The sequence below is a fragment of the Desulfoluna butyratoxydans genome (assembly GCF_900699765.1).
In the GTDB taxonomy this organism is placed as follows: Bacteria; Desulfobacterota; Desulfobacteria; order Desulfobacterales; family Desulfolunaceae; genus Desulfoluna; species Desulfoluna butyratoxydans.
Genome location: NZ_CAADHO010000006.1, coordinates 1 through 57,671, shown reverse-complemented (window position 1 = coordinate 57,671; position 57,671 = coordinate 1). Strand labels below are relative to the sequence as shown.

Below are 57,671 nucleotides of genomic sequence, written 5' to 3'. Positions count from 1 at the left end.
TGTCGATGGTTTTTCGATTGAACTCCGCATAGGACCCGCCCTTGTACTCTGTGCCGACGTCCAGCTGTTCATGAAGTACGAAGTCGATATCCCGTTTGTCTGCAATCAGTTGAGCCATGAATCGGTTCCTTTCATCGTTGTGTGAGTAATGATCAAATCTGAATGAATACTGTCTCCGGCGACAAGGGGGGCGAAGCCGCGATTGCCTAAAACCGTCGTAAATGAATGGCAAGTGGTGCCTGTGCGCTTTATCGCGTTAGGCGCAGGCCCCCACCATGTGAAGCACCTCGTCATTGCGGTTGGCCGCACACCAGATCCGCATGTTCTCGGCCTCCCGCACCAAATCGTCCCGAAAATCCGGGTGGGCGATGCTGATCAATGCCTCGGCGCGCTCCCAGGTGGATTTGCCCTTGAGGGAAACCATGCCGAACTCGGTGACCACGTACTGGGTAATGGACCGGGGCAGGGTCACCACGGTGCCCGGGTCAAACACCGGCCTGATGCGGGAGATGAGCTTGCCCTCGGCGTCCCTTGCCGTGGATGAGAGGCAGATAAAGGACTTTCCGCCCCTGGAATGATACGCGCCGTAGGCAAAATCAAACTGCCCGCCGGTGCCGGTGATATGGCGAAAGCCTGCGGACTCAGAGGAGACCTGGCCGTAGAGGTCCACCTCCAGGGCGTTGTTGATGGAGACCACCCGGTCGTTGGCCGCGATATTGAACAAATCATTGGTGTAGTCCACGGCGTAGCTGGCGCAGGACGGGTTGTTGTCCAGAAAGTCGTAGAGGCGCTGGCTTCCCAGGGCAAAGGCGTAAACCATCTTGCCTCGGTCCATGGCCTTTTTGCTGTTGGTGATCTTTCCGGCCTCGAACATCTCCAGGTAGGAGTCGGCGAGCATCTCGGTATGCACGCCCAGGTTCTTGAGATCCGAGCGGGCAATGAGCTTGCCCACGGCGTTGGGCATGCCCCCGATGCCGAGCTGGATGCAGGAGCCGTCCTCGATCTCATGGACGATGCGCGTGGCGATGGCCTTGTCCACGGCGGTGACCGCCGCGTCCGGTAGGGTGAGCAGGGGCTTGTTGTCCGATTCCACCACCACATCCACCTCGGAGATGTGCACCGACTCTTCAGCCCCGCCCAGGCACCGGGGAATGTTCTCATTGACCTCCACGATGACGGTGCGGGCGTTTTCGATAATCGCCCGCTGAAAGGAGTTGGCGATGCCGAAGTTAAAATTGCCGAAGCTGTCCATGGGCGCCGTGCGCACCATGCACACATCGCAATGAAGGTTCTGCCGGTAGTGGGACGGCCCTTCATGGTAGACAAAGGGGATAAAGTGGCAGCTCCCCTTGTCGTGGCTCTTGCGCTCCCCTGAGCTGAAGTGCCAGCTGTTGTAGACAAAACGACCGCTTTCTGCGGGAACCTTGACCACCGCGGCAACACCGGGAAAGGCCAGGGCCCGGACCTTGACGTTCCAGAGTTCGTCCTGGCGCATGGCCAGGGCCGCGTCCAGGTATTCGGGGGCACAACAGAACGCTCCGTAGTCCACCCAGTCCCCCGGGTGAACCAGACACACCGCATCCATGGCCGACATGAGCTTGTTCTTGTAATCGTTGATGAACCCCATAACTCCTCCCTGTGCCGATGGTAAATCTCAACAGGCGGTGCCAGGCGGGGGCACCCCCCTGCAGGGAGTGTGGGAGACCCTGCGTCAATGGGGAGTGCTGCCGCACGACATGGCCCACGGTGCCGCCGAACCGGTGAAACCGGGCTGGGTACCCGGTGACGATTCCATTCCACCGTTATCCGGCGCATACGCCGTTTCAATGAGTAATCATGGGCAACAAACGTGCCACCTCTATCAGCAAGATTCCAGAAGCCTGTTTTTCATAAGGAAAGTAGTAAAGAGAGGAACCGGAAGCCCTGAACAGGAAGGGGGGAACCGATGTGGCGATATCACCACACCCCGTTCCCCCCTTCCGACCGTTCCCTGTTTGGTTCGAATAACTTACGCCATTTTGTGGCGAAATCGCCACACCACGTGGTTATTTCAACCCATACTTGCGCATCTTGGTAAACAGGGTCTTGCGATGGATCCCTAAAATCTCCGCCGTCCGCCCCTTCTGCCACCGGGTCTTCTCCAGGGCATTTTCGATGACCCGCCTTTCAAAGGCCTCCACAGCCGCTGTCAGGCCCACCCCGGCGTCGGGCAGGGCCTCCTCCTCTTCGGGATCCTCCACGAAGGTCTCCGCCTCCATCAGCTCCATAAAATCGACCTTTCTCAAGGTCACGTAACGCTTCAGCACGTTTTGGAGCTCCCGGATATTGCCCGGCCAGTGGTAGCGGGTAAAGGCCGCCAGGAGCCTCCCGGTGATGGGCGCCACCTCCCGCCCGTCCGCGTACATGGAGAGAAAATGATCGATGAGAAGGGGCAGGTCGTCCTTGCGCTTGCGCAAAGGGGGCAGCTTGATGGGGATGATGTGAACGCGGTAGTAAAAATCCTCCCGCATGAGCCCCTTCTGGACCAGCTCTTTCAGGTTTCGGTTGGTGGCCGCCACAATGCGGATGTTGGGCTTGCGCACCAGGGTGCCCCCCACCGGTGTGTAGCCGCTGCCCTCGATGGCCCGTAAGAGCTTCACCTGCATGTTGAGGCCGATCTCCCCGATCTCGTCGAGAAACAGGGTGCCCTCGTCGGCGATATCCAGAAAACCCTTCTTGTCGGCGCTCGCCCCGGTGAAGGCCCCTTTCTTGTACCCGAAGAACTCGCTTTCGATGATGCTCTCGCTGATGGCGCCGCAGTTAACGGGCACAAAGGGCTTGGAACTCCGATCGCTCATCTTGTGGATCGCCCGGGCCACCAGCTCCTTGCCGGTGCCCGACTCCCCGTAGACCATGACGTGGACGTTGCTGGCCGCCGCGTTGAGGATCAGCTCGTAGACCTCCTGCATCACCTCGCTCTTGCCCACGATGTCTCCGAACTTGTAGCGCTCCCGGATGGAGGAGCGAAGCCGGAGGTTCTCCTTTCTCAAATGCTTGGCGCTTGCGGCGATGGCCTCTTCGGTGAGCTTGCGGTCGGTGATGTCCAGGACAATGGACTGCACCTTGATTACGCTGCGATCCGTATCGAAAATCGGGGTACGCACCGCAAAATACCAGCGGTCCTCCTTGGGACTCTTCACCTCCTGGCGCACCGTCTCTCCGGTGAACACCTTCTCCGTGCACCAGGGGCAGGGGGTGTCCAGCCCGTAGATCACCTTGTGGCAGAGCTCTCCCACGGCGTTGCGGCCAATCTTCTCCTCCAGGGTCCGGTTGATGAACTCCAGGCGACGGTCCGTGGTGATGATGTAGATAAAGCCCTCGAAGGTGGTTAAAATGGCGGAGAGCTTGGCCTCGCTCTCCCGCAGGCTGTTCTCGGCGAGCTTGCGCTCGGTGATGTCCATGAACGAGGCGATGCTGTTCATGGTGCCCGGGATCATCCCCACCTTCATGTAGATATAAGTGAGGTTCTTTGCCTTGTCGTGGATGCGGCACTCGTACTCGATGGGGATATCCGCTCCGGGCTTTCGCCGCCCGTAGTGATAGCGCTGCATGCGGTCCAGGTCCTCGGGGACCACGAACTGGGACCACTTCATGCGGTTATCGATCTCCTCCCGGGTGTACCCCACCATGGCCTCGAACCGCTCGTTGGAGAAAAGGATCGTCATCTCGTGGTCGATGATGATGGTGCCGGTGCCGGTGTTCTCGAACACCGCCCGGTACATTTTTTCACTCCTGGCAAGGGCCTTGATGGACTTTAAGCGACCGGCACCCAGGCGCAGCTTGTGGACCGCCTCCCCCACCCCCTTTGCCAGCACACCCAGAAGGTTCAGCTCCTCGGCATCAAACAGATAGCCGCCCGACGCATACAGGGTAATGACCCACGACTCCCCCATGGACAGGGCGATGGGCAAACTCACCGCGGCGGAGTAGCCCATCTTCAGAGCCTCTTCGCGCCACCGGGCGAAATTGTAATCCGTTGCGATATTCTGGACAATGCAGGTCCGCTCGTCGGCCATGGCCACGGCAGCCGGGCAGCCCAGCCTGTCTGCACCGTCCCCCCGGATCATGGCCAGGTCGGGGCAGAATGCCTCCAGGCCGTCCCCGGCGCGTACGGACAACAGCTCCCCCTTTGCCGCGGGCGGCCCCCCCACCCAGGCATAGTCGTAGCGACTCTCCCCGGAAGACAGGAGAAGACAAAGCTTGTCCACAAGCTCGTCTTCGGTTTGTGAGTGAATCAAGATATTGAGAAAAGAGATATAGGCCTTGTGGTTCTGCGCTCTGCGATCGTCCATGGGTGGCTGGCCTCGTGATAAAAGATAAACTCGTCACACGTCGATGCCTCAGTTACGGGACAGGCAAACATCGTGGCGGGATGGTAACACAAGGGAAGTAGAAGTTCAAAATTTACTCTCATGATCCCTGTTCAGGAAAACGCCTCACCGTCTCATGGCGACGAAGGAAAATTTCGCCGTCTTTCACTTAACGGTTTTTTGTCCATGTGGTAATGGTCGTGGATGACAGGCGACGTGCCGCGGCAACGGATGCTTCAACATCCCGGCGGCACCAGATGTTTCGCCACAGCCCCACCCCACAACGCGAAAGGAACAACACGATGCGCCCCCCATTTCAGCAAGCCACCTGCATGGATCTTCTCATTACCCTGGCGGAAACACCCGGGCCAAGCCTGGAAGAGACGTTGAGACGAAAGGTTCTCGAGGATTTTTTTACCGACCGGGGCGTGCCCTTTTCCGTGGATGGCGCCGGCAACCTCCGGGTGCTTGTGGGAGAAGGCCCCTGGGAAGAGACCGTGGTGTTCGATGCCCACATGGACGTGGTGCAGGAGGGATTTGAAGCCAAGGTCACCCGCGACGAAGACCGGCTCATGGGCATGGGCGTGGCCGACGACCTGGCTGCCGTGACCCTCCTGGCCCACCTGGCAGCAGACCTCTGTGACCGCAAGGTGGCCCTGGAGCGCCCCCTTCTCATCCTCTTCTCCACCGGGGAAGAAGGCGACGGAAACCTCAAAGGCATCCGGCACCTGGTGGCAGAAAAGGAAAAACCGCCCCACCTCTTTGTCTCCTTTGACCTGAACTTCGACCACATCTGCCTGACGGCCCTGGGGTCCAAACGCTACCGCATCGCAGCCCAGGCCCCCGGTGGGCACAGCTGGAGCGACTTCGGCCTGCCCAGCGCCATCGATTCTCTCATGGCCCTGCTCACCGACGTCAAGCACCGGTTCGGCGCCATCACCGCCACCCACCCCGGCCAGGCCTCCTGCAACGTCGGCACCATCCAGGGCGGGGAAGGGATCAACTCCATAGCCGCAGGGGCCTCGGCCACCTTTGAGTTCCGAAGCGTGGACCCAAAGATCCTGAACCGCCTGGACCAGGACCTGCAAGAGAGCCTTGCCTCCCACGCCACAGAAGCCGTCACCTTCTCCTGCACCACCACGGGCGAGCGCCCCGCAGCCTCCCCGGTGGAGAGCCACCGCATCGAACCCATGGCCGTCAAAGCCATCCACGACGCCACCGGCATCACCCCCAAAGAGATCCCCATGAGCACCAACATCAACGTCCCCCTCTCCAAAGGATGGCCCTGCGTCTGCATGGGCCTCTGCCAGGGCGGCCGCTTCCACAGCCACGAAGAGTTCCTCATCATCGACTCCCTGGCCCAGGGCTGGGAAGTGCTGCACGCCATGCTGCCGGATGGCAGGGCTTAAAAGCAAGCCTCCTATGGTTAAAGTGGGCTCAATAAGCGTGCCTCCGGCGGCCAGGTGGGGGCACCTGGAAACCCTATGGCGAATGCATGGAGATCTCGGGTATACGAACGCTAACAGGGCATTCGCGTGATGTGTGACATGGGGCAAGCGCTTATTCAGGAGAGGCCTATGTCACGCTTCTATGAACACGATGAAGGACATTTGGAGTTCGCTTGACGTTAACCGGAATAGCTTCGCCAGCGATGATGGTGAAGAGAATATGAGAAGGCTGACCACCCAAGGGCTAACCCGGATATCTTTCTCGCTCCCAGGCTCTGCCTGGGAGTGTCTGTTGCAAGGCTCCGCCTTGCCGGTGTGAGGCATTGGGGAAAAAATCCAACGAGAAGGAACCTCAAGCGTGGAGGCAGAGCCTCCATGCACCATTCCCAGGTGGAGCCTGGGAACGAAAGAAGATAGTTAAGTACCCCATACCGCCTATCACGGGCGCAGCCCGTCAGCAAATGTGACGACCCTGAGGAACGAAGGGTCGGAGCATTTGCGAACCTGGGGTCAAGGGGCTTAGCCCCTTGCCGCCGGAGGTTGTTTTTAAAGCGTTGCCAATGCTTTTTCCATACGGTCCAGGGCCTCTTCAAGGAGGGCGCGGGTGCAGGCAAAGTTGAGGCGAAGCCAGCCGGGTGCGTCGAAGTGGGCGCCGTCGGAGAGGCCCACGCCGTGCTCTTCGAAGAAGGTGGCGGGGTTGTCCACGCCCAGGTCCCGGGCATCCATCCAGATCAGGTAGGTGGCCTCCGGCAGGAGGGGGGAGAGTCCTTTCATGGCGGCAAGACGTTCAAAGGCGTAATCCCGGTTGGCCCGGAGATACGACAAGACCTCTTTCAGCCAGGGGCCGCCGTGGATATAGGCGGCAGTGGCCCCTTCGTATCCCATGAGGTTCACGTAGGGGACGATGCCCTCCATGGCCGCTTTGAAACGGGTGCGGAGTTTCTCATCGGAGATGATGGCCATGGAGCAGCCGAGGCCCGGGATGTTGAAGGTCTTGCTGGGGGCCATGAGGGTGATGGTGCGTGCCGCGGCTTTTTCCGAGAGGGAGGCCGTGGGGATGTGCGAGCCCTTATCGTCCAGCACCAGGTCGGCGTGGATCTCGTCGGAGCAGATGAGAATATCCCGCTCTTCGCAAAAGTCAACGATGCCGGTGAGTTCATCCTGTGTAAGCAGAGTACCGCCGGGGTTGTGCGGGGTGCAGAGCATGAGAAGTTTCGTCTCCGGGGTCACCTGGGCATCCAGGACCTCCCGGTTGATCACGAGCCGACCGTCCTCAACGGGCAGGTGGACCTTCACCATCTGCCGCCGGGCGTTTTTGGCTGCCGACAAAAACGGCGGGTAGGCAGGTGTGGGCACGGCAATATCGTCTGTCTCCCCCACCAGCCGTGCGGCCACGTTGAACCCGGTGACCACACCGGGGATAAAAAGAATCCACTCACGCTCCACGCGCCAGTCAAAATGCCGCGCAATATGCCCCTGCACCGCCTCGTACAGGGCGTCGGTGGGGAGGGTGTACCCGTACACCGGATGACCGGCCCGCCTTGTAAGCGCCGTGGTCACGGCCTCGGGCGCTGCAAAATCCATATCCGCCACCCACAGGGGCAACACGTCCTCTTTAAACCACTCCCACTTGACGCTTGATGTCCCTCGACGGTCGATGGGCTTATCAAAATCCATGACAACTCCTTCATTTCTGGTCACAGGCAGGTGCCCTTTCGTTACCGAAAGACCATACCCGCCACAACCCAAAGGCACCAGAAAAAACACTCACTATTCAGCTCAAAAAAGCCTCCGGCGGCCCTGCCGGGGGCCAAACTTTTAAAAAGTTTGACAAACAGATCCTGCGAACGATTTTGACGAAACAAACGGGCTCGACAAGCCGACTGTTTCAAACCGAACGAACAGGCAAGCAAAACATTTTTGCGGAGCTTTGTTCAAAAAACGACGACCTCCGTGCCGTTACACAGGAGGCCTCGTTCCTCGGACCGGGTTATGTCACGGCATATCGAGACGGCTCGTCAAAAAAGGAGATGTCCGCATATCCCGCATGGATTCTCCCCGAATGGGGACTCCCGGCAGGAATGTAGTAGCGGTCGCCTTTGGTAAACCGGTATGCCTTCCCATCCACGATGAGGTCAATGGTTCCCTGGAGGACAAACCCGACCTGGGCGGCGTGGGCGTGTTCGGGCATCTCAAGGTCCTGACCAAATTCCATAAACAGGAGCTGATGGGTGTCTGCCTGGGAAAGGTAGGCCGTGACACCGGGTTGCGGGATATGGGCAACGGGCAGCGAGGTAATGGGTTCCGAAAAAACTGAAGGCATGGTGTTCTCCTTATTTTAAGATCAAAGCGTGAGGGCGCCGGAAAGAAGCGCCTCCTGACCGGCCCACCCAGGATATTCCTTGCCCGCGTTTCAATAAACTGGCAGAATCGCCATATCTCATGCCTATCACGCCAAATCCAAGGGAGGCAGCATGATCCGGGTCACCATCCTGGCCTTTGACCACTCCGTGGCATCCACCTTTACGGGCCCGCTGGATGTTTTTCACCAGGCAGGCTGCATCTGGAACCGCCTCCACGGCCTTCCGGAAGCGCCCCTTTTTGAGGTCACGCTCATCACGAATGACGGAAAGCCCTTCACCACGCGCACCGGCCTGCACGTAACGCCCCACGGAGCCATGGACAAATCCGGGGACATGGACCTCATCGTCATCGGCTCCTATGGGGAGTTTGTCCCGGCAGGGCCCAGGGAAACCCGTGTGGCCGCCTGGTTACACGAGCACTATCTCAAGGGGGCCTCCCTTGCCAGCATCTGCACGGGCGCCTTTCTCCTGGCGGAAACCGGCCTGCTGAACGGGAAAACCGCCACCACCCACTGGGCTGCCGCAGACCGGTTCCGAGCCTTGTTTCCCTCCGTTGACCTGCAACCGGAAAAAATCCTCACCCATGAGGGGCGCCTCTTCTGTTCGGCAGGACTGAGCGCCGGAGTGGACCTCTCCCTTTACCTGGTGGAACGCTACTGCGGAACCGATGTGGCCCGTAAAACGGCAAAAGCCTTTGTCTGCGATACGGGCAGAACCTCCCAGGCCCCCTATTTTTCCTTTCGGCACCCCAAAAACCATGGCGACACCGCCATCCGAAACATTCAGGAGGACCTGGAGCGGCACCCAGCCGAGCCCCTGCGATACTCGGACATGGCCCACCGCCACGGCATGAGCCTGCGCAATTTCGAGAGGCGATTCAAGGCGGCAACAGGCACAACCCCGTTGACGTACCAGCAACGCCTGAGGGTGGAACTCGCCCGGCACCTGCTTGAGACAACCGATATGAGTTTCGATGAAATTTCCTGGGAGTCGGGATATGCGGACAGCGGCTATTTACGAAAGGTATTTGTCAGGGAAACGGGGTTGCGCCCCGGGGAATACCGTCAAAAATTCCGGTGTACCCGCTGAATCACCGGGCATGAAACGCGCCGGACAGGCCACACAATCCGACCCGTTTTCAGCCAGGCGCCCACTGTTCCCCGAACAGGAATCCTTGACAGCCAGACCATTTAGCATGTAAATCCTTCCGAAAACCGAACCGACACACGATATGATCAGCTCCCCCTGAACACCATGGTTCAGGAGACCCCACGCCCAAGGAAGTGACAATCGCCCCTGATGTGAGGCCGGAGCCTGGATACATAAACAGCATCCGAGGTCTCATCCCTCCTGATGGTCCTCTCACTGCACGAACCCAAGTGGAAAAACCCGATGTTCGAATCCATACCCTCCTGGTGGCGCGCCACCTCCCCCGACGACTCTGCCGTGGATGTCCGAAAAGCCCTTGAAACCATCGACAGCCCCTTTTTTCTGGTGGACACGGGAAACGGGCCCGAGGCCCACACCTCCGGAGAGATCCGCCTGGGGTGCGACAAACCCGGTGACCAGTGGCACCCCGCCCTGGCCACGGTCCGCGCCCTGCCCATCTCCGCCCTGGGGTCCCGGAGCTTTCTCAAGCGCCACGGCCTGCGCTTTCCCTATATCATGGGGGCCATGGCCAACGGCATCACCAGCGAGGCCATGGTGGAGGCTGCCGGGAAAAACGGCATGCTGGGATTTTTCGGTTCCGGCGGCTGCACCCTCCCACGCATCAAAGAGGCCATCGCCCGCCTGAAACAAGCGGCTGCGGCTGAGCCGTTTCCCTTTGGGTTCAACTTTCTCCACCACCACGGCGCCCCCGAGGCGGAGATGGCCCTGTGCGAGCTCTACCTCTCCGAAGGGATCCGCTGCGTCAGCGCCGCGGCCTTCCTCACCATGACCATGGCCTTGGTGCGTTACCGCGTCACCGGCATCCACCAGAAAAAGGACGGTCAGGTGGCGGTGCCCAATAAAGTTATCGCGAAACTCTCCCGGGAAGAGCTCGCTGAAAAATTCATGAGCCCGCCCCCTGCGGAGATCCTGAAAAAGCTCCACGCCAGGGGCCTCATCACCGACACCGAACTGGCCCTGGCCCCCCGCATCCCCATGGCCGACGACATCACGGCCGAGGCCGACTCCGGGGGCCATACCGACAACCGCCCTGCCCTGGCCCTGCTTCCGGCCATCCAGGCCGTGCGGGACCGCCTCATGGAGACCCACGGATACCCTGAAAAGATCGGTGTGGGCCTTGCCGGGGGTATCTCCGCGCCCGTATCCGCCACCGCAGCCTACGCCATGGGTGCCGACTACGTCCTCACCGGTACCATCAACCAGGCCTGCGTGGAGGCGGGAACCGCAGAGCCGGTCAAGGCCGCCCTGGCCCAGGCCCGCCAGGCCGACGTCACCATGGCGCCTGCCGCCGACATGTTCGAGATGGGGGGCAAGGTCCAGGTGCTCAAACGCGGCACCATGTTCGCCATGCGCGCGGCCAAGCTCTTTGCCCTCTACAAGGAGCACTCGAGCATTGAGGCCCTGCCCGAGTCCGATCGTGTGTTTGTGGAGAAAAAAATCCTGGGCAAGCCCCTGGAGCAGGTATGGCAGGAGACGAAAGCTTTTTTTGAAGAGCGGGACCCCTCCCAGCTGGCCAAGGCCCAGTCCGACCCCAAGCACCGCATGGCCCTGATCTTCCGAAGCTACCTCGGCCAGGCCTCCCTCTGGGCCATCCGGGGCATCCCGGAGCGCTCCGGGGACTACCAGATCTGGTGCGGGCCCGCCATCGGCGCCTTCAACGCCTGGACCAAGGGCACGCCCCTGGCCTCCCCCGACAACCGGGACGTCACCACCGTGGCCTTCAACCTCCTGGTGGGCGCCTCCGTGGAAGCCCGCTCCCGCATCCTGGCCAGCCAGTACCCCAGCCTTGCCGGGATCCGGTTCCTCCCCAAAACCCGGGAAGCCCTTGCCCGGTGCTCCGTGGAAATCCGCTGAGCACGTGTTTAAAAAAGCCTCCGGCGGCCAGGTGGAGGCACCTGGAAACCCTATGGCGAATGCTTGAAGGCAGACATCATGCAAACGTTTTCGGAGCATTCGCGTGGGGTGTGGCATGTGGCAACCGTTTATGCAGGAGAGGCCCATTTCATTCTTCTGGAAACACGATGCCGGGCATGTGGGATTGGCTTGACTGTATATGGCTCCTTTCGTTCCCAGGCTCCGCCTGGGAATGATGCCTTGAGGCTCAGCCTCCACGCTTAGAATCATTTCATCCCACAAATTTAGCCTATTCTGCTGCCATGCTTCACACCTGCAAGGTGTGAGCACTGCAACCGACACCTCCTGGCAGAGTCTTTGGTCAAACGCACATTCGCCCTTGATTCCACGACTTGCGTTCCCTTGCCACCCCATTATCAACATCCCATGCCCCGTCCACGCATCACAGCAAGACATGACACCCCAGCCCCCTGGAATTCTTGTTTACTTGACGTCTCAAACCGGTCTACAAACCCAAGTGCCCTTTGCCGGTCGTCTGGCCCAAAGGCACAGGTCACGATTCCGCCTTCGCCCCATGGTTTTTAGAGCACCCCGGGTCGTGACAAAGCCCCAACTTTTTTTATCAGGAGTACACGTGTCATGCTTAAGTGGATCGAACGATTTAACCGACTCTTTGTGGTCTGGGCCGTTCTCATCTGTGTGGTGGCAGCCCGGTTTCCCCAGCACTTTGCCCAGCTCAAGCCCCTCATCGTCCCCCTGCTCATGGTGGTGATGTTCGGCATGGGCGCCACCCTGCGCGCCCGGGACTTCAAGGAGCCCCTCAAGCGCCCCCACGTGATCCTTCTGGGCGTCTCCATCCAGTACCTCATCATGCCTTTGGCCGCCTTTCTCATCTCCAGGGCCCTGGGCCTGTCCCCCGAGCTCATGGTGGGCATGGTCCTGGTGGGAAGCGTCTCCGGGGGCACGGCCTCCAATGTGGTGGCCTTCCTGGCCGGTGGAGACGTGGCCCTTTCCATCGTCATGACCGCAGCCTCCACCTTTCTGGCGGTCTTCCTCACGCCCCTGCTCACCCAGCTCTATGTGGGAGCCACCGTGCCCGTGGCCATGCTCCCCATGTTCCTGAGCATCCTCAAGATCGTCGTGGTCCCGGTGGCCGCAGGCATCCTCGTCAACACCCTCTTTCAGGAGCACCTGGAAAAAGTCCAGCCGGTCTTTCCCCTCATCTCGGTGGTGACCATCGTGGGGCTCATCGGCATCATCATCGGCCTCAACCAGCCCAGGCTCTCCACCCTGGCCCTTCCCCTGACCCTGGCCATCATCCTTCATAACGGATGCGGCCTGGCAGCGGGCTACGGCCTTCCCAAGCTCCTGGGGCTCGATGAAAAAACATGCAGAACCATCGCCATCGAAGCGGGCATGCAGAACTCCGGCCTTGCCGTGGCCCTCTCCATCAAATACTTCACCGCGGCCTCGGCCCTTCCCGGCGCCATCTTCAGCCTCTGGCACAACCTGTCAGGATCCTTCCTGGCCACGGTGTGGACCACCCTGGATGCACGAAAAGAAAAAAAAGAGGGCTGCCCCGTCCTGACAACGGAGTAGCCCTCAATTTCGCACATGCTCCAGGGCGGAGCCCCTACGCAACATGCCCAAGCGCAATAAGCTTTCACGGTGGTTCACCTGGCAGCCGGAGGCATTGCGGTTACATGGATAATGGACAAGTGGCAACAACGTATCCTGAGACGTCGAAACGTCTGAGTCAGTCCGCACAAACCATCAGCGCTTATGTCGGGCGTAGCCCGAGCCGAAGGCCATTGCGCTTTGCCCTGAGGAACGAAGGGCAAAGCGCAATGGCAATCAGCTTTCGAGGTGTTTTCGCTATTGTGGCTTTGCCACCCTCGCCGCCGGAGGCAGTTTTTAGTACTGGCAATAGACCCAGGACATCCGCTTGGGAAACAGGGCATCCACCAGACGGGCGGTGCGGCCCGAGGCGGGGCACACGGCCGGATCCACGTAAATAAGATCCGGAAAGATATCGGGCCGGATGTGGCGGATCTCCTGCCAGGAGCGATGGCCCAGGCAGAGCAGGGCAAACAGATCGTCGGTCATGCTCATCATGGCATCGCAGTCCTCGCCTGTTGCCGGGCCGATGTGATGAAGCTTACCGTCCTGCCAGGCAAGATCGATGCCGGAGTCGAACAGGTTGAGCCGCAGGGTGCCTGTGTAGCTGGGGAAAAGGCTTTCCGCCAGTCTGCGCTCCAGGACCGGGGCCATGCGTTTCAGAAAGGCTTCTTTGTCCACCACCTTCACCTGCCAGGCGTAAGGAAGACTCTCCGGGGCGCCCATGGACCGGGCGATCTTTCCCAACGTGGATTCCCGGTGCAGGTTGAGGCGGACATAGGGTTTGTCCCTTTCCAGGGCTTTTTCCTTGCAAAACGAAAGAATCTCTTGTGCCGCGACCTCGTCAACGCCTTCGCTGACTTCACTCACAATAAGGCCCTTGCCGAACCCGTTCAAGGCGATACGAAAGTAATGGGAAGCCTCGCCCTTGGGTTCCGTCATCACCCAGAACTCCGAGCCGTACTCCGTTTTCAGGCTTTCTGAAAACAGGTACCGCCAGTTTGCTTCCGTCCGTTTCACGGCAATGGCGTAGGCGCTCCGGTAGGCCTCATCTTTCGCCATTAGAAAAGGGATATCCTCCACCCCCGCCCGCCTGAAACCAAAGCAGGGGGATTCGGGTTTCCCGGGGAGGGCCGCCAGGTGCAGGTTGATATGGTTCTCCATCTCCACGGCGTAGTGAAACCCGAACCGATGGTAATACCCGGGAATCCCCTGGATCACGGCAAGGTCGACCCCCTCGTCCACAAGGGCCTGGTTGAACTCTTTGTTCAACAGCCGCATCAACCCCTTGCCCCGGTGGGCTTCAAGGGTCCCCACGATGCCCATCTCCGCCACCTTCAGGGGCACCCCTTCCATCTCCCAGGCCCAGGGGATGAGGGCAAAGGCCGAGACAACCCGGCCGGTGGCCTTCTCCTCCGCAATGAACCATTTCTCCTTTGTCATGCCCGGAAGGTGATGGAACATGGTCTCTGCCAGCACCCCCACCTCCTCCGGGTGAAAGACCTCCTGAAAAAGGTCGTGAAGGCGTTTTCCATCGTCCTTGGATTCTGCGCGGCGTATTTTATAGTCAGTATTCATTCTTATCTTTCCTTAGGATTTCCACACAATTAAATGTCTTTTTTTGATCCCTAAACCATTTGTCTTTATTGGAGCCAAAAGCAATACCAGGCGCTTTACCCTTACGAATTCTCTCAATAGTTCAGTTCCCTGCGACGGCCAGGGCCTATTGCCAAAGTGGCTTGACCACCCCCCTGGGCCCGATCACGAATGCTCCCGGCCTACGCGCCTGAGCCCGATCACACTCGATTTTTCGTTTCATGGCATCGCCATGGGGGCCAAAGAGGGCGAAGCCACACAAAGCAAAAGGCTCCTGGCCGCCGGAGGTACCCAGTGGTTACTTGTTTTTTTGCAAAAGCAGGCAGACATATCCGTATTCGTCGCCATGGGTTTCATCCAGGACAATCTCGTCTGTCATCTCCCGGAGGGCGCGGCTCATGCCAAAGGTTTCGACGGTCTTTTTAACGGTGGCTTTCATGTCGCTGTAAAAATCCTGCCAGTCCCTGCGCGGAAGGATAAAGGTGTCCACGACCTCATAGCCCAGGGTTTCCGCCTGCTTTTTTCGTGTGTCGGGGTCGGTCATCCGGGGGTATTCAATACGCCAGTAGTCCTGGCAGGCTTTGGAAGGTTTGCGGGTAAGCCATACGGCGTCGCTCAGGAAGAGGTAGCCGCCGTCGCGGATAAGGGGGCGCCACAGAGAAAGGGCCTCCTCCACGCCAACAATGTAGGCACTGCCCTCGGCCCACAGAAGGTCAAAGTGATTCTCCGGAAAGTCGAGGCTGTGCATGCTCATGTTAAGGGGGGTGATCCGATCTTCCAATCCCCGGCGGGTCACCTCTCCTTGAAGACGATCCAGAAACGGCTGGTGGTTGTCCACGGCCGTGATATGTGCGCCGCACGCCGCGGCCAGGACAAGGGAAGCCGAGCCGGAGCCGCATCCGATATCGAGGATGGAACGGATTGCCTCCGGATGACAGATGCTGCCAAACGCCTTGAGGGTCGCCTCGGTGCTCCCCGGCCCCTGGCGCTTCATCTGTTCGAAGACGTGAAAAAAATGATTCACGTAGGTGGCGTTGTCGTGCATGTCCCGCGATACCCAGCGAATGTAGAGGGCCTCCTTTTCACTGAACCCCATCTTTCGCAACCAGGCCGCATGCGCATCTGCCGAGCGTTTTTCAAACTCTGCATGCCACTCCCGTGCATCGGCTGGAGCCATCTCAGGCGGGGCATCCCCGGTGATCCGATGATAAAGGGAACGAAGCAGGTCCCGGGCCACCGTCATCTCCACCAGCTCTTTTTCCAGATGCACGAGCCGCTCCCGGATAAGCGCCATATCAGGGTCGCCGTCCATAAAGTGTCGGCACTCGGCAAGGGAAAATCCCGCTTTCTGGAGCTGCTTTAGCATCACAAGCCGGTCCAGGGCACCCTGCGAGTAAAGCCGGTACCCGTTCACCGGATCCCTTTCAGGCACAACCAAACCGCCCCTCTCGTAATAGAGAAGCGTGGAGCGGGATATGCCGAGCTTTTTCGTGACATCGGAAACGGTGTACATAACCTTGTTCCTTTCATCTGCTCTGTCATCTCAAGATGGTTCGTCGTCCATTAAACACCCGCACTCGGCAAGGGAAAAACCCGCCTTCTGGAACTGCGTCAACATCACAAGCCGGTCCAGGGTACCCTGCGAGTAAAGCCGGTATCCGTTCACCGGATCCTTTTCAGGCACAACCAAACCGCCCCTCTCGTAATGGAAAAGCGTGGAGCGGGATATGCCGAGCTTTTTCGTGACATCGGAAACGGTGTACATGACCTTGTTCCTTTCATCTGTTCCGTCAACTCAACACTCTATCCGGCTCCACTCAGTAGCCTATAAACCTGTAGACAGGTCAAAGGTTTTTTCAGGTCATTCGCAGGCCCCGAACATCTCTTCGAGCTGCCATGCGTCTTCATGCCACTGGGGCCAGTTTCGGAACCATTCCGGCACCACGGCCTCACGCACCCTGTCCGACACCGGGATATAGGGTTTCAGATCGATGATGGGGGTGCCGTCGTGGGCATCGATCCAGGGAACCCGGATGATGCCCCCTTCCATATCCACATGAAGGCAGGCACAGGTGGTCACGGCCATGGGGTTGGGCCGATACGGAGAGCGGCAGGCAAAAACGCCGGCCTCAACGCCCTCTGCATAGGGAAGCTCCGTCAGGAGACGCGCCCTGTCTTCCCGGGTGTCATGGCCGGTGGCCCACCAGAACACCTGCACGTGGCTGAATCGGTGAAGCTCTTTTAAGGCCTCTCTGAAAGCCTTGCCCACCTGCAGGGTAAAGCCCCCTTCAGCCTCTTCATGCACCCGGCCCACGGGGCAAATGGAATAGGTTTCTCTCGTTGAATCGATTGTCATGGTCACTCCTTGGATTCTGGGTTCATCAAATGAAGAGATGAATACACCAGAACCCAAGGGCCTTACTTTTCCGGGATTGCTTTCCGGTTTGCCCATCTTGCTCTTCCCTCAGGTCAACAAGCCGGATGCCTGAACTGGAATGACATACGCCTTGACAAACCCCACCGACTTAAACAATACTACAGCCCATACAGTATTGGTTAATACGGCATACGCCTGCGATATAAGCCGGTCCGGAGTCACTCTCCGAAGGCCCGAACCCCCGCCGAATCCACATGACGAATTCGGCAAGACTCATTTTACATGGTGATGTGATGAAAAAGATTGCGGTTTTACCCGGTGATGGAATCGGCCCCGAAGTGATGGACGAAGCGGTGAAGGTCCTGGACGCGGCCCAGAAAAAATTCGGTTTTGAACTCGCCTACACCTGGGCGGACGTGGGCGGCGCAGGCATCGACAATCAGGGCAAGGCCCTGCCCGAGCCCACTGTCACGATCTGCGAGGAGAGCGACGCCATCCTCTTCGGCTCCGTTGGCGGCCCCAAGTGGGAGCACCTGCCCCCGGCCGAGCAGCCCGAGCGCGGCGCCCTGCTGCCCTTGAGGAAACACTTCAAGCTCCATTGCAACCTGCGCCCTGCCAAGGTCTTCAAGACCCTGGTGGACGCCTGCCCCCTGCGGCCCGACATCGCCAAGGACGGCTTTGACATCCTCTGCGTCCGCGAGCTCACCGGCGGCATCTATTTTGGCGAGCCCAAAGGCCGCCACGGCGAAGGCGCCGACGAGACCGCCTTCGACACCATGATCTACACCCGCGCCGAGATCGAACGCATCGCCAGAAACGCCTTTGACGCCGCCATGAAGCGCAACAAAAAAGTCACCAGCGTGGACAAGGCCAACGTCCTGACCACCATGGTGCTCTGGCGTGAAGTGGTCAACGAAGTGGCCAAGGAGTACCCCGAGGTAACCCTGGACCACATCTACATCGACAACGCCACCATGCAGCTGGTCAAAGACCCTCACCAGTTTGACGTCCTCGTCTGCTCCAACATGTTCGGGGACATCATCTCCGACGAGTGCGCCATGCTCACCGGTTCCATGGGCCTTTTGGCCTCGGCCAGCTTAAACGCCGACGGCTTCGGCCTCTACGAGCCCGCAGGCGGCTCCGCCCCCGACATCGCGGGTCAGGGCGTGGCCAACCCCATCGCCCAGATCCTCTCCGCCACCATGATGCTGCGCTACAGCCTGGACCTCGGCGAAGCGGCAGATGCCATCGAAGCGGCCATCTCCAACGTCCTCGAAGCCGGCACCCACACCGCGGACATCGCCCGCGAGAACAGCGCCGTGGTGGGCACCGCCGCCATGGGCGACGCCATCGTGGCCGAATTGGCAAAAATGTAAAACCGTGCCTCCGGCGGCCAAGGGCTGAGCCCTTGGAGCCCAGGCTCGCGAATGCTCCGGGGCTGCGCCCGTGGGTTATAGATCATATGGGCAGATTGGCACCACCCCGCTATATGGACAGAAATGGGGATGTCCGGGGAGGGGATAACCTGTATGGTCACAAAGATTCTGTGTACTGAGATGGCATGAAATCAGGACGGTGAGGGCGGCGCTGCTGCCCTCACCAACGCTGTATAGCCGGTCCCGCCATGGGCCGGTTGGTGCCCGCAAGGGCCCAATTGTGGAAACGGGACACAGCCTATGCGGTGTCCCGTTTTGCGTTGGAAAAACAGGAAGGGTATTTTGCTGGAAAGTGGAGCCCCCGCAATTCGAGAGACGCGGCCTCCCGAATCGGAAAGACCAAGGTAAAAACGCCACCTACCACCCTTGAATCCACACAAACCGGCTCGCCCAGAGGGCATCTTTCAGGGCGTCCAGCAGGTCGCCGTAGCTGAAGGTGCGGGCATCCGTATCGGGCCACGGGGTATCGGACACCGGGGGCGGTGTCACAGGGGACTCCATGGGCTCCTGGGACCAGGTGGCAAGGAGCATGTCCCGGCTTCCGTTGCCGTCGGTTGCAATGGCCTCCAGGCCCGAGTAGTGCCTCTCATCCGGGTAAGCAACGGGGGCAGACGATGTGACGGGATGGTTGTCCATGAGGGTGAGGGCCTGGCCCGATTCCGAGACATGGTAGAGGCTGAGGTAGCCTGTGGGGTGGGGCGGGGAGAGAAACACCCGATAGCAGCGCCCCGACCGCAAGACACCGGAAGGCGTTACGGCAAGTCGCAAGCCCTGGTTGTCGGCCTTTTCCACAAAAAGCTGCCGGAACCAATCCTCGGGGGGAATGGGATAGACGTTTCCCTCAAGGGCCATGGCCCATCCGCCGTGCCGCCTCACCACACGGTAGTCATCGGGAAAAATGCCGAGAAACGAAAGACTGTACGAAAAGGGAAGGCTCGCCTTGTACCCGGAGGCAGGAACGTACCCCGAAGCCCGATCCCCCATGCGACCATCCCTGAGCTTTTGCATGAACGTGCGGTTGTCATAGGCCAGGGCCACAAAATGTGTCCCCCCTGCCTTTCCGTGCTTCACCGGGGTGAGATCGTCCAGCACAAACCGGCTGACAAGGGAAACCCGGAACCGGGCAGAGCCCGACGCCCCGTCAGATCCCTGCTCCCTCACCACCTCCCCCGTGGACGAGACCCGGACTCCCAAGGACTCGGCAATCTCCCGTGCCGCGTCCGCCCGGGCTTCCGCCATGGTCTCGCCCTGCCCGTACCCCACCAGCACATGCCCGGGCCCCGCAAGGTCCCGGTTCACATACCAGGCAGGCCCGCCGCAACCGAGACCACCCAACAGAATAACCACACCCGCAATCCATCCTGTACAACGCATCACACACGCCCTAAGTCTAATAAAAGCCTCCGGCGGCCCTGCCGGGGGCTAAACTTTTGAAAAGTTTAACAAACAGATTTTAAGACTATATTTTAAGTTTTTTCCGACACAAATACGGATGTAACTTGGCCCGAGGTATCCGCCTACGCCCTTGTCTATGCCACACCGTTCGACCAACGCTGGTTGGCTACGGCGCGACAAGCGAGGGACAAAGTGCATCCGTAACCAGCTTTCAAGGTGGCACACCTTGCCGCCGGAGACTGTTTTTTAAAACTGAATAGTTACTTTTTCCGAAGACCAAATGAGGCCTCTCCTCAAACAGGTTGCCTGATGTCATCCTTCACGCGAATGCCTCGACAGTGGGCAAGTGACGAGACACTTCATGCATTCGCCACAGGGTTTCCAGGTGCCCCCACCTGGCCGCCGGAGGCCTGCTTTTTCCACCATTTTAACCATAGAAGGCCTAAGGAGTTTTTTACTTCCCCGGCAATTTCAACCGGCCGTTGCCCCTCAAGGTCGGTTCCTGGAGTTGCGTGCCGCCTCTGGCCCTGCTGACGCGGCGGGTCTGGTCGTGGACGCGCTCAAAGAGGCTCTCCAGGGTGTGGTGGGTGTGGCACAGCTCTTTCATGAGAAAGTAGCTGAAGAGCCGGTGGCCTTTTTCCGGATACATGTTGGAGAACTGACGTTCGGTTCCGGCGGTGAGAACGGCCATGCGGCGGTCATCGACCTCTATCCCTTTGGGCACGAGGCGGGTGGCGGCCCGGCCGTTGCCAAAGGCGGATGAGCCGTCGGAGCCCCCTGTAAAGCAGCTGTCCAGAAACACGATGGCCTCTGTGGCCCGGCTTTGGGAGAGGGCGTCCAGCAGGGCGTCTACCCTGAAAAAGGGGTCGGTATGGACAAAGTCCGGTGCCTGGTCCCGGGCCAGAAGGTGGGGGGCGCTGTCCTGGGTAAGGGAGGGCAGGCCGTGACCGCTGTAATAGAGATAAATCCGATCTTCCCGGGCTGCCTCCCGCAGGAGAAAGCGAAACTGGTCCTTGATGGAGGCGGCGGTGGCAGGAAAGGTGCGGGAGGCAAGTTCCGGGATGTTGCTTTGCCCGTCGTCGGTCAGGAGAAAGACGTTTTCAGGCGGAACCCCCAGGCGCTTCATGGCCACCTGGGTAAAGAGCTCTGCGCTGCGGCGTGAGTAGGTGATGGGGCCGGTCTGGTCGTAGGCCTCGATGCCCATGGCAAAGAGCCAGTTCCGCGTATCCCTTTGCACCGTGCTGCTGGCTTTAAGGAGAGCAGGGAGATCATCGTCAAAGGAGGCGACGGGTTGAGGGGCTCCTTCGACAGCAGCCGTCAGGGCTGCGTCCACCGCCCTGGGATCCCGGATGGCTGAAAGTGGGAGCAGCTCTGCAAACCTGTTTCGCTCCGACGTGGAAAGGGCCAGGAAATCAGCGCGCAGCTCCGGGGGGAGTTTCAGGAGGTAGGGGCGGTGATGGGGTTCCAGGCGTCCGAAGGCAGCGGCTTCCTTCGGGGTAAGCTCATAGTGTTTTCGGTACCAGGGGAGCAGGTCCAGGGAGAGGGCATCGGAGTCACCCTCGCAGGAGACGCTCACATACAGGGTGCGCGATTCAAGGAGGGCATCGGTGACGTCCGGGCGATAGTGGCCGTCTCCCAGGGCCAGGGTCTCCACCGAGCGCCCCTGATCGTCCATGGCTGTTACCCGGATGTCCCCCCAGACCTTTTGTTCGCGGACGGTTCCGGTCTCCTGGATGACCCGGCGCCGATCCAGGACATCATAGTCCACCGGGGCCCACAGGTACCCCATAAAGAGCCAGGAGCGCAGGTGGCTGTCCACAACCCGCTGCCGCATGGCCTCCTCCCCGTCGGGCTCCCCCCAGCCCGTGAAGAGACCTTTGACACACATAACCGGGGTCACCACAACCCCTGCCACGGTGGAGAGGGCGCTGCCCAGGATCAGCCGGACGTCGGGTTCGTATCCGTGGATCTCCCAGCGGTTTACGCCCCGTGCTTCCACACGGGTCTTGGCAATCCGCTCCGGCACAAGCCGCACCGCCGTCACCCGAAACCCGGGCTGCCCGTCCCCTTCCTGTGCCACGTGCACGCGGCATGGGCCGTCGGGTCCTGGAACAGGCACCCCGGCGAATTCAAAGGCAAAGCGTTTTTGGGTACAGGCGCTTAAAAGGCACAGAACAACCAAGGCAGGCAACACACGTTTCACAAGCCACTCCAGACGATTTGGGTTCGCACGACCAGCCCTTTGCCGACACAAGGGCCTCCCCTCTTCTATTTTTAGGTATCGGCAAACGCCATCCCTTTCTGAACTGCCCGGGCCATGACAAGGGACTTTTGGTGGTACAGAACACGGCTGGATATGATAAAGTGGGCTGTTGATAAAAAATATGCAAACAAATGACTTGAGCGCCGCCCGCAACCGGACACGATCCGACGCTTCGGGCGTGCCATCCATGATAAACGTTGTATCCATAGCCTATGGCTGGTTAGAGACCTCACCCTATGACACAGAATTACCACAGACGCAGTCCCCACCCCAAGCGCCGGAGACACCGCCGGCCGCCCAGAAAAAAATTCGCACCCACCATCAAGGCCGGCTCCGATGCGCGGCTGAAACCCATTTTTGAGCAGATAGGCACCCCGGAGGCCCGTCCTTTTTCTCCGGACCGATTTCAGCTGGAAGCGGTGGAGGCGGTTCGTCATGGGGATTGCCTGGTCACGGCCCCCACGGGGTCGGGCAAAACCTGGATTGCCGAGCAGGTCATCATGGGTGCCCTGGAGCGGGGAGAGCGGTGCTGGTACGCCACGCCCTTAAAGGCCCTGACCAACACCATCTTCAGCCGTTTCTGCGATCTCTTCGGCAAAGGGAGCGTGGGGATCCTCACGGGCGACATCAAGGACAACCCGGACGCCCCCATCATCGTGGGCACCACCGAGATCCTGAGGAACCAGCTCTACGATGCCATGCACACCGGCCGGGACCTCACCACCGACCTGGTGGTCATGGACGAAGCCCACTACCTGGGGGACGCCGACCGCGGCGTGGTCTGGGAAGAGGTGATGATCTACCTGCCCTCACGGATTCCCCTGCTGTTGCTCTCGGCCACCGTGGGCAATGCCCGCCAGATCGCGGACTGGCTCACCGACTTAAGGGGCCGGGAGGTCCAGGTCATCGAAGAGACCAAGCGCAGCGTGCCTCTGCACCCCCTGTTTTTTCACCCCTCGGGCACCCTCTTTCCCCTGGTAAGCCAGAAGGGGAGCAGGGGAAGCGTGGGGCTGTATAAAAAGGTCAACGCCTACGTCAACCAGGACAATCCCCCCATTCTGGCGCCCCCCAACCGGTTGCCCCCCATGGGCGAGATCATGAAGGTCCTGAAAAAATACCGGCTGCTGCCCGCCATCTTCTTCATGAAGTCCCGGGCCGACTGCAACGGAGCCCTGGAGCTCTGCTCCGGTGAAATCCTGGCCGGGGACCCGGCCCGAGCCGATCTTCTCTCCCAGCGTGTGGAGGAGATCCTGACGGCCCACCCCCATCTCAGTCGCCACAAGCAGCGCTACCATTTGGAGCACCTGGCCGTGGGCGCCCACCACAGCGGGCAGCTCCCGGGCTGGAAGATCGTCATCGAGACCCTCATGAACGAAGGGCTCTTAGACGCCATGTTCGCCACCAGCACCGTGGCCGCCGGGGTGAACTTCCCCGCCCGGAGCGTGGTGATCATGAACTCGGACCGTTACAACGGCGTGGAGTTCATGCCCCTGTCTTCTTCCGAATACAACCAGATGACGGGCCGAGCCGGACGGCGTGGCAAGGACAAGGTAGGCTTTGCCGTGATCCTGCCCGGCAAGTTCAACGACCTCCGGCACCTGGCGCGCCTCACCAACCAGGCCCCCGAACGCGTGGAGAGCCAGATCCGCATCAACTTCTCCATGGTGCTGAACCTGTTGCTCTCCCACAGCCCCCACCAGATCGAAGGGCTCCTGGACAAATCCTTTGCCTCCTTCCTGCTGGAGAAAAAGCGGGGCAGAGGCCGAAACAACAGGCGTCTCTGGGAGGATTTCACCCTCCACCTGGAATTTTTGAAGTTCAAGGGGTTCGTGGACGACGACAACCGCCTCACCGCCGACGGGGAGTGGGCTTCCCGCCTGCGCATCGACTCGCCCCTTCTGGTGGGCGAGTGCTTCCGCCTGAAGCTCTTCCCCGAAGACCCGGCCCTCATGACGGCCATGGTGGCCTCCTTTGTAAACGAGAGGGAGCGGGACGACGAGAGCATTGACCGGAGCGCCCTGCCCAAAGAGCTCATCCGCACCTTCCTCACCATCAGAAAAGGGCTCACCCCCTTTGCCCGGGAGATGCTGGACTGGGGATTCAACGTCCCCTTTCTCTACCTCCACCCGGCAGCCACCCTGTACCTCTGGGCCTCGGGCACCCCGTGGAACGATGTGGTGAGGTTCTCCGGCCTTCAGGAAGGAGATCTCTCCAGGCTGGTCCTGCGCACCGCCGACAACCTGCACCACATCGCGGCCCTCTCAGCGGTCTTCCCCCAGGCAGCGGCCGCAGCAGCCGAGGCAAAGAGGGCGATCATGAGGGACCCCATCGTCACCACCCTGGAAGAGATGCCCGAGCACAGGGAGGGGCCCGTTGCCGGTTCTCCCGTATAATGCTGGGCGTTTACTTTATGCGTCATTTTATTTATATAGGACCTCACGAGGGTAACCTGTGATGATCCGGCCCATGCACAAGGGGCCAAAAAGACGAAGCAACGATACAGACTTGAAGGAGTAAATTCATGGAACCATGCCCATGCGGACTTGATGCGGCTTACGATACCTGTTGCGGACCCATTATCAGGGGCGAAAAAGCCGCTGAAACGGCAGAGCAGCTCATGCGCGCCCGATACAGCGCCTACGCCAAGGTGGAAACCGATTTCCTGAAGGAGTCCATCCACCCCGACAAGCGACACACCCATGACGAGCGCCAGACCAAAAACTGGGCGGCCAAATCCGAGTGGTTCAACCTGGAAGTGGTTCGCACGGACAAGGGCGGCGAAGGCGACGAGACGGGCCAGGTGGAGTTCATCGCCAACTACGCCGTCAAAGGCGAGAAGGCTCGCCACCACGAGCTGGCAAGCTTCGTGAAGGTCGAGGGTGCCTGGTACTTTGATGACGGCGTGGGCGTTGTCCCCGAGACCGTTGTCCGCCAGGGTCCCAAGGTGGGCCGCAACGACCCCTGCCCCTGCGGCAGCGGCAAAAAGTTCAAAAAATGCTGCGGATAGCACGGCGGTAATCCGTTTCATTCCGGGAAAGCCCTCCTGCCGAGGGCTTTCCCTTCCCCTCTTCCGCCGGAGATTCCTGCTCCGGCACCCTGTGGGTCTCCCACACATGTCACACCCAACCATCACGTTAAGGAGCATATCATGATTGAATGGGCATACCTTCGAAAAGGCTGAACGTCCTGCACCAAGACCCAGGAGTTTCTTGGGCCCCTGAACCTCGCCCCCAAAGAGGTCGTGGATGCGCGAAAAGAGCGCATTGACGCCGATGCAGCCTGGGCCATCCTCTCAACACGCCCCCTTGTGGTCACGGCCCGGGGTAAAAAGGTGACGGAGTGGCAGGCCGGCGACGAGAACAAAGAGGCCATCCTCAAGGCGGCCATGGGGCCGTCCGGCAACCTGCGCGCCCCCACCCTCAGGTTGAAAGACCGGATTGTGGTGGGATTTCACGAAGATTACTATAAGGCAACCTTCGCTCCATAGAACCCGATGCCTTGGGGCCCCCTCCCCTGGCATCCCAGTCGAAAGGAAAGAAACATGTTGAAATTGTTTACACCGCTTCTCATTGCCGTTTTTTCCCTGTGCTTTGTCGGCTCGTTTGCCTCCGCCGCGCCCACCCTGGACGACGCCAACCCAGGCGAGGCGATCTTCACGGCCCAGTCCGACACCACCCCTCAGTCCACGGCCGTTGACGCCGACGCTGAAGCCGATGTTGAGACTGAGGCCGTCCCTCTGCCCCCGGAGCCCATGACCTCCGAGGACCTTGATACCGCCGCAGACATGGAACCGGCCGAAGAGCAAAACATCCCCATCCTTGTGAGTGTCTCGGAGATGGTCATCGCGACAAACATTGTGGAACGTGAGCCCGTTGAGACCGGGACCCTCTTCTCCACGGACACCCCGCGCCTGTTCTGCCACAGCCGCATTGTCTCGCCCGAGCCCACCACCATCACCCATGTCTGGTACCGTGACGGTGAGCGCGTGGCCGAAGTGCCCCTGACCATCGGCGCCTCCGCGTCCTGGCGTACCTGGAGTTCCAAGGCCATGAGCCCTGCCCTTCCTGCGCCCTGGCGTGTTGAAATCCTGGCCGAGGACGGAACCCTGCTGGCCCAGACCGATTTTTCCGTGGAATAGCCAAGCGGTGGACACCACGTGCCTCCGGCCGGACACAACCGGAGACACGTGGTAACTATTCAGCCTGCCTCCGGCAGGGCCGCCGGAGGCAAACATAAGCTGAAGAGTTACGGCACGTTTAAAGTCCGATGCGCCTTTATCCGACATATGAAATAAGGCGCACACGTTCCCGGCTCCGTAACCGGCCGCATGACGGCCCCATCACGAGGAAGGAGGACCCACATGGCTCTTTGGGACAAGCTGAAAGGTGAACTGGTCGATGTCATCGACTGGCTGGACGACTCCGGGGACACCATGGTGTGGCGGTTCCCGCGGTACCAGAACGAAATCAAGTACGGGGCCAAGCTCACCGTCCGGGAGTCCCAGGCCGCGGTCTTTGTCAGCGAAGGCCGCATCGCCGATGTCTTCGGGCCGGGGCTTTACAGTCTCACCACCCGCAACCTGCCCGTCCTCACCACCTTGCAGAAGTGGTATCACGGCTTTGACAGCCCCTTTAAAGCCGAAGTCTACTTCTTAAGCACCCGAAACTTCACGGACATCAAGTGGGGCACCAAAAAGCCCATCACCCTGCGGGACCCCGAATTCGGCCCGGTGCGCCTTCGCTCCTTCGGTACCTACGTGGTCCGGGTCTCTGACCCCAAGGCCTTCATCACGGAGATCGCCGGCACCGAGGGGCACTTCACCGTGGAGGAGATCACCGGCCAGCTCACCAGCATGGTCATCACCCGCTTTGCCGACCTCCTGGCCGAAAGCAAGATCCCGGTGCTGGACCTGGCGGCCAACTACAACGAGCTCTCTGCCTGGGTCACCGCCAAGCTTGCCGGAGAGTTTTCCGCCTACGGCCTGGACCTCACCAAGCTCCTCATCGAAAACATCGCCCTGCCCAAGGCCGTGGAAGAGGCCCTGGACAAGCGCACCAGCATGGGCATCGTGGGGGATCTGGACGCCTACACCAAGTTTCAGGCCGCCAACGCCCTGGAAAAAGCCGCGGAAAACCCCTCGGGGGATGCCTCGGCAGGGGTGGGCATGGGCATGGGCTTTGCCATGGCCAACCAGATGACCCGGACCATGGCCGACCAGGCATCCCAGGCCAGCCAGCCTGCGGCGGCCCCGCCCTCCTCCGGCGCCGCCGTCCCGCCCCCGTTGCCCCGCCAGGAAGCCATCACGTATTACCTGGGCATCGGCGGGGAGCAAAAGGGCCCCTTTTCCCCCAAGATCATCCACGAGATGATCCGGGACAAGGCGGTTACCAAAGAGACCCTGGTCTGGCGCAAAGGCATGGAAGGCTGGGAAAAGGCCGTCGATCTCCAGGAGCTCAGGCTCCTCCTGGAAGACGGGCCGCCCCCGCTGCCTTGATAGACCAACACGTCCCCGGCGCCCTGCCGGGGGCAAGGGGTTTCATCTGCCTTCGCCCAAGGGCTTCGGCGCCAATCGGAACATGTTTTGCGGGGCTTTTTTCCAAAAAAGCGACTCGCCGGAGGCAAGCGGAAGTGCTGCCCCCAATTGTTGACATCCTCATCACCCCACAGAGTTTGACTTATGGCCAATTGCAAAAACTGCTCAGCCCCCATCCCTGCGGACACCATTGTCTGCAGTTACTGCGGCACCCGAAACGACACCGACCTGTCCGGCATCCACGAGTACACCGAGGTGGCCCCTGAAAAAGAGCGCATCTGTCCGAGGTGTGAGAAGGCCATGAAGACCATCGACCTCAAGATCGGCGGCACCTTTCTCATCGAGCGCTGCGAAAAATGCATGGGCATGTTCTTTGATGCCGGTGAGCTCGAAGCCCTCATCAAGGCCACGGTGAAAAACGTGGGCCACGTCAACCACAAGAAGCTCAAAGAGCTCTACGCCCTGCAGCGCCACGACGAGTACGGCATCTCCTACATCAAGTGCCCGGTGTGCGAGACGGTCATGAACCGCGTCAACTTCGGCCAGCGAAGCGGTGTGATCATCGACCGCTGCCCCGACCACGGGCTCTGGCTGGACGGTGGAGAACTCCGGCATCTTCTGGAATGGGTCAAAGCCGGCGGTCAGATGTACAACGACCAGCGCGAGGCCATGAAGCGAAAGATGGACGCCCGGGAGGATATCAAGGTCCGGCGGGCCACCACAGTCCACGGCGGCGGGGGCTTCGACACCTACGGGTCCACCCTGCGCCACAGCGACCCGGACCTCTTCACCATGGTGGGCCGCGTCATCCGCTGGCTGGTGAGATAAGCCGTTGTGACACGCTGAATACTGAATGGACCGACGGTCCATACCCCGCCTTCATCGCCCCAGGGGCGCAAGCCCCTTTGGGGCCCCACACATCCCACCGACAACCTGTCTGAACCTTTCACCTTCATCGCCCCATCCCGGCATTTTCCCCTCCGCCTTTGCCCCGTCAGCCCGGAAAATGAGTCAGCCCCCCGGAAAGCCGGGACCCTTTGCGCACCAGATACTTGCGAGTTTCGAAGGAGTCTGGTAGGTTACCTCGGTTATGCGGCAGAAAAGGGGCCACGCACGCGCGGTATCTTTAACGACGCGCCATCTGAACACAAGGGCCGGGACCACCCCGTTTTTTTATCCATAACGGGCCCCCGCCTCGCCACCCAAGGAGTGATTCCATGTCAAATGAAGGCAACAAGGTCATCTACTCGATGATCCGTGTGAGCAAATACTACGATAAAAAACCGGTGCTCAAAAACATCTCTCTCTCCTATTTCTATGGGGCCAAGATCGGCGTCCTGGGCCTCAACGGCTCCGGGAAATCCTCCCTGCTGCGCATCCTGGCAGGGGTGGACACCGAGTTCGACGGCCAGACCATCCTGTCCGACGGCTTTTCCATCGGGTACCTGGAGCAGGAGCCCCTGCTGGACGAAGACCGCACGGTCATCGAAGTGGTCAAGGAGGGCGTTCAGGAAGTGGTGGATCTCATGAAGGAGTACGATGAGATCAGCGAAAAATTTGCCGAGCCCATGGACGACGACGCCATGGACAAGCTCATTGCCCGCCAGGGCGTGGTGCAGGAGAAGCTGGACCACCTGGACGCCTGGGACCTGGACTCCCGCCTGGAGATGGCCATGGACGCCCTGAGGTGCCCGCCCGCCGACGCCAAGGTCAGTGTGCTGTCCGGGGGTGAAAAGCGCCGCGTGGCCCTGTGCCGCCTGCTGCTCCAGAAACCCGACATCCTTCTCCTTGACGAACCCACCAACCACCTTGACGCCGAGACCGTTGGCTGGCTGGAACAGCACCTCCAGCGCTATGCGGGCACCGTCATCGCCGTGACCCACGACCGCTACTTCCTGGACAACGTGGCGGGCTGGATTCTGGAGCTGGACCGTGGCGAAGGCATTCCCTGGAAAGGAAACTACTCCTCCTGGCTGGACCAGAAGGGCAAGCGCCTGGCCCAGGAAGAGAAACAGGAGAGCAACCGCCAGAAGACCCTCGCCCGGGAGCTGGAGTGGATCGGCATGAGCCCCAAGGGACGGCACGCCAAATCCAAGTCCCGTATCACCGCCTACGAAAAGCTCCTCAACGAGGACACCAAGCAGCGTGAGCAGGAGATGGAGATCTTCATTCCCCCCGGACCCCGCCTCGGCAACATGGTCATCGAGGCCGACAAGGTGGCCAAGGCTTACGGTGAAAAACTCCTGGTGGAGAACATGAACTTCATGCTCCCCCCCGGCGGCATCGTGGGGGTCATCGGCCCCAACGGCGCGGGCAAGACCACCCTCTTCCGCATGATCACCGGCCAGGACACCCCGGACGACGGCACCATCAACATCGGCAGCTCCGTGAAGCTTGCCTACGTGGACCAGAGCCGGGACAGCCTGGACGGGGACAAGAGCATCTGGGAAGTGATCTCAGGAGGCCAGGACACCATCTCCCTGGGCAACCGCGAGGTCAACTCACGGGCCTACGTCTCCCGCTTCAATTTTTCCGGTTCCGACCAGCAGAAAAAAGTAGGCGCCCTTTCCGGCGGCATGCGAAACCGCGTGCACCTGGCCTGCATGCTCAAGGAGGGCGCCAACGTCCTTCTCCTTGACGAACCCACCAACGACCTGGACGTCAACACCATGCGAGCCCTGGAAGAGGCCCTGGAGAACTTTGCGGGATGCGCCGTGGTCATCAGCCACGACCGCTGGTTCCTGGACCGCATCGTCACCCACATCCTCGCCTTTGAAGGGGACAGCCAGGTGGTCTGGTTCGACGGCAACTACTCCGAGTATGAAGAGGACCGCAAGAAGCGCCTGGGCATCGACGCGGACCAGCCCCATCGGATCAAGTACCGGCACCTGACCCGATAACCGTCGGGGCCGACGGAAGGCACGGCGCCTTTTCCGTCGGCCCTCTCCAAGAGGGCACGGCGTTCCGATGAAAGATGTTCACCGCCCCGGGAAACACGCCCCGTTGCGGCGATCCCTTCATTGATAAGTGATTGCAGAGTTGATAAAATTTGTTATATAGATTGTTATATACCCACAATAAATCCGAAGCACCCGACGTGACCGACGGCGATGGGCTTCGAAACAAAGACCGAGAATCAGCTTGTATTTCAAGTATCTTTCGGCCCTGCCCCCTGTGGTTCACACCCACATCGTTTGCGCCGCCGTCACTCTTCACCAACGCCATCTTCTGATTCGGGGAGAATGCATTGCCCATGGCCACCATCCTCATCATCGACGACGACCAACAGATCTGTGAAATCCTTGAAGCCTTCATCCGAAGGGAAGGCCACCGCTCCATGTCCCGGCAGACCCTCACCGAGGGATTGCAGCAACTGGAGAGCGCGGCCTTTGATCTCGTCTTCCTCGACGTCGGCCTTCCCGACGGAAGCGGCCTGGAACTGGTGCGCCGCATCCGCAGCACCCCGGGAGAACCCGAGGTGGTGATCATCACCGGTGCCGGCGATGCCGACGGCGCGGAAATGGCCATCAAAAACGGGGCATGGGACTACCTCCAGAAGCCTTTTAATTTAAAAGAGATCACCCTCACCCTGAGCCGGGCCCTCCAGTACAGGGAGAACCTCAAGGCCTCCTCGGTCAAGGAGGACCCCGTGGACAGCCAGGGGATCATCGGCAGCAGCCCCGTGATCCACGACTGCCTCACCACCCTGGCCCATGCCGCCCGAAACAACGCCAGCGTGCTCATCACCGGGGAGACAGGCACCGGCAAGGAGCTCTTTGCACGGGCCGTCCACAACAACAGCAAGCGCAAAGAGAACCGCTTTGTGGTGGTGGACTGCGCGGCCCTGCCCGAGACCTTAAAGGAGAGTGCCCTGTTCGGCCATGAAAAGGGCGCCTTTACCGGGGCTGAAAAAACATCGGAAGGCCTGGTGAAGCAGGCCGACGGAGGCACCCTCTTCTTAGATGAGGTGGGGGAAATGGACCTGCCCCTGCAGAAGGTGTTCTTAAGGGTCCTTCAGGAGAAGTGCTACCGCCCGGTGGGAAGCCGCATCGAGCAGAAAAGTGATTTCCGGCTGGTGGCGGCCACCAACCGGGACCTGGACAAGATGGTGGCCGAAGGCACCTTTAGAAACGACCTCCTCTACCGGCTCCGCACCGTGGCCATTGAGCTGCCCCCTTTGCGCATGCACCCCGAGGACATCCAGGCCATCATCCTCTACCACACCGGGGCCATCTGCCGGAACTTCGGCATCGAGCCCAAGGGCTTTTCCCCGGATTTTTTCCAGGTGCTCTGTGCCTACAGCTGGCCCGGTAACATCCGGGAGCTGGTCAACACCCTTGAAGGGGCCATCAGCAAAGCAGGGGAAGAGCCCATCCTCTTTCCCATGCACCTGCCCGATGCCATTCGGGTCCACGTGGCCCGGGCCAACCTGGCGGGAGATATGCCCCCGCAGGCCACCACCGCGTACCAGGTCGAGAAAAAACCCGAAGGGCTCACCGCGGTTCCCCCGCTGCTCTCCCCTGCCCCTGCCCCCTCCCCGGTGCTTCCGTCACAGGCCGACGAGATGCCCTCCCGGGAAGAGGTGCTCACCCAGGCAGACCAGGCCTATCTCAAGCACCTCATGCGGGTCACCCGTGGAAACATCAAAGAGGCCTGCCAGGTCTCCGGTCTCGGGCGGACCCGTTTGTACACCCTGATGAAGAAGTACGGCATCTCCCGACTCGGCTGGTCCACCGCAGAGCCGGAAAAAGACGATGCCTGCCCGTCCGCCCCCCTTGAATAGCGCACGGGCCAGACGGCGGAGAGCCCCTATTACTGGGCCTCTCCGGCCACAATCCAAACCATCTATTCACTTTTGTGAACATCCCCCATCCACTTAAGCGGCCCCTTTCCACCGTGCGCGCCACGCCGGCTAAGGCGGCCTGAAAAGGTCCTGCTCTCCCGGCCGCCCGTTTCCTCCTGTGTTTCCGGGCAGTTTCATCCCCCGCCCAAGAAATCACAAAAAAAAGCCCATTCCACGGCATATCCGGCACGCTCCCTGCATTTCTATTCAGGCAAGACAACGACGGATGATGTCGCAACCATTCAAGGAATGGGTACCATGCACGAACAAAATCAAACCACCATCGATGTCTGCACCTCCCTCTTCTGGCACCTGTCGGATAAGGGGCTCGGCCCCTCGGAGGTCAACAGACTGGTCAAAGATGTTTTTTGCATCCTCCAGGACGGGGGAACATTCACGGTGGGTTTTATCAACCACCAGCTAAACAGCATGGGATGGACCGGACACATCATCGACGAAGACGCCATTGAGCTTGTGCTGACCATTTTAAAAAATGAATTCGATTATTCCATCAGCACCCACACGGTCCACTAAAAATTGATAGCTTTACCCCCGACACCTTACTTTAGCCTTCTGCCGGGGGCCATCTACGCAACCCTTTCCCACCACCAAACCATGCGTAGGTGGTCCCCACCTTTTTTGCAATCCCACCGGAAATGAGCCTCCCACCCGGACGACGCCCTCTCCCGCCTTCCCACCGTCGTCTTGGCTCTTTTTTCCGGCACCTCCCCCCAGCGAAAAATCGAGAGCCGCGTCAATTCCCTTGAAATCCCTTGAAAAAGAATGTGAAATAGCTTATTTAGAATGGTTTTCACCGGTTGTTTTGCCGTGTGTACCGTACAGAAAAAAACGGGATATTTGATACAAATCGGTCAAAAGCAACGCGACGATTGCGGAAAACATCAACAACACCCAGCATCTCCCCGTAAAGCCACCACTTCGGTGCTGTTGACACTGCCTTCGTCACCCCTTCGGCTCCCCTCGCGTCACCCGGAATCCGGGGAGGCGCTTTTCATGATTTTTTTATATATTCAGGTATGACAAACAGCATGTCTTTTGAAAAAAACACTCCCCTCACCCGGGAGATCAGCAAGCGCCGAACCTTCGGTATCATCAGCCACCCCGACGCAGGTAAAACCACCTTAACGGAAAAACTCCTTCTCTTCGGGGGGGCCATTCAACAGGCCGGGGCCGTCAAGTCCCGCAAGACAGACCGCCACGCCACCAGTGACTGGATGGCCATCGAGCAGGAGAGGGGCATCTCCGTCACCAGTTCGGTGATGAAGTTCAACTATCGGGACTACGACGTCAACCTGCTGGACACCCCCGGTCACAAGGACTTTTCCGAGGACACCTACCGGGTCCTCACCGCCGTGGACAGCGCCATGATGATCATCGACAGCGCCAAGGGCGTGGAGACCCAGACCGAAAAGCTCATGGAGGTGTGCCGCATGCGCAACACCCCCATCATGACCTTCATCAACAAGCTTGACCGGGACGGCATGGAGCCCCTGGACATTCTGGCTGATATTGAAGAGAAGCTGCAGATCGAGTGCACGCCCCTCACCTGGCCCATCGGCATGGGCAAGCAGTTCAAAGGGGTCTACAACCTCTATAAAAAAGAGATCCACCTCTTTTCACCGGAGAAAGAGACCCTGGCCAAGGACGGCATCCACATCCAGGACCTGTCCGACCCCAAGCTCGACGAGCTCCTGGGAAGCCAGGCCGATGACCTTCGGGACGACATCGAGCTCATCGAAGGCGCCGCCGATCCCTTTGAGCTGGAGCTCTACCTCAAGGGGACCCAGACGCCGGTCTTCTTCGGCAGCGCCATCAACAACTTCGGCGTGCAGGAGCTCTTGGACGCCTTTGTGGAAATGGCCCCGACGCCCATCCCCAGGAAGGCCGTCACCCGTGAGGTCACCCCTTCCGAAGAGGAGTTCTCCGGGTTTGTTTTCAAGATCCAGGCCAACATGGACCCGGCTCACCGGGACCGCATCGCCTTTTTCCGGATCTGCTCGGGCAAATTCACCCGGGGCATGAAGGTCAAGCACCACCGCATCGGCAAGGACATCACCATTGCCAACGCCACCATCTTCATGGCCCAGGACCGCACCAACGTGGAAGAGGCCTATCCCGGGGACATCATCGGGATCCACAACCACGGCACCATCAAGATCGGGGACACCTTCACCACCAAGGAGCCCCTGAAATTCACCGGCATCCCCAGTTTTGCCCCGGAACACTTCAAGCGGGTGCTGCTTAAAAACCCGCTGAAGACCAAGCAGCTCCAGAAAGGGCTCCTGCAGCTGGCCGAAGAGGGTGCGGTGCAGGTCTTCCGTCCCTTGCGCGGAAGCGATTACATCCTGGGAGCCGTGGGTGAGCTGCAGTTTGAGGTCACCATCGCCCGCCTGAAAAACGAGTACAGCGTGGACGCCGCCTACGAACACGTCAGCATCGGTGTGGCGCGCTGGGTGGACAGCGACGACAAAAAATGCCTGGACGCCTTCAAGGAGAGCCAGGTGGCCAGCCTTGCCACGGACTCCGAGGGCCACCTTACCTACCTCACCACCAGCGAATGGCAACTGGGCTTTGTGATGGAACAGAACCCCGACATTGTGTTCAACAAGACACGGGAATACAACTGATGAAAGCACAAAATTACCGCGAAATACCATACAACTACACCTCTGCCGACGACGAGCTCGTCGTCACCTATCTCTTTGACGCCAAGGTGTGGAACAAGCTCCAGGAACTCCGGGGAAAACGTATCACCGGGCGCTCCGCCAAGCTGCTCATGCGCCTGATGGGTGATCTGTTCATCCTGAAGCGCAACCCCTTTCTCTTCGACGACCTCGCAGGGTCCCGGAGCCGCCGTCGCCTGTTCCTGAAGACCGCCGCCAACGATTTGGCCATCATCGAAAAAATGGCGGAACAAAAAGAGGTTCTGGAGATCACCGGACGCTGCCGCAAAGCCCTGAAGGGACTCAACGACACCCTCAAGGGGCACCGACGTCAGCGGCGACGCATCAGGCGCGAACTCGGGGCCATCATCGGCCGCCACAACGTCTGCTTCGAGCCCTTCTCCATCATCAGCCACGCCACGGACGCCACGGACTGGCGACGCCATCTGGCCGTGGCCGTGCTGCGCCCCACCCGGGAGTCCCAGGTTCCGCGCCTGGTGAAAGCCATTGAGAGGCTCGGCCTCTCCATCATCCCCCGCGGTGCGGGCACGGGCCTCACCGGGGGCAGCGTACCGGTCACCGAAGGCTGCGTGATGATCAACACCGAAAAGCTCAACCGCATCCGGGGCATCAAGCACCTGCCCGCGGCACCGGGCACCGGTGCGTCCACCATGCCGGTCCTTGAACTGGAGGCCGGGGTCATCACCCAGACGGCCATGGGCTACGCCGAGGTGGAGAACCTTGTCTTTGCCACCGACCCCACCAGCTCCTGGGCCTGCACCATCGGCGGCAACATCGCCGAAAACGCAGGGGGGAAAAAGGCGGTGATGTGGGGGACGGCCATCGACAACCTGGTCTCCTACCGCATTGCCATGCCCGGCGGCCGCCTCATGGAAGTACGCCGGGAAGATCACCCCATGCGCAAGATCCTGCCCGAGGACACCGTCCTCTTCTCCGTGCGGGACGAAGAGGGGCAGATCAAAAAGACCGTCAGCCTCTCCGGCACGGAGATACGAAAAATCGGGCTGGGCAAGGACATCACCAACAAGGCCCTTGGAGGCCTGCCCGGCATCCAGAAAGAGGGCTGCGACGGCATCATCACCTCCGCGGAGTTCATCCTCTACCCCTCCTTTGAGTACAAGACCACCTTCTGCCTGGAATTTTTCGGCAACGACATGGAAGAGGCCAGCGATGTCATCGTCAAGATCTCCAAGGAGTTCGACAACGGCGGCAAAGAGGCCCTCATCGCCCTGGAGCACTTTGACGACGAGTACATGCTCGCCATCAACTACAAGGTGAAGGCCACCCGTAAGGGCAGCCCCAAGGCAGTCCTTCTCATCGACATGGTGGGCCACAACGAAGAGGAGATCGACAGGGGAACCCGGCGTCTCCAGGATCTTCTTGGGCCGTACAAAAACACCGAGATCTTTGTGGCCCGGGACGAAGACGAGGCCGAGCGTTTCTGGAAGGACCGGAAGAAGCTGGGGGCCATCGCACGACGCACCAACGCCTTCAAGCTCAACGAAGACATCGTGCTTCCCCTGGATGTGCTGGGGGCCTTTACGCGGTTTGTGGACACCTACAACCTGGAAGAGAACCGATACAACCAGCTGGACTTCCTCAACGCCACCCTGGCTTATCTGGAGCATGCCGAGCCCATCGAAGACCCGGAATGGCTGGAGGCACGTATTCCCAAGGCCCGTGAAATCTGCAGCGAGGCCCTCTCTGCCATCCGCAACGCCACCACCGAGATGCTCCAGGACGGCGCCCAGGCCAAACAGCTCCTCTCCGAGCTCCTAGAGTTCTTCCGGGGCTACAAACGCATCACCGGCGACATCCAGCGCATCTTCAACGAAGTAAGGGCGCGCCAGATCATCATCGCCACCCACATGCACGCAGGGGACGGCAACGTGCACGTCAACATCCCAGTCTTTTCCAACGACATGGAGATGATGAAACGTGCCGCCAAAACCGCCGACGACGTCATGGAGGAAGCGGTGCGTTTAGGGGGCGTGGTCAGCGGGGAACACGGCATCGGCATCACCAAGATGAAGTACCTGGATCCGTCCCTTGCCAAGGCCCTGGCCGCCTACCGGAAAAAGGTGGACCCCAAAGGGGTGATGAACCCGGGACAGCTTACGGACCCGGACATCCAGTCCAAGGTCTACACCCCCTCCTTCAACCTGCTGGAGCTGGAAGCCAGCATCCTGCAACACGGCTCCCTGGAGACCCTGGCGGCCAAAATCGCCACCTGCGTGCGCTGCGGAAAGTGCAAGATCGACTGCTGCACCTTCTACCCGGCCAAGAACATGTTCTACCACCCGCGGAACAAGAACCTGGCCATCGCCTCTCTCATCGAGGCCATCCTCTACGATGTGCAGCGTGCCCACTCCACACGCTTTAAGTTCCTCAAGCAGCTGGAGCAAATCGCCGACCACTGCACCATGTGCCACAAATGCTTCAAGCCATGCCCGGTGGACATCGACACGGCCGAGGTCTCCCTCATGGAACGGGAGATCCTCGTCTCCCGCAAGTACAAGAAGACCCGCATGGCCACCCGGGCCTCCCTGGCGTACCTGGAGACCCGTAACCCCCTGGGCAACGCCCTCTTCCGAAAGGGCCTGGTCTCCTGGGGCGGCTCCCTTCAGCGCACCGGCCACCAGATGCTCAAGAACATGGCCCCCATGCGCAAGGTGCTGTCCGGGACCCACGCAGCGGAAATCCTGGCGTCTCCCGTTCCCCGGCCACCTGCGGGAACCCTCCGGGACATCCTGCCCAAATGCGGGAACAACCAGGCCATGATCCTCAACCCGCCGGAGGAGACGGAGCAGTCTGTCTTTTACTTCCCGGGGTGCGGGTCCGAGCGGCTCTTCTCCGACATCTCCAAGGCCGCCATCTACATCCTGCTCTCCGCAGGGGTCCGGGTGGTGCTGCCGCCCCCGTATATCTGCTGCGGCTTTCCGGCCAAGGTCAACGCCAAGGGCGTGCAGCACAGCCAGATGACCCTGCGGGACTCGGTGATCTTCAGCCAGATCCGCGAAATGATCAGCTACGTGGAGTTCGACGCCTGCGTGGTGAGCTGCGGAACCTGCCGGGAAGCTCTGGAAGAGATCGAAGCCCCGGAGATCCTGGATTGCGACATCGCCGACGTGAGCCGCTTTGCCCTGGAAAACGGCCTGGAGGTCAAGGGAGGCAACAGCTGCCTCTACCACGCCCCCTGCCACGACTCCCTGGACGGTGACGCGGCGGGCATGCTCGAAGAGTTCACCGGCTACTCCGTGGACAGCGTGCCCCACTGCTGTTCCGAAGGCGGGACCCTCTCCATGAGCCGCCCGGACATCACCAACGCCATGCTCCAGAGAAAGCACGACGAGATTGAGCTGCGCACCCTGGGCAAGGGCCGTGAGACCACCATCCTCACCAACTGCCCCTCCTGCATCCAGGGACTGGGCCGCAACAAGGACCTCGACATCGTTCCCCGCCACCTGGCCGTGGAGCTGGCCATCCAGGCCGGCGGCAAGGACTGGGAAGAAAAACTCAAAGCCATGGTGAAACAGGCCGAGGTGGTGACCTTCTAAAAAGCGCCCCGGTCTTGTGAACCATCCAAAATAAAAAAGGCGCCTCCCCCGTAAGCGGGTGAGGCGCCTTTTTTGGTTGTATCCCCTGGAACGATTCTCTGTGTCACCGCCTGACGGCCCTGGCCTCAAATCCCGCCTTGGTCAGGCGCTTGCGCATCACGCCAGCCCGGCTCTCCGTCTGAAAGGCGCCCACCAGAACCTGCACCCGGCCATCCGCCGGAGGGCGGGGCATGACGTAGGCAAAAAAACCCAGGGCATGGAGCCGGCTCTCCAAGACCAGGGCGTCGCTGACGGGCAGGGGGCCCTCCACGGCAAGGGCCACGCTTTTTTTCGCCGGAGAGGCTTCCGTGCCTCCCTGCGCCAAGAGCGTCTCCCGCGCGGCCTCAGCCTCCTCCCTGCTTGCAAAATTGCCGCAGAACACCCGGTACCAGTCCCCCATGCCGGGAATCGTCACATAGGCGGAAAAGGCGGCCCTGCCCAGCTCTCGAAGGGCGGTCACCTGGTCGGCGGCCCGGGCCGCGTTGCGAAAAGAACCGGCATGAAGGGTAAAGGGGTAGGTGTCTGAAGGGCCACCGGCCGACGAGGGAGCTGCCAGCATGGCGGCAATGCCGTGGTCAAGGGGCTCAGGCAACAGGGGCTCTGACTTTGCCTCGGGCTCTCTCCGAGCCGGTTTCTGGAAAAGGTCCACCGTCACCTTCTCTGCCCTGGGGGCCGGCACAAAATCGGGATCCCGGGCGATCTTGACCCCGGTGCCCACGAGAAACACCATGGGGGCCAGAAGCATCAGGCCCAGGAACCCGCCCCAAAGGGCTGCGCGGCGAAAGGCCTTTCCCCTCCGAGGCCACCCTTCCCCGGAAATCTTCGACTCCGGTGGGTGCCCGTTTTCTTGATGTACGTCCTGTTCAGCCATGGTGATGCCTCATCTTTCAAGGGCCTGGCCCGGATATTTCATGAGAAAACGGGTTGCCTGCAATGATTCAATATTATTACAGGCGGTTGCTGTGAAAAAAATTAGACATTTCAAAAATACAAAATGTAATTCACGATTTTCTCACCCTTCGGGCGAGCCGAGTGCACTCGACTCGTGAAATATCCGGGCTGGGGTCATTGTTCTTTTTCCGTTATACCGTTCAACTGCCTACACCGCCCTTCCGTCCCCTGTCAATGCGAAATCGTATGGTCCGCCGCGTCCAGGGCAAACGCATTTAGATTTTTGCCTCCGGCGGCCCTGCCGGGGGCCAAACTTTTGAAAAGTTTGACAAACAGGTTTCCTTTTTTTGGGGCACACGGCAACCGTGCATAGCGCCCTGATTACCGAAACGTTTTTGCGGAGCTTTTTTCAAAAAGCGCCCCGCCGGAGGCCATTGAATTGTTAAATGCGTTGGTCCTGCCGCCGCGCCGCCCGAGTGTTGACAACATGGGGAAGGCGGCATAGGCTACGGCAGCGCCCATCGGGAAAGGGCCCTTACAGGAAAAGTGTCTCTAAACAGGCGCTCCGCAGATTCCGCCGATGCCTTAGAAAAGGAAGCAATTGCCATGGCCGATACCGCTCCCACCATCCGCTCCTGGGCCTCCGCCCTCTCCGCCCCTGTGGCCCTGACCCTCCACACCACAGGCGATGCCGAAGGCAATGAGATGGCACGTTTCGGGCAGTCCCTTGCCGATGCAGCGGGAGAGCACCTCGTGCTGACCCTGAAAAAAAGCGAGGGCCCCCTGCCCTTCTTTGAAACAAAACAGGGCCTGAAATTCTTCACCCTCCCAGGGGAAAAGCTGCTCGACCTTCTCCTCTATGCCCTGAAAGGCTCCCCCGAGGCGATTCCCTCGTCCCAGGCCGCCCCCTTGGAGCGCCTGGCGCTCCCCGCCACCCTGGATCTCTTTGTGGCGGAGTTCTGCCCCCACTGCCCCCGCATCGCGCGACAGCTCATCACCCTGGCCCTGGCCAACCCCAACATTCGCCTCTCCCTGTACGACGGAAGTCTCTTTCCCAAAGAGGCGGAAAAGCGAGGCGTTCAGGCCGCCCCCACCCTGATCTACGACGGGGACATGCGATGGAGCGGGCAGTTTGATGTGGCCTCGGCCATGGAGGTGGTTGCCGGTCGTGCCCCTGAAGAACTCAGCGCCGATGCCATCCGGGCCCTTCTGGAGGAAGGAGAGGCCGCCAGGGTAACGACCATGGTGGCCCATGCGGCAAAGCCCTTTGCCTCCCTCAACACCTTGCTGGCCCATGAGAAATGGTCCGTCCGTTTGGGGGCCATGGTGGTGATGGAAGAGCTTGCTGAATCCCACCCGGCCATCGTCTCCGAAACCGCCGCGGCCCTCCTGGCCGACCGGGACGCTCTGGATCCCGCCGCTTTGGGGGACATTGTCTACATTGCCGGGCTCTCCTGCGATATCGCCCATCTGCCCACCCTTCGCGCCATCCTCCAGGGGCCCTGCGACGATGCGCTCCGGGAAGCGGTGGAGGAGGCCATTGAGGCCATAGAGGAACAGGCGTCCTGATTTTCCGCTGACGAAAAACTCGTTTTTGCAACGATTGAAGCAAAAAAAGGTAAGCGAGAGCTTTTTTCAGAAAAACGGCCCGCCCGAAGCATGCCGAAGAGTTACTTGTTTTTTTACTTGACAACCGCTTTACTTCCAAAGTAACTATCTTACCGTATTTACTTACACATACCACAAGCACAAACAGCTCAGTTCCTGACCCTATAACGACACCTGCGATACGACACCAGCCCCCCTGGGGCCGTTGTGCCAGCGCACCGGCCTGTAGTGATACGCCCTCGCAGGATGCGAGTACCCCATGAAACTGACTCGGACGCCAAACAAACGGCCCTTGGACGTGGAGTACATCTTTCGCTCTAGCCTGGCGTCTCCCATCCTCCCCCTTCTCATCGCCATCATCATGGGCACCTCCGACCTCTACGCCCGCCATCCTGTCATCACCCTGATCTTTCTGGCCGCCACCTTGCTTGTCCTGAGTTGTCGGTTGGTCATCGGTTCCGCCTACTTTCTCTTCCAGCGCATGGGAACCCCCACGGCCCACAAATGGAGCCTCGGCCTGAACTACCTCTCGGCCATGGTCTTTGCCCTGTTCTCTACCTTTGTCCTGACCCGTTACGGCCTGGTGTGGCCGGGTTACCTCATCATCTTCTGTACCGGCGCCATCTTGAGCATCACCCCGGTCTTCAGTGTGCTGCCCTCGGCCGGCACAAAAATCTACACAGGGATCTTCCTGTTCCCCCTCATCGCCTGGGGAGGTGTCTCCCACTCTTTCCAGGGGCAGATCATCGCAGCGCTGGCCCTGCTTTACTTTCTCATCGCCACCCGCGTCACCGAAGAGACGCGGACCTGGGTGTCGGGCCTCTCCCTTCATATCGCCGAGATGGATAAAAAGGCCTCGGCCCTGCACCAGAAAAACAAAACCCTGGAAAAAGGGCTCATCGAGCAGGACAGCCACATCAAGACCATCAAGGCCAAAAAAGAGATCTACCGCCAGGCCTTTCAGACAAGCCCCAACCCCATTGCCTTCAACCGTCTCTCCTCCGGTGAGTTCAGTCACGTCAACGCCATCTTCTCCTCCCAGTTCGGGTACACCCGGGAGGAAGTGATCGGCAAAACACCCCTTGCCGTGGGTCTCTGGGAAGAACCCACGGCCTGGGAAACCTATCTCAACATCATGCGCTCCCACAGGTGGGTCACCAACTTTCAGTGCCGCTTCCGCACCCGCGACGGGGAGAGCCGATCGGTTCTCCTCTCCTCCCGGCGCATCACCCTGGCCCAGGAGCATTACGCCCTGACCACGGTGAACGACATCACCGAATTCTCCCAGGCCCAGAGCCAGATCAAGCACCTCACCCGAAAAATCATCCTGGTCCAGGAGGAAGAGCGAAGGCGCATTGCCCGGGACCTCCACGACAGCGTGGCCCAGGACCTCTCCTCCCTGAAAATCACCTGCAGCAGCCTCCTGGACGGGCCCATCTCCGCCTCGGTCCTTCGATCCAGGCTCAAGGACGTCTCCAGCGTGCTCCAGGAGTGCATCGAGGCCGTCAAGACCATCGCCTACGAATTGAGGCCCCCCATCCTGGACGAACTCGGGCTCCCCACGGCCCTGTTCCGCCACTGTGAAGACTTTCAGCGCAAGACCGGCATTGAGGTGGACTTTTTCTCTGCGGGTCTCAACGGCATCCCCCTGCACCCCGAAACCGAGATCAACCTCTACCGCCTGGTTCAGGAGGCCTTAAGCAACGTGCTGAAGCACGCCAGGGCCTCAAAAGTGGTGCTCCGGCTGGTGGCCTCGTTTCCGGACATCATCATGCGCGTGGAAGACAACGGGGTGGGGTTTGATCAGGACAAGGGGAAGGGAAAAGGCGCCAAAGGCATGGGCCTTCGCAGCATGGAGGAGAGAGTCCACCTCATGGGCGGGCGCCTTCGCATCATCTCAAGCCCGGGGGAAGGCACAGCCCTTGTGATCCGGGTTCCCTTCAACATGAGTGAACAGGAACTCGAAGAGATCTACAACGAGGTGGGATCCGTCAGATAATCAGCAAATTGATGGAGGCCCGCCCGCAGACACCCGCAACAAAAATGGGGCATTGCTTTGTCTCCGGCCTTGGTATATCGTTGCCGGAACAAAGGCTGTAGATGCCCCTCGTTCGGGGCGGCATCCCATCATCAACCATCGGGGGGAAACCGTTCAACCACCTGCCCGGAACCGGTTGCGCCTGCCCCTTGCCCGCCCCCTGCTGTCAAGGGGCTGTCTTGAGCTGTGCCCGGTACCCACTTCAGTTCCCGATCACCTGAACCCTCCCCGCACGAATACAACGGCATCACCTGCCGACCGAGATACCTGTATGGATAAAATTGTTGTCAGGGGGGGTGCCCCCCTTCACGGACGTGTTCGGGTCAGCGGCTCCAAAAATGCCGCCCTGCCCATTCTGGTCTCCTCCCTTCTGGTAAAGGGCAAAACCACCTTTTGCAATGTCCCTGAGCTCATGGACATCCACAGCATTACCTGCCTCCTGGCCGAACTGGGGGCAACGGTTGAACGAACCGAAGACAAGGTCACCATCGATGCCGGTCCCATGAACTGTGTGGAGGCCCCTTACGACCTGGTAAGAAAAATGCGCGCCTCCATCCTGGTTCTGGGCCCCCTGGTGGCCCGCATGGGCCGGGCCAAGGTCTCCATGCCCGGAGGGTGCGCCATCGGGGATCGTCCCATTGACCTCCACCTCAAAGGCCTGGAAGCCATGGGCGCCACCATTCGCCTGGAGCAGGGCTATGTGGAGGCCACAGCCGACCGCCTCAAAGGGGCACGCATCGTGTTCGACACCGTCTCGGTGGGGGCAACGGAGAACCTGATGATGGCCGCGACCCTGGCCGATGGGGTCACCATTCTCTCCAACGCGGCCCGGGAGCCTGAGATCATGGCCCTGGCCGATGTGCTCAACGCCATGGGCGCCAAAGTCGAAGGGGCGGGAACCCCGGAGATCACCATCACCGGTGTTACCGCCCTCTCATCGGTGGATGCCGCCATCATCCCGGACCGCATCGAGGCCGGCACCTTTATGGTGGCCGCGGCCATGACCGGGGGAGACGTGGAGGTGACGGCCTGCGCCCCGGAGCACATGGAGCACACCTTGAGCAAACTCGAAGAGGCCGGTGCCACCCTGGAGGTCGGCAAGGATTCGGTGCGCGTCATCGGCCCCAAGGCCATCAAGAGCGTGGATATCCGCACCGCGCCCTACCCGGGCTTTCCCACGGACATGCAGGCCCAGTTCATGGCCATGCTGACCCTGGCCGACGGTGCCAGCGTCATCCATGAGACCATCTTCGAAAACCGGTTTATCCATGTATCGGAATTGAAACGGATGGGAGCGGACATCGTGCTCAAGGGCAACGACGTCGCAACGGTGAAGGGAATCAAGCGCCTTTCAGGTGCCCAGGTCATGGCCTCGGACTTACGGGCCAGTGCCTCCCTGATCCTCTCGGGCCTGGTGGCGGAAGGGGAGACCGTTGTGAACCGAGTCTACCACCTCGACCGGGGCTACGAACACATCGAGACCAAGCTCCGGGGACTCGGGGCGGACATTGAGCGCATCAAAGGCTAAGGCGCCACTTTTTTTAGTCATACATGCCTTTCAAGGGGGCCTTTCCCGCATCTCAGCTGAAGCTGGAAGGGCCCTCCAGAAAATCGTACTTCAGCCGGGTAAAATTCTGTATGAAGTAGTCCACCTGGACCACCTGGCTCACCGACAGTGCTTCAAAAATCAACGACCGCTGTCGCACCATCTTGAAGGGGCCGAAGCGCCCCGTACCGATACGCTTGTCCGACAGAATACGGAAAGGCAGCCCCCCCAGAAAAAAATTCCCGTAGCGAATATTCACGCAGGTGTCCATGCTTCGCGCATCCAGTGTGTCGTTGACATAATAGATGCAGGAGAGCCCCTCACGGCTGATGTTGATCAGGGGCCCCCTTCGCGTAAAGGAGGGGGAAAAGACGATATAAGCGCCCCGTTTGGGGAGAAAACGGTCACAATGACGTAAATCACCCATACGCACCTCACATCATTCGCAGCCGGTGGGGGACCAGACGAACCGGCACGAAAAAAAAGGGATCGTGTTGAGTCGTGATACAGGCCTGTTCGACTTTGCAGGAGGCCATCATGAATACGTGCGGGAAACGAGCAAGGCTCGTGGTGTGAAACGAGTGGATACCGGGAGTATCAAACAGATAACAACGGGTGCACATACTTTATGTTTGGGAGGACTTCAGTATACCATACCCGCTGGTTGAGGGAAACGCTTCTCTTCCTCTTTCCCGCCATGTCGGGCCTTGACCGGCGCCCCATGCTCTTCGTGCTCTCAGGCCTTGTAACGGGCATCCTCACAGGCCATGCAGGCACCCCCGTTCCGATATCCATGCTCCCGGTGCTGACCCTGACGACCTGTGCATGGCTGAGCGCACCCCGGCGCTTTGCCCTGGCCTTGCTTATCCCCCTGTTCACCCTGGCAGGAGCCTGGCTCATGGCCCCGTGGGCGCCCGCTGAAAAAGGGCTGAGCGGATTGACCCCAGAGCCCCTTGCCCTGGCGGGGCGCGTCGAGCAGATCCGATTCCAGGACCGCGACCTCAAATGCATCCTGCGGGATGTCCGCCTTGAGAAAGGCCCCGGCCTTGATCCCCCGGTCACCGGCATCCGCCTGATCATCCGACAGGGCAGCACCCTGCCCCTGGCCGAGGGAATGCGGCTCACAACCCGCTGCCGGCTTCGCCCCTTTACCAGCTTCAACAACCCGGGCCGTTTCGATTACCGGCGCCACATGATGAGACAGGGGGTCGCGGCCTGGGGCGTGGTAAAGGCAGAAGAGGTGACCTTGACTCCGGCGGCGCCCGCCCACCGGTGGCGAACCGCCCTTCACCATACCCGGACGCGCATCGAAGGCGCCCTGTTCGCCCATGCTCCGAGCCATGGTTCCGGGGCTCTGCTCTGCGCCCTTCTCACCGGCAACCGCTCCCACATGCCGCCCTCCCTGCGCGACCTCTTCACCCGCACCGGAGCAGCCCACCTGCTGGCCATCTCCGGCCTTCACTTAGGGATCGTGGCCACCCTTTTCTTCTTCCTGTTCTCTTGGGGGCTCTCCCGGTGGGAGCGCCCCCTCATCAAGGGGCACACACAAATGCTGGCCGCCACCTTCACCCTGGTGCCGGTCCTCCTCTACGCCCTGGTTTCCGGCATGGCACCGTCCACCCAGCGGGCCCTCACTGCCGCGGCTCTCGTCATGGGCGCCCTGGCCCTCCATGAAGAGGCGGACCTTCCCACCACCCTTGCCCTGGCCGCCCTGGTTATCCTTGTCACCCATCCGCCGTCCCTGTTTGCCGTCTCCTTTCAACTCTCCTTTGCCGCCGTGGCCGCCATCCTGGCCGGTCTGGCCCGGCTCCGCACCCCGGCCTCACCGGTGGCACCGCCCACTCTCCGGCAGCGAATGCTCCTGTTTGTCATCCCCCCGTCTTGTGCCACTTTCGGCACGGCCCCCCTGGTCTTGCACCACTTTGGCTATGCGGCTCCCATCGGGCTCCTGTCCAACCTGATCCTGGTTCCCCTGATCAGCTTCGGCACAATCCTCCCGGGGCTTATGGGGGTGATTCTCCTTCCCCTCGGAACAGCCCCTTCCGGTCTGCTGTTCTCCCTGGCCGGTTACACCCTGGAAGGAGCCATCCGCATCGCGAAGGTCTTCTCCCACGTCCCCGGCGGCTATCTTCTTCTGCCCCGCCCCGGGGTCACCACGACCCTGCTCGTGCTCTGCCTTCTTTTTTCCCTGCTGCTCTCCCCCCGTCACAAGCGCAAAGGCCCTGTGCTGGTTGCCGCATGCTGCCTGATTCTTCTGGGGGGAAGAGCCACAACCGCCTTTGTCCAGCGCCATCACAACCCCACCCTCAAGGTCACGGTGCTTGATGTGGGCCAGGGCTCTTCCGCGATGCTGGCCTTTCCCAACGGCAAACGATGGCTGGTGGACGGCGGGTTTGCCCGGCCGGGACGGTTCGACGTCGGCCGATTCGCCGTGGGGCCTTACCTGCAGGCGTCCCAGATCACCACCCTGGATGCCGTGGTCCTCACCCATCCGGAGAGCGACCACATGGGGGGCCTCATCCATATTCTGGACAACTTCAAGGTCAAGACGCTTTTCATGGGCCCCTACCCCGGCAAAGGGCCGCTGTGGAACCGGTTTTCCGAGGCTGCAGCCCGGTCCGGCACCCGCATCGTTTACTTGACGGACCGCTCCCCGCCCATGCTTGTGGAAGGCGTGGGCATCACCTGCCTTCACCCGGAGGCGCCCCCCAACGGATTCACCGGGAACGGATCGGTGAACAACAACTCCCTGGTCCTCAGACTGACCTACGGCAACCACCGGTTTCTGCTCACCGGCGATATCATGGAAAAGGCGGAAGCCCGGCTTGTGTCTGGCTCCGCAGAGGCATTGAAGGCCGACGTCATGGTGATCCCCCACCACGGAAGCCAAAGCTCCAGCACGAACGCATTCCTCACCCGCGTACACCCCTCCATCGGCGTGGTCTCCGCCGGGCAAGCCAACCGCTACGGCCTTCCCCATACCGAGGTGATGGAACGGTACACACGGGCCCAATGCACCCTCTACGGAACCCACCGGAACGGGGCTGTCACCATCGAATCCGACGGCACGGCCCTGTCGGTTTCCACCTTCCTTGACTCCTCCCCTGCGTTTCCTCCTTCCCTCACATGGACACGGCCTTGACACCGACTCTCCCGACGCATAAAGTACGGCAATTGGTTTCGATTTTCTCGTTGTGGAGGTTCCCCTTGGTATTTCGTCCCCGTGGCATTAGGCATTCCATCGTGCCACCCGCTCTGATGGTCCTCATTCTGGCACTTCTCCTTCAAGGGTGTGCTGCGCATACCTCCCCTTCCGTGGAGCCCCCCGTGGCTGCGCCAGAGCAAGAAAAAACGGCGACGGACACCGTTGAAGAAGCCTTGATTTCCGAGGACGCCTTTGCAGAAGACGACGAATTTCTGGATGATGATGATTTTTTTGATGACGAAGGGTTGATCGACGAGTTCGGCGACACCCCGGAGGAGCTGGTCTGGGATCCCCTGGCCCCCTTCAACCGGGCCATGTTCACCTTAAACGATACCCTCCTTATCTGGGTGGTCAAGCCGGTGGCTTCAGGCTACCGCACCGTCACCCCGACGATTGTCCGACGGGGCGTGGCCAATTTTTTCAACAACCTCAAAGCCCCGGTACGCCTGATCAGCAGCCTCCTCCAGGGCAAACTCAAGGGGGCGGGCTCCGAAGTGGGCCGATTTGTCATCAACACCACCGTGGGGGTCCTGGGATTCGGAGACCCGGCGGGCAGCTGGTTCCACATGGAGCCCAGCGACGAAGACCTGGGCCAGGTCCTGGGCGCCTGGGGCGTGGGCAACGGCATGTACATTGTCTGGCCCATTCTCGGCCCCTCCACCCTGAGGGACAGCGCCAGCATTCCCGGTTACTTTTATCTCAACCCTGTGGGGTACGTAGAACCCACAAAGCTCTCGCTGGCCATCACGGCCTACGAACAACTCAACGAAGCCTCCTTCAGCATGGATGACTACATTGCCCTTAAGGCCTCGGCCCTGGATCCCTATAGCTTTATCCGTGACCTTTACATCCAGAGCCGGGAAAAAATGGTCCAAGAGTAACCTGCGGCGACATGCCCCAAAAGGCTTCGGGGGCCGTATCACCGTACGTGCCAACACCCCGCCCGCGCCCCATGCGGGTGCATCACAGGAAAGCCTATGGAACCCCCTATCCTGGAAGTCCGCAACCTGGTCAAGCACTATGCCGACGTCGAGGCGGTGAAAGGCATCTCCTTTTCCATCCGTCCGGGCACCTGTTTCGGCCTCCTCGGCCCCAACGGAGCCGGTAAAACCACCACCATCGAAGTCATCGAAGGGATTCTTCCCGAAACCTCGGGAGAGATCTTCTACAAAGGCGCCCCCCGGGGGGAGAGCTTCACCCGTGAGGCCGGGATCCAGTTCCAGAACACGGAGCTGCCCATGTTCCTCACCGTGGAAGAGACGTTGGAGACCTTTCGCCACCTCTACACCAAACGGGCCGGGCGGGAAGCCCTCATCGCCATCTGCCGCCTGGAGGAGATCCTCAAACGGGATAACCGGAAGATCTCCGGTGGCCAGAAGCAGCGCCTTCTCCTTGCCATGGCCCTGGCAAACGACCCGGACCTCGTCTTCCTGGACGAACCCACCACCGGGCTGGACCCCCAGGCCAGGCGCCACCTCTGGGAAATCGTAGAGAACCTGAAGCGGGACGGCAAAACCGTGGTGCTCACCACCCACTACATGGATGAGGCGGAAAAGCTCTGCGACGAGCTGGCCATCATGGACCACGGCCGCATCATCGCCATGGGAGCCACCGACGCCCTGCTCTCCGCGCACTGCAGGGGCTCGTCCATCGTCCTGCCCGGCATCACTGAAGACAGCGCCTTCGCCACCCTCACCACCCCCTGGTTCCGATTGAAAGATGGCCGCATCAGCATCCAGACCGAAAACCCCGACCACTCCCTGCGGGAACTCGTGGCCATGGGCATGGACCTCTCCGGGATCGTGGTCATGCCCCAGAACCTGGAGGACCTCTTTCTCAAGCTCACGGGCAAAGCGCTTCGCAACTGACGACAAAAAGGCCCCATGAAAGGTACCATCGCCATGTTCAAACGTATCTGGACCCTTTTCAAAGCCCGCAACATCGAGTTTTACAGGGACCGCTCTGCCCTGGGGTGGAGCATCCTCTTCCCCTTTCTCATCATCGCCGGATTCTCCCTTATTTTCAGCGAAGATTCCCAGAAGCTATACAAGGCTGGCGTCCTCAAAGCCGACGGCGCAGCTCCCCTTCCCCAGAGCGAACACCTCCTCACCCACCCCCTGATCCAGGCCATTGAGCTGGCCGACCGGAACGACGCCCTGACCAAGCTGCGCCATCACCGCCTCGACATGGTCCTGTCGGCGGACACGGGCCATTACTGGATCAACAGCGACGCCCCCAAGGGAAAAATCCTCGAAGAGATCCTTTTGGGCGGGGGACGCACCGGGGACGGCCCCTTCACCCGGCAAATGGTCACCGGGGACCGCATCCCGTATGTGGAATGGCTATTTCCCGGCATCCTGGGCATGAACATGATGTTCTCCGCCCTCTTTGGCGTTGGGTATGTGGTGGTGCGCTACCGGAAAAACGGGGTCCTCAAGCGATTCAGCGTCACCCCGGTGCGCCCATGGGAATTCCTGACGGCCCAGATCATCTCCCGCCTTTTTGTCATGCTCGCCACCACGGGCATTGTCTACGGGACCTGCACCGCCCTGTACGGATTTTCGTGCCGGGGCTCCCTTGCGGCCCTGTTTGCCGTCTTTGTAGTGGGGGGCATGTCCATGATCTCCCTGGGGCTCCTTCTGGCAGCCAGGGGCAGCAGCGAAGAGCTTGCAGGGGGTATCCTCAACCTTATCTCCTGGCCCATGATGTTTCTCTCCGGTGTCTGGTTCTCCCTTGAAGGCACGACCCCCTGGGTTCAGGCCCTCTCCCGGGTCTTCCCGCTGACCCATCTCATCGAAGGGGCCCGCAAGGTCATGAACGACGGAGCCGGTTTTGCCGAGGTCCGTCTGGAAATCATTCTCCTTCTGGCCATGACCCTGGCCTGCCTCGTTGCAGGATCCCTGCTCTTTCAATGGAAGAATGACTGACTCGTTTCACGTGAGACCCATTTTTTAGTGAAAAGACCCGATACACCGTCACTCCAGGGTTGCGACTGCCCGTGGCCATGCCCTATAGTACGGGATGAAGACATCATGCTCACCTGTATGGCCAACCCATCACCATCTCTGGAGGACACCCCATGCCACCCTTTGCCTATCAGCCCCCCTTTCCCCTGGGGCCGGACACCACTGTTTACCGAAAACTCAGCGATGAGGGGGTTGAAAAGGGGGAGGCCTTCGGAGAGCCCGTCATCCGTGTGGCCCCGTCGGCCCTGGCCCTTTTGGCCCGCGAGGCGTTTGCCGACGTCTCTTTTCTCTACCGCACCCGCCACCTCGAACAGCTCCGCAGCATTCTGGACGACCCCGAGGCATCCAAAAACGATACCTACGTGGCCCTTGAAATGCTGAAAAATGCCGTCATCGCCTCGGAAAAGATCTTTCCCATGTGCCAGGACACCGGCACGGCCACGGTGGTGGCCAAAAAAGGGGCCCAGGTTATTTCCGGCACGGCAGCGCCCGATGAGGAGGCCATCTCAAAAGGCATTTTTGAGACCTACACGGAAAAAAACCTGCGCTACTCCCAGCTGGCCCCCCTCACGCTCTTTGAGGAAAAAAACACGGGCTGCAACCTCCCGGCCCAGATCGATATCGCAAGCACAAAAGGCGCAAGCTACGATTTCCTCTTCATTGCCAAGGGCGGGGGATCAGCCAACAAGAGCTTTCTCTTTCAGGAGACCAAGGCAATCCTGAACCGCAAACGCCTCCTGCCTTTTCTCAAAGAAAAAGTCACCGAAATCGGCACCTCGGCATGCCCCCCTTACCACCTGGCCATCGTCATCGGCGGCACCTCGGCCGAGGCCACCCTCAAGACCGTCAAGCTGGCATCGGCGGGATACCTCGACGAATTGCCGACACAAGGCAACGCCCTGGGACACGCGCTCAGGGATCGGGAGATGGAAAAGGAGATCCTCGACATGACCCGCGGCGTGGGCCTCGGTGCCCAGTTCGGGGGCAAGTACTTCTGCCACGACGTCCGGGTCATCCGGCTGCCGCGGCATGGGGCATCCTGCCCGGTGGGCATCGGAGTAAGCTGCAGCGCAGACCGGAACATTAAAGGGAAGATCACCGAAGAGGGGGTCTTTCTGGAGCAGCTGGAGACCCGCCCCGAACGTTTTCTGCCGGAGCCTGCCATGGAAGAAGAGCCCGGCATTGAAATCGACCTGAACCGCCCCATGGATGACATCCTCACAGAGTTATCGGCTCACCCCGTGGGCACCCGCCTCTCCCTTTCCGGAGAAATCATCGTGGCCCGGGACATTGCCCACGCCAGGCTTGCCGACGCCATGGAGAAAGGGGACGGCCTCCCCGACTACATCAAGAATCACGTCATCTATTACGCGGGTCCGGCCAAAACCCCGGAAGGCCACGCTTCGGGCTCCTTCGGCCCCACCACCGCCGGTCGCATGGACCCTTACGTCCCCGTCTTCCAGAAACTCGGGGGCTCGCGCATCATGCTGGCCAAGGGCAACAGGACCGACAAGGTCCGGGTCTCATGCAAAGAAAACCGGGGGTTTTACCTGGGATCCATTGGGGGCCCGGCCGCCAGGCTGGGCCGGGACTGCATCACCAAGGTGGAGACCATCGCCTATGAGGAGCTCGGCATGGAGGCGATCTTCAAGATTACCGTGAGGGACTTCCCGGCCTTTATCATCATCGACGACAAAGGGAACGACTTCTACCGTCAGGCCATCATGTAACCCCTTGCGTATCTGCTCTTCAAAACACAAAAGCTCCCGCCCAGAGATCTCTGGGACGGGAGCTTTCAGCTCAATTTCATAATTCTGCGGACCGTAAACGGCTTTAACAAAATCACCTGCGGGAGAAGTGCCAGCTCAGCTGGTGGTCACCAGGGCCTCAAGGCTTGAGACAGCCAGGGGACGCGCAAAGGCCACATGGATGGAGATGGTGTTCTCTCCCCGCTCGTTGACGCTGCTGACCCGCCCCTGGACCGAGAATCGTTCTGCCCCTTCTCCGGGCTTCATCAGCGAACAGATGGAACGCCCGAGCAGCAGGCGGGCCATGGAGTACCCGCTGCTCTTGACCACGGCGGAGAGCCCCCCTTCCGAAATATCGAGAAAAACACCGGTAAAGGATTTGCCCACGGTGGTCCCCTTGTCGGTCATGAGCTGGAACACAACCCTGCCCTTCACATGAAAACGCCGGTAGCGGCGCCTCTCAAGCCCTTTGGCCTGGACGGTCTCGGTCAGGTTGTTGAACTGTCCGCAAAAGGACTGCAGCTTCCCGAGAAAATCTGGGTGCTTCTCCTGCATCAGTGTCAGGACCTCACGATCCAGGAAGCCCACGTTGACCCGGGAAAGGGCCACAAGGGATGCCGTGCACACACTGGTATGGAAAAAAGCGTCGTAACCGGCCACCTCCCCTTTGCACATCTCCTTGATAAAGAGCTCCCTGGCGTCGTCTTTATAGACGATCTTGGCCCTGCCGCTATTGATAAAGCAGAGCCGATTGCTCACCTCGCCCTGGGAGATGATCTCGGTATCCACCTCCACCACCTCGTTTCTGACGTGATGATAAAAACCGGACGCCTCCTCCTCGGTAAGGAGGGCGTAGAAATCTTTCCAGGTCTCCATGTACTCCCCGGAGTCCACGAAGCACCTTTCCTGATCGATAATCTCCTCGGCGCGCACCACTTCACCCAGGGCCATTTCATCGACATCGGACAGCCTCGCCTTGTAGCGCTCCGCACGCTTGAAATCCTTCTCACGTGCCGCCCGCTCCACCATCAAAAGGAGGACCTTCAGGGCCGACGCCTTTTTGCCTCCGCTGATCAGACCGCTGACAATGGCCTCAAGGGTGCCGAACTCTTCGGACGCGATGTAGTCGCGGGTCACCTTTACCCGGGCATCCGGCTCTTTCTCTTTCGGTGCCGAGCGCTCTTTGGACATGGCATGGCGGATCTTGAGAATGGCCTCTTCGGCAAGGCGTTTCTGCTCCGACGTGTACCGGCTCCTGCCCAGGAGCCCCTTTTGGTCCACAACCTTTTGAAGGGTCGGAAGCGCCTTCATGGAGCCGATCTCCCCCATGGCCGAGCACGCCGCCTTGATCACCTTGTCTTTCTCCTCAGGAGACCCGGTCATCCTGGACCTGAGCACAGCCGAGAGTGCATAGACCCCATCATCATCGCCAAACTGGGCCAGAAGTCCCGCAAGTCGGGGCTTGACCCGGTCGGGGACCGCCAGGAGCGCTTTGGAAAAAAAACGAACCCGCCTGCTGCCTCCGATCTGCTTGGCACATGAAATCACGGCATCGATCACCTGCTCCTCACGTCGCGTCACCAAGGGTTCAAGGATATCTATGTGCTCCTCGCCACCGATCTCACCCAGCAGTTTCAGGAGATTGCGAAGATAAAACCAGGCGCTGTCCGGCGTAATGCGCTGCGTCAGCTCCTCAAGGGTACCGGGCCCGATGTTCTTCAGAACACCCATCACCCGGATCCGTTCGGCCATCACCTCACTCTCCCGAAGCAGGTCAAGTAAGGGAGGCACGGCTATGTTTCCGAGCAGGGCAAGGACGACGGATGCCTGGTGGCGATGCCCATCCGTATCCTCCCGGAACGTTTCCATGAGGAGATTGAACACCCGTTCCGAAGCCATTCTGCGCAGGGTGCGTTCGGCATAACGGGTCATATGGAGGTCTTTTTTCAGGCGTCCCTGGGCCATGAGGCTGAAGCTCTCCATGAACGGAACGGCTTCTCCGTACTGCCCCCCCACGACCAGGTTGTGGATGTGGTTCACCATCATATCCGAAGCGGATTCAAAAAGAGGGGTCACCTCCTGCTGGTAACGTGCCCACAAATTGATGGGACCCAGAACCCGGCTCACCAGGTCCAGCCGTTCAAGGCCGGTGAGCGCCTTGGCCGTCTGAAGAAGAACCCGAACCGCTGCCATGGATTTTGCTTCGTCTTCAAGATTGATGGCAAGGGACACAGCCTGAATCAACCGCTCCACCTCTTGGGCCTTGCCCTGCTGGGTCCGCTCGGCCATAACCCTGGGCAACGCAGCCAGCGCGTCGAGATCGTTCAGTGCATCGGACTCTCCCACCATGAGCCCTTCAATGGCTGCCTCAATCCGAGCCAGTGTCTCATTCTGAGCGGCCTCCTCACGGCTCCTCAAGGCCTCAATGGAAGACGAAAACTCACTGCCCCTGGGCCGGGCAAGAATCCAGTCCGACGCATCGTTGTACGCCTTGATATGAACACGCCCCACCAACCGGCTTCCCCTTCTCTGGGTCTGCTTCACCAGGAGCAGGCGGGCGGCAAGGAGCATGAAGCTCTCGTTTTCGAGATGTTCCACGGCCTTGGTCACGGCAGCTTCCGAAAGGTTCAATGCAAGTAGATCGGCGTTAAGCCAGGGCCCAAGGGCCTCCAACCTCTCATACAGAAGGGGAAAGATGGCCGTGTTTCCCTGTTCGCTCCCGGCCCTGACAAGATAACCGTTAAGGCATGCAAGGCGCGAAATGGTATCCCAATCGTTGGGCTCGTACCCCTTGTCTGCGCAGAAAGTAAGAAAACGCCCACTTACCGATGAGAGCCAGGCCGCGTTGACCGTTTTTCTGGTGATATATGCCAGGGCCTGGAGTTCGGTGATCTGGCCGAACCAGATACGCCGAAAAAAGTCCTCATCACTTTCGATCACCTCATCGGCTTCAGCGCCGAGAAACACATTGTGGTTGGCAGAGACAAAGGAGACCCCTTCGGCTTCAAATACCTTGCGTACCCCGCCCTGTGCATCCACCTCCTCCGGCGTCATGCTGAGAATCCGAGATGCCTTGGCATAATTTTCCTGATCAATGGAGCGATCAAATACGATGCTCTTCAGGTTAAGGGCCTGCATCAAGAGACGCAGCGAGTGAATTTGAGGCATGCGCTGGGACTTGGCGTCCAGGAGTTTTCCATCGAAAAGAATGGACCCCTGGGCTTCGGAGACGATAAACGGGGCATCCCGGTAAAACAGGGTGGCAAGGCGGGAATATCCGGAAGTGAGAGACTGTCGGACAATGTCACTGGATTCGGGGTAGAGGCGGCAGTTCTTCACCGTACTCATAAAGAGGTTTACCGCCCCCAGTGCTGTTTGGATATTTAGATCATCAGCCATATACCGTCTCACCTTCCGTTAACCTGAGTAGATGGGGGCGCCGCTGCGTATTGCCGCTATGCAGTGATGGGAGGCTCACACATTGAAAAGAAGAGATCGGCATGCAACGAGCCCTAAACGTGAGCGCTACAGCCAAACACGCATGAAAGGCAGGGCATGCAGCCTTATTCCCAACAGATTGTGTCTGCCGATCATGAAAAGCGATGGCTCGCCATGGAAAGAAGGGGTTTCATAACACTGGAACGATATAAAATGTAGAAAACAAATTGAACCGTTCACTGATTGATACTCAACCAGAAGCCACCAAAAAACACAGTGTTATTATAGCACCAACCCCCATTCAATGTAAGTTCATTTTGATTTCGCTGAAATACATAGTCAACACAGAGCAGGCTCAGGAACCCCGTATTTCCGGTCAGATACAAAGCAGGACGCCTGCCTCACCACCCGCGCTTCCGGTGCACCAGGCCATGCATGGCGTGGCGGGAGCAGACGACCTTTCCTTAATTAAATAAAAAGGCCCTGATAACGTCATCATCAAGGGCCTCTATAAAAAAATCCGGCGGCGACCTGCTCGCACGCTCTGCTGCCCGCGCAGTACTATCGGCGCAGACAAGCTTACTTCTTTGTATCTGATAGGTCGTGGTCGGGATGGGAACGGGTGTGACCTTGTCGGCAATCACCACCTAAATACGGTGCGCAACCACAAAACAAAAAAGGCCCTTGATGACTGTATCATCAAGGGCCTCTATAAAAAAATCCGGCGGCGACCTACTCGCACGCTCTGCTGCCCGTGCAGTACCATCGGCGCAGATAAGCTTACTTATCACCACCGAAATACGGTGCGCGACCACAAAACAAAAAAGGCCCTTGATGACTGTATCATCAAGGGCCTCTATAAAAAAATCCGGCGGCGACCTACTCGCACGCTCTGCTGCCCGTGCAGTACCATCGGCGCAGACAAGCTTACTTCTTTGTATCTGATAGGTCGTGTTCGGGATAGGAATGGGTGTGACCTTGTCGCAATCACCACCGAAGTACGGTGCGCGACCACAAAACAAAAAAGGCCCTTGATGACTGTGTCATCAAGGGCCTCTATAAAAAAATCCGGCGGCGACCTGCTCGCACGCTCTGCTGCCCGTGCAGTACCATCGGCGCAGACAAGCTTACTTCTTTGTATCTGATAGGTCGTGTTCGGGATGGGAACGGGTGTGACCTTGTCGCAATCACCACCGAAATACGGTGCGTGACCACAAAACAAAAAAGGCCCTTGATGACTGTGTCATCAAGGGCCTCTATAAAAAAAATCCGGCGGCGACCTACTCTCCCACACAGCTGCCCGTGCAGTACCATCGGCGCAGACAAGCTTAACTTCCGTGTTCGGGATGGGAACGGGTGTGACCTTGTCGCAATCACCACCGAAAAAGCGTATATGCATTTTCGGATCATTCAATCAGGATATGGATTCAATAAAGCACTCAGAATCTATGTAGTAAGATTGTGACTAAGCCTCACGACCAATTAGTACCGGTAAGCTGAACACATTGCTGTGCTTACACATCCGGCCTATCAACCTTGTAGTCTTCAAGGGGTCTTTAGCTGACTTGTGTCAGAGGGATATCTAATCTTGAAGTGGGTTTCCCGCTTAGATGCTTTCAGCGGTTATCCTTTCCGAACTTAGCTACCCTGCTATGCCGCTGGCGCGACAACAGGAACACCAGTGGT

General features: G+C 59.9%; 37 protein-coding genes, 4 rRNA genes and 1 pseudogene (1 of these 42 running past the window's edge). 24 read left to right on the top strand and 18 right to left on the bottom strand.

Annotation, left to right across the window (positions count from 1 at the left end; genetic code table 11):
- The 3 genes from MSL71_RS16315 to MSL71_RS16305 all read right to left on the bottom strand — a co-directional run.
- Positions 1-118, bottom strand: the start of a protein-coding gene (locus tag MSL71_RS16315) for an acyl-CoA dehydrogenase (RefSeq protein ID WP_180142335.1). It extends 1,685 nt beyond the left edge of the window; 118 of the gene's 1,803 nt are visible here — the first part of the coding sequence; it begins with the start codon at positions 116-118; its stop codon lies beyond the left edge, outside the window.
- A gap of 138 nt (positions 119-256) precedes the next feature.
- Positions 257-1,627, bottom strand: a complete 1,371-nt coding sequence (locus MSL71_RS16310; RefSeq protein ID WP_180142332.1) for an acetyl-CoA hydrolase/transferase family protein — start codon at positions 1,625-1,627, stop codon at positions 257-259.
- A gap of 418 nt (positions 1,628-2,045) precedes the next feature.
- Positions 2,046-4,331, bottom strand: coding sequence for a sigma 54-interacting transcriptional regulator (locus MSL71_RS16305; RefSeq protein WP_180142329.1), 2,286 nt, complete (start codon positions 4,329-4,331; stop codon positions 2,046-2,048).
- Between the two features lie 320 nt (positions 4,332-4,651).
- On the opposite strand from MSL71_RS16305, the gene MSL71_RS16300 reads away from it, so the two are divergent.
- Positions 4,652-5,758, top strand: coding sequence for a M20/M25/M40 family metallo-hydrolase (locus MSL71_RS16300; RefSeq protein WP_180142325.1), 1,107 nt, complete (start codon positions 4,652-4,654; stop codon positions 5,756-5,758).
- Between the two features lie 585 nt (positions 5,759-6,343).
- On the opposite strand, the gene MSL71_RS16295 is transcribed toward MSL71_RS16300, so the two are convergent.
- Together MSL71_RS16295 and MSL71_RS16290 are read right to left on the bottom strand one after the other, a co-directional pair.
- Positions 6,344-7,474: a MalY/PatB family protein gene (locus MSL71_RS16295; RefSeq protein WP_180142322.1), complete on the bottom strand. Its 1,131-nt coding sequence runs from the start codon at positions 7,472-7,474 to the stop codon at positions 6,344-6,346.
- A gap of 313 nt (positions 7,475-7,787) precedes the next feature.
- Positions 7,788-8,120, bottom strand: coding sequence for a cupin domain-containing protein (locus MSL71_RS16290; protein WP_180142319.1), 333 nt, complete (start codon positions 8,118-8,120; stop codon positions 7,788-7,790).
- Between the two features lie 151 nt (positions 8,121-8,271).
- Between MSL71_RS16290 and MSL71_RS16285 the strand changes: the two genes are divergently transcribed.
- The 3 genes from MSL71_RS16285 to MSL71_RS16275 all read left to right on the top strand — a co-directional run bounded on the left by MSL71_RS16285 (position 8,272) and on the right by MSL71_RS16275 (position 12,783).
- Positions 8,272-9,249, top strand: a complete 978-nt coding sequence (locus MSL71_RS16285; RefSeq protein WP_180142315.1) for a GlxA family transcriptional regulator — start codon at positions 8,272-8,274, stop codon at positions 9,247-9,249.
- Between the two features lie 303 nt (positions 9,250-9,552).
- A complete protein-coding gene (locus MSL71_RS16280; protein ID WP_180142312.1) occupies positions 9,553-11,184 on the top strand; it encodes a PfaD family polyunsaturated fatty acid/polyketide biosynthesis protein in 1,632 nt (543 codons plus the stop codon).
- Between the two features lie 639 nt (positions 11,185-11,823).
- Entirely contained in the window at positions 11,824-12,783 is a 960-nt protein-coding gene (locus tag MSL71_RS16275; RefSeq protein WP_180142310.1) for a bile acid:sodium symporter family protein, read from the top strand.
- Positions 12,784-13,098: 315 nt separating this feature from the next.
- Here MSL71_RS16275 and MSL71_RS16270 read toward each other — a convergent pair whose 3' ends face one another.
- From MSL71_RS16270 to MSL71_RS16255, 4 genes are all read right to left on the bottom strand, one after another.
- Positions 13,099-14,379: a GNAT family N-acetyltransferase gene (locus MSL71_RS16270; RefSeq protein WP_180142308.1), complete on the bottom strand. Its 1,281-nt coding sequence runs from the start codon at positions 14,377-14,379 to the stop codon at positions 13,099-13,101.
- A 316-nt stretch (positions 14,380-14,695) separates the two neighbouring features.
- Positions 14,696-15,910 (bottom strand): MerR family transcriptional regulator, encoded by a 1,215-nt coding sequence (locus MSL71_RS16265; protein ID WP_180142306.1) that lies wholly within the window; start codon positions 15,908-15,910, stop codon positions 14,696-14,698.
- 30 nt (positions 15,911-15,940) lie between these two features.
- Positions 15,941-16,162 (bottom strand): MerR family transcriptional regulator, encoded by a 222-nt coding sequence (locus MSL71_RS16260; RefSeq protein ID WP_180142305.1) that lies wholly within the window; start codon positions 16,160-16,162, stop codon positions 15,941-15,943.
- 96 nt (positions 16,163-16,258) lie between these two features.
- Positions 16,259-16,753 (bottom strand): TrmO family methyltransferase domain-containing protein, encoded by a 495-nt coding sequence (locus tag MSL71_RS16255; RefSeq protein WP_180142302.1) that lies wholly within the window; start codon positions 16,751-16,753, stop codon positions 16,259-16,261.
- Between the two features lie 314 nt (positions 16,754-17,067).
- On the opposite strand from MSL71_RS16255, the gene leuB reads away from it, so the two are divergent.
- Positions 17,068-18,150, top strand: a complete 1,083-nt coding sequence (gene leuB / locus MSL71_RS16250; protein WP_180142300.1) for a 3-isopropylmalate dehydrogenase — start codon at positions 17,068-17,070, stop codon at positions 18,148-18,150.
- A gap of 417 nt (positions 18,151-18,567) precedes the next feature.
- Here the strand turns inward: leuB and MSL71_RS16245 are convergent, their stop codons facing one another.
- On the bottom strand, positions 18,568-19,557 hold the full coding sequence (locus MSL71_RS16245; RefSeq protein ID WP_180142298.1) for a hypothetical protein: 990 nt from the start codon (positions 19,555-19,557) through the stop codon (positions 18,568-18,570).
- 502 nt (positions 19,558-20,059) lie between these two features.
- Complete coding sequence (locus tag MSL71_RS16240) at positions 20,060-21,808, bottom strand: caspase family protein (RefSeq protein ID WP_180142296.1); 1,749 nt, start codon at positions 21,806-21,808, stop codon at positions 20,060-20,062.
- A 296-nt stretch (positions 21,809-22,104) separates the two neighbouring features.
- On the opposite strand from MSL71_RS16240, the gene MSL71_RS16235 reads away from it, so the two are divergent.
- From MSL71_RS16235 to MSL71_RS16185, 11 genes and pseudogenes are all read left to right on the top strand, one after another.
- A complete protein-coding gene (locus MSL71_RS16235; protein WP_180142294.1) occupies positions 22,105-24,261 on the top strand; it encodes a DEAD/DEAH box helicase in 2,157 nt (718 codons plus the stop codon).
- A 128-nt stretch (positions 24,262-24,389) separates the two neighbouring features.
- Positions 24,390-24,875, top strand: a complete 486-nt coding sequence (locus tag MSL71_RS16230) for a YchJ family protein (RefSeq protein ID WP_180142292.1) — start codon at positions 24,390-24,392, stop codon at positions 24,873-24,875.
- 186 nt (positions 24,876-25,061) lie between these two features.
- A pseudogene (locus MSL71_RS16225) lies at positions 25,062-25,355 on the top strand (hypothetical protein); the annotation flags it as partial.
- 54 nt (positions 25,356-25,409) lie between these two features.
- Positions 25,410-26,006: a DUF2914 domain-containing protein gene (locus MSL71_RS16220; RefSeq protein WP_180142287.1), complete on the top strand. Its 597-nt coding sequence runs from the start codon at positions 25,410-25,412 to the stop codon at positions 26,004-26,006.
- Positions 26,007-26,228: 222 nt separating this feature from the next.
- Complete coding sequence (locus MSL71_RS16215) at positions 26,229-27,362, top strand: SPFH domain-containing protein (protein ID WP_180142285.1); 1,134 nt, start codon at positions 26,229-26,231, stop codon at positions 27,360-27,362.
- 183 nt (positions 27,363-27,545) lie between these two features.
- Positions 27,546-28,229, top strand: a complete 684-nt coding sequence (locus tag MSL71_RS16210) for a zf-TFIIB domain-containing protein (protein WP_180142283.1) — start codon at positions 27,546-27,548, stop codon at positions 28,227-28,229.
- Between the two features lie 389 nt (positions 28,230-28,618).
- Positions 28,619-30,301, top strand: coding sequence for an energy-dependent translational throttle protein EttA (gene ettA, locus MSL71_RS16205; protein ID WP_180142281.1), 1,683 nt, complete (start codon positions 28,619-28,621; stop codon positions 30,299-30,301).
- Positions 30,302-30,654: 353 nt separating this feature from the next.
- Complete coding sequence (locus MSL71_RS16200) at positions 30,655-32,184, top strand: sigma-54-dependent transcriptional regulator (RefSeq protein ID WP_180142280.1); 1,530 nt, start codon at positions 30,655-30,657, stop codon at positions 32,182-32,184.
- Positions 32,185-32,502: 318 nt separating this feature from the next.
- Positions 32,503-32,778, top strand: coding sequence for a hypothetical protein (locus tag MSL71_RS16195; protein WP_180142278.1), 276 nt, complete (start codon positions 32,503-32,505; stop codon positions 32,776-32,778).
- A gap of 515 nt (positions 32,779-33,293) precedes the next feature.
- Entirely contained in the window at positions 33,294-34,892 is a 1,599-nt protein-coding gene (locus MSL71_RS16190; protein ID WP_180142276.1) for a peptide chain release factor 3, read from the top strand.
- Complete coding sequence (locus MSL71_RS16185) at positions 34,892-38,506, top strand: DUF3683 domain-containing protein (RefSeq protein WP_180142274.1); 3,615 nt, start codon at positions 34,892-34,894, stop codon at positions 38,504-38,506. Before MSL71_RS16190 ends, MSL71_RS16185 begins: the two co-directional genes overlap by 1 nt.
- Positions 38,507-38,609: 103 nt before the next feature.
- Here MSL71_RS16185 and MSL71_RS16180 read toward each other — a convergent pair whose 3' ends face one another.
- Positions 38,610-39,416 carry an SPOR domain-containing protein gene (locus tag MSL71_RS16180; RefSeq protein ID WP_180142272.1) on the bottom strand — a complete coding sequence of 269 codons (807 nt, stop codon included), beginning with the start codon at positions 39,414-39,416 and terminating at the stop codon, positions 38,610-38,612.
- A gap of 626 nt (positions 39,417-40,042) precedes the next feature.
- On the opposite strand from MSL71_RS16180, the gene MSL71_RS16175 reads away from it, so the two are divergent.
- The 3 genes from MSL71_RS16175 to murA all read left to right on the top strand — a co-directional run bounded on the left by MSL71_RS16175 (position 40,043) and on the right by murA (position 44,610).
- Positions 40,043-41,005 carry a thioredoxin family protein gene (locus MSL71_RS16175; protein WP_180142270.1) on the top strand — a complete coding sequence of 321 codons (963 nt, stop codon included), beginning with the start codon at positions 40,043-40,045 and terminating at the stop codon, positions 41,003-41,005.
- A gap of 298 nt (positions 41,006-41,303) precedes the next feature.
- Complete coding sequence (locus MSL71_RS16170) at positions 41,304-43,043, top strand: PAS domain-containing sensor histidine kinase (protein ID WP_180142268.1); 1,740 nt, start codon at positions 41,304-41,306, stop codon at positions 43,041-43,043.
- 310 nt (positions 43,044-43,353) lie between these two features.
- Positions 43,354-44,610, top strand: coding sequence for a UDP-N-acetylglucosamine 1-carboxyvinyltransferase (gene murA, locus MSL71_RS16165; RefSeq protein ID WP_180142266.1), 1,257 nt, complete (start codon positions 43,354-43,356; stop codon positions 44,608-44,610).
- A 52-nt stretch (positions 44,611-44,662) separates the two neighbouring features.
- Here murA and MSL71_RS16160 read toward each other — a convergent pair whose 3' ends face one another.
- A complete protein-coding gene (locus MSL71_RS16160; protein ID WP_180142264.1) occupies positions 44,663-45,055 on the bottom strand; it encodes a hypothetical protein in 393 nt (130 codons plus the stop codon).
- 201 nt (positions 45,056-45,256) lie between these two features.
- Here MSL71_RS16160 and MSL71_RS16155 point away from each other — a divergent pair, with 201 nt between their 5' ends.
- From MSL71_RS16155 to MSL71_RS16135, 5 genes are all read left to right on the top strand, one after another.
- Positions 45,257-47,770 (top strand): DNA internalization-related competence protein ComEC/Rec2, encoded by a 2,514-nt coding sequence (locus MSL71_RS16155; RefSeq protein WP_180142262.1) that lies wholly within the window; start codon positions 45,257-45,259, stop codon positions 47,768-47,770.
- 185 nt (positions 47,771-47,955) lie between these two features.
- The gene (locus MSL71_RS16150; RefSeq protein WP_180142260.1) at positions 47,956-48,714 is read left to right on the top strand and encodes an MlaA family lipoprotein; all 759 of its coding nucleotides are present in this window, start codon (positions 47,956-47,958) and stop codon (positions 48,712-48,714) included.
- 96 nt (positions 48,715-48,810) lie between these two features.
- Complete coding sequence (locus tag MSL71_RS16145) at positions 48,811-49,701, top strand: ABC transporter ATP-binding protein (RefSeq protein WP_180142258.1); 891 nt, start codon at positions 48,811-48,813, stop codon at positions 49,699-49,701.
- Positions 49,702-49,716: 15 nt separating this feature from the next.
- Positions 49,717-50,760 (top strand): ABC transporter permease, encoded by a 1,044-nt coding sequence (locus tag MSL71_RS16140; RefSeq protein ID WP_218951057.1) that lies wholly within the window; start codon positions 49,717-49,719, stop codon positions 50,758-50,760.
- A 152-nt stretch (positions 50,761-50,912) separates the two neighbouring features.
- Positions 50,913-52,529, top strand: coding sequence for a fumarate hydratase (locus MSL71_RS16135; RefSeq protein WP_180142256.1), 1,617 nt, complete (start codon positions 50,913-50,915; stop codon positions 52,527-52,529).
- 135 nt (positions 52,530-52,664) lie between these two features.
- On the opposite strand, the gene MSL71_RS16130 is transcribed toward MSL71_RS16135, so the two are convergent.
- From MSL71_RS16130 to MSL71_RS16115, 5 genes are all read right to left on the bottom strand, one after another.
- On the bottom strand, positions 52,665-55,946 hold the full coding sequence (locus MSL71_RS16130) for a cyclic nucleotide-binding domain-containing protein (RefSeq protein ID WP_180142254.1): 3,282 nt from the start codon (positions 55,944-55,946) through the stop codon (positions 52,665-52,667).
- 905 nt (positions 55,947-56,851) lie between these two features.
- A 5S ribosomal RNA gene (gene rrf / locus MSL71_RS26960) occupies positions 56,852-56,983 on the bottom strand.
- A gap of 68 nt (positions 56,984-57,051) precedes the next feature.
- A 5S ribosomal RNA gene (gene rrf, locus MSL71_RS16125) occupies positions 57,052-57,183 on the bottom strand.
- Positions 57,184-57,252: 69 nt separating this feature from the next.
- Positions 57,253-57,369, bottom strand: a 5S ribosomal RNA gene (gene rrf / locus MSL71_RS16120).
- 77 nt (positions 57,370-57,446) lie between these two features.
- Positions 57,447-57,671: ribosomal RNA gene (locus MSL71_RS16115) — 23S ribosomal RNA — on the bottom strand; the annotation flags it as partial.

Coding starts and splice junctions, on each gene's coding strand:
- MSL71_RS16200 (WP_180142280.1), top strand. CDS start 30,655: ATGGCCACCATCCTCATCATCGACGACGACCAACAGATCTGTGAAATC.
- MSL71_RS16275 (WP_180142310.1), top strand. CDS start 11,824: ATGCTTAAGTGGATCGAACGATTTAACCGACTCTTTGTGGTCTGGGCC.
- MSL71_RS16145 (WP_180142258.1), top strand. CDS start 48,811: ATGGAACCCCCTATCCTGGAAGTCCGCAACCTGGTCAAGCACTATGCC.
- MSL71_RS16235 (WP_180142294.1), top strand. CDS start 22,105: ATGACACAGAATTACCACAGACGCAGTCCCCACCCCAAGCGCCGGAGA.
- MSL71_RS16310 (WP_180142332.1), bottom strand. CDS start 1,627: ATGGGGTTCATCAACGATTACAAGAACAAGCTCATGTCGGCCATGGAT.
- MSL71_RS16230 (WP_180142292.1), top strand. CDS start 24,390: ATGGAACCATGCCCATGCGGACTTGATGCGGCTTACGATACCTGTTGC.
- MSL71_RS16285 (WP_180142315.1), top strand. CDS start 8,272: ATGATCCGGGTCACCATCCTGGCCTTTGACCACTCCGTGGCATCCACC.
- MSL71_RS16270 (WP_180142308.1), bottom strand. CDS start 14,379: ATGAATACTGACTATAAAATACGCCGCGCAGAATCCAAGGACGATGGA.
- MSL71_RS16170 (WP_180142268.1), top strand. CDS start 41,304: ATGAAACTGACTCGGACGCCAAACAAACGGCCCTTGGACGTGGAGTAC.
- MSL71_RS16255 (WP_180142302.1), bottom strand. CDS start 16,753: ATGACAATCGATTCAACGAGAGAAACCTATTCCATTTGCCCCGTGGGC.
- ettA (WP_180142281.1), top strand. CDS start 28,619: ATGTCAAATGAAGGCAACAAGGTCATCTACTCGATGATCCGTGTGAGC.
- MSL71_RS16210 (WP_180142283.1), top strand. CDS start 27,546: ATGGCCAATTGCAAAAACTGCTCAGCCCCCATCCCTGCGGACACCATT.
- MSL71_RS16195 (WP_180142278.1), top strand. CDS start 32,503: ATGCACGAACAAAATCAAACCACCATCGATGTCTGCACCTCCCTCTTC.
- MSL71_RS16220 (WP_180142287.1), top strand. CDS start 25,410: ATGTTGAAATTGTTTACACCGCTTCTCATTGCCGTTTTTTCCCTGTGC.
- MSL71_RS16300 (WP_180142325.1), top strand. CDS start 4,652: ATGCGCCCCCCATTTCAGCAAGCCACCTGCATGGATCTTCTCATTACC.
- MSL71_RS16280 (WP_180142312.1), top strand. CDS start 9,553: ATGTTCGAATCCATACCCTCCTGGTGGCGCGCCACCTCCCCCGACGAC.
- MSL71_RS16155 (WP_180142262.1), top strand. CDS start 45,257: ATGTTTGGGAGGACTTCAGTATACCATACCCGCTGGTTGAGGGAAACG.
- MSL71_RS16290 (WP_180142319.1), bottom strand. CDS start 8,120: ATGCCTTCAGTTTTTTCGGAACCCATTACCTCGCTGCCCGTTGCCCAT.
- MSL71_RS16260 (WP_180142305.1), bottom strand. CDS start 16,162: ATGTACACCGTTTCCGATGTCACGAAAAAGCTCGGCATATCCCGCTCC.
- MSL71_RS16215 (WP_180142285.1), top strand. CDS start 26,229: ATGGCTCTTTGGGACAAGCTGAAAGGTGAACTGGTCGATGTCATCGAC.
- MSL71_RS16295 (WP_180142322.1), bottom strand. CDS start 7,474: ATGGATTTTGATAAGCCCATCGACCGTCGAGGGACATCAAGCGTCAAG.
- MSL71_RS16265 (WP_180142306.1), bottom strand. CDS start 15,910: ATGTACACCGTTTCCGATGTCACGAAAAAGCTCGGCATATCCCGCTCC.
- MSL71_RS16135 (WP_180142256.1), top strand. CDS start 50,913: ATGCCACCCTTTGCCTATCAGCCCCCCTTTCCCCTGGGGCCGGACACC.
- MSL71_RS16305 (WP_180142329.1), bottom strand. CDS start 4,331: ATGGACGATCGCAGAGCGCAGAACCACAAGGCCTATATCTCTTTTCTC.
- MSL71_RS16180 (WP_180142272.1), bottom strand. CDS start 39,416: ATGGCTGAACAGGACGTACATCAAGAAAACGGGCACCCACCGGAGTCG.
- leuB (WP_180142300.1), top strand. CDS start 17,068: ATGAAAAAGATTGCGGTTTTACCCGGTGATGGAATCGGCCCCGAAGTG.
- MSL71_RS16140 (WP_218951057.1), top strand. CDS start 49,717: ATGAAAGGTACCATCGCCATGTTCAAACGTATCTGGACCCTTTTCAAA.
- murA (WP_180142266.1), top strand. CDS start 43,354: ATGGATAAAATTGTTGTCAGGGGGGGTGCCCCCCTTCACGGACGTGTT.
- MSL71_RS16130 (WP_180142254.1), bottom strand. CDS start 55,946: ATGGCTGATGATCTAAATATCCAAACAGCACTGGGGGCGGTAAACCTC.
- MSL71_RS16190 (WP_180142276.1), top strand. CDS start 33,294: ATGTCTTTTGAAAAAAACACTCCCCTCACCCGGGAGATCAGCAAGCGC.
- MSL71_RS16160 (WP_180142264.1), bottom strand. CDS start 45,055: ATGGGTGATTTACGTCATTGTGACCGTTTTCTCCCCAAACGGGGCGCT.
- MSL71_RS16175 (WP_180142270.1), top strand. CDS start 40,043: ATGGCCGATACCGCTCCCACCATCCGCTCCTGGGCCTCCGCCCTCTCC.
- MSL71_RS16185 (WP_180142274.1), top strand. CDS start 34,892: ATGAAAGCACAAAATTACCGCGAAATACCATACAACTACACCTCTGCC.